This is a genomic window from Mesorhizobium silamurunense (genome assembly GCF_014843825.1).
GTDB classification, from domain to species: domain Bacteria; phylum Pseudomonadota; class Alphaproteobacteria; order Rhizobiales; family Rhizobiaceae; genus Mesorhizobium; species Mesorhizobium silamurunense.
Genome location: NZ_JHQR01000012.1, coordinates 1 through 56143 on the forward strand (window position 1 = coordinate 1; position 56143 = coordinate 56143).

Sequence of the window (56143 nt, forward strand, 5' to 3'; positions counted from 1 at the left end):
CGCCCCGGCGCGCACCAGTTTTTCGTAAAGATCGACTCTCATCTCAAGGTTCCTCCCAGAACTTCAGTCGTGAATTGAATTGCCAATCTGTTGACGTCGAAACGTCTACGGTTCTCCTATACCATATGGGGACGCGGGACCCCACTCTGCATCGCCAGGAGATCCGATTTCCCGGATAAGGACCGGCTCTCGGATTGGCACTCGCCACTATTCGCGTAATCGATTACCTTGTCAACAAGCATGGCTTTTTATCGATAAGATACCGACTTGCCCTTGCCGTTGGCAATGGCTAGCTTGACCGAAAAGATAGGGGAGACGATGGCTCAAGTAGCGATCACCAATGTGGCCAAGGCTTTCGGAACCGTCAAGGTTCTGCATGAGGTCAGCGTCGATATCTCCGACGGCCAGTTCGTCGTCCTAGTCGGTCCTTCGGGATGCGGCAAGTCAACGCTGCTGAGGATGGTGGCGGGCCTGGAAACGGTCTCCGGCGGAACGATTTCGATCGGCGATCGCGTCGTCAACAACCTAGCGCCCGCAAAGCGCGACATCGCCATGGTGTTCCAGAACTACGCGCTCTACCCGCACAAGACGGTCGAGCAGAACATGGCCTTCGCGCTGAAGCTGCGCGGCACCGATCCGGCAGTGGTCGCAGAGCGGGTGAAGCGGGCGGCCGACATCCTCGACCTCAATCCCTATCTCAAGCGCTATCCGCGCCAGCTTTCCGGCGGCCAGCGCCAACGCGTCGCCATGGGCCGCGCCATCGTACGCAATCCGCAGGTGTTCCTGTTCGACGAGCCGCTCTCCAATCTCGACGCCAAGCTGCGGGTGCAGATGCGCACCGAGATCAAGGAATTGCACCAGCGGCTGAAGACCACAACTATCTACGTCACCCACGACCAGATCGAGGCCATGACCATGGCAGACAAGATCGTGGTGATGCGCGACGGCCGCATCGAGCAGGTCGGCGCGCCGCTGGAATTGTTCGACCGGCCGGCCAATTTGTTCGTCGCCGGCTTCATCGGCTCGCCTGCGATGAACCTGCTCAAGGGCACGGTGAAGAAGGGTGCGAAGCCCGTGGTCGACATAGCGGGTTCAGCCTTTCCAATGCCCGCCGGTGTCGCGACCGAGGACGGACAGGCCGTCGTCTATGGTGTGCGCCCGGAGCATCTGGAAATCCATCCCGACGGTGTGGCGTCCACGATTTCGGTGGTCGAACCGACGGGTTCGGAGACCTTGGTGTTTGTACGCTTCGGCGAGGGCGAGATGGTGGCGCTTTTCCGCGAGCGTCACGACTTCAAGCCCGGCGATACGCTGAAGCTCAGGCCGCGGCTCGACCACGTCCATCTCTTCGACGCAGGGACCGGCAAGCGTCTCTGACCGCAAACAGACTTCCGAGAGGAAACCATGCTCAAAGGGATCAATCCGCTGCTCAATGCCGACGTGCTTCAGGCGCTGCGGGCGATGGGCCATGGCGACGACCTGATCATCGCCGACACCAATTTTCCATCCGACTCCGTTGCGAAGCAGACCGTGCTTGGCAGGTTGCTGCGCATCGATGCGCCGGCGGCCGAGGTGGCGAAGGCGGTGCTGTCGCTCTATCCGCTGGACAGCTTCGTCAACGACGCGGCCGCGCGCATGGAGATCGTCGGCAAGCCGAACGAGATCCCGCCGGTGCAGAAGGAGGTGCAGAAGGAGATCGACGCGGCCGAGGGCAAGTCCTGGCCGATGATCTCGATCGAGCGCTACGCCTTCTATGAGCGCGCCAAGAAGGCGTACTGCGTCATCCAGACCGGCGAGCGCCGCTTCTATGGCTGCTTTGCCTTCCGCAAAGGCGTCATTCCGCCGGATGCGGAGTAAAGGAGATGGCCGTCGGCAAGCCTGTCGTCATCCTGGGTGTCTTCGTCGCCGACACCGCCTATCGCGCCGACCGCCAGCCGCGCATGGGCGAGACGATCCTCGGCAACTCGTTCAAGCTCGGGCCGGGCGGCAAGGGCTCGAACCAGGCGGTCGCGGCCGGCAAGCTCGGCGCCGATATCACCTTTCTGACCCGGCTCGGCGTCGATGCCTTTGCCGACATGGCCAAGCAGATCTGGAAGGCGGCGAGCGTGAAAAGCGCCGTGATCGACACGCCGGACAGCTATACCGGCGCCGCCTACATCTTTGTCGAGGAGGGCAGCGGCAACAACGCCATCATCGTCAGCCCGGGTGCGGCGATGCTGATCTCGCCCGCCGATATCGAGGCCCATGTCGGCCTGATCCGCTCGGCCGGCGTCTTCGTCACCCAGCTCGAGCAGCCGATCGACGCGGCGCTGAAGGCGCTCGAGATCGCGCGCGGGGCAGGGGTGACGACCATTCTCAACCCGGCGCCCGCAGCCACGCTGCCGGATAGCATCTACGCGCTCTGTGACTACGTCACACCCAACGAGTCCGAAGCCGAAGGGTTGACCGGCATTACGGTCTCTTCGATCGATGATGCCCGCCGCGCCGCCGACAGTCTGCTGGCGAAGGGGGTGGGCGCCGTCATCGTGACGCTCGGCGAGAAGGGCGCGCTGCTGCACACCAAGGACCGCTCCGACCATGTCGAAGCCGTCAATGCCGGCACAGTGGTCGAAACCACAGGTGCGGGCGATGCCTTCAACGGCGGCCTGGCGGCTGCCCTTGCCAAGGGCGTCGAGCCGCTGGAGGCGGTGCGCTTTGCCTGCGCCGTCGCCGGCATTTCGGTGACCCGTCCGGGCACCGCGCCGTCCATGCCGACGCTCCAGGAAGTCGAGGCGCTGCTGGCGAAGGATTGAAGTCGCCAGCCTCGCGCGCGGCCTCACCGGCGTCACCAGCATCGCGCCAGGCGGCATCCCGCCACAACTCTCACAATCCGGTCTCTTACGAGCAAATGGTGGCATATTAGCCACGGTTAATATTATTTGGCGCCAACGCCTTGCGTCGACGGCACAAGTGTCCCGTAATGGGTCACCGTGTCTGGCATCACGATTGCATTGTCAGCAATGCCGGGGCGGACCGCGCCCGGTAGCCGGGGGGCAAATTTGGGGGGCTCCGCCGCTCCGCGAATGGGGCGGCGGACTCTTTACCGGTTGAGTTAAGGGCCGCTGAAACGCCGAAGCATTGGATGCTGTGCCGATGTATTTTCCTCAATTTCTGGTGGGCATGTTCGCAACGTCGTTCATCACGGCGATCTGGGCTGAGCTGGAGACCGGCTCGGTCTGGAAGGCGCTCGGCTGGGCCATCCTTACGATGATCATTCTTCAGATCGGATACGTCGGACTGGTGGTCCGGCTGATTTACAAACGGGGATCGCAAGGCCCTGAGGCAGACTTGCTATCGGCAAGTTCCACGCCACAGGTCCATCAGGCGCGCCCGCGCTAATTGGTTTCGAGCGCAGTCGGGGCACGCGTGCTTACGCCCGCCAGGTGCATATCGTTGTCCCAAACCGCTGCGCAGCTTGGGTGACATGCTTGCTCGCAACCCCGCGCGCCCACCACTTGTCGAATTCAGCCATCAACCCGCTTTTAGGAACGCAACCGGTGCGCGCGCGTTCACTGTCTTGACCAAACACAAGGCAGCGCCGGTTCCGGAATGGTGAGATGAAAAAGCCCTATCAAAAGCCCACGCTTGTAAAGCGCGAGAAGCTCACCGCGCGAACCGCCCAGATTGTCGCCTCCGGCGTCATATTGGGCGAATGAATGCCGCTTTATCTTCTTTTGCCGCAATCCCGGACGGAAAACCGTTTCACACTTTTGCTGGAATTGCTCTAGAGGATCTTGCTGGTCAGTTCCAGCATCGTCGCAGCACCTTGCTCGCTGCCGGGCATATGCACGACGCGCAGAACGCGAAGGTCCATGTTCGACCCTTCGAACGGCATCGAAACGCTTTCACCCACCCGCGGCAGTTCCTGGAACGCGAGCTCGTCCACATCCCTGGCGTCGTCAATCGAAACGCGACATCTTACAGCCATCTGTCTCTCCGGTCTTTGGCCCCTGTGCGGAACGAGACAGGTACAGAATGGTTCCGAGAGATCGGGCGAGCGCTAGGTTTGGCGGTCATGGTCCGCGAGACAGGGCGCAAACCTCGCTCACGGTCGGCGGCAGTGGGTGGCGGAACAGTTGAGCTTCGAAGATCGAAAAAATGCGGGCACGGCATCGCTGTTTTCGGGAACCCGCGATCCAACGCGATGCCGCTAGAGAGCCGGGCCCAGTCGAATAGCGCTTCCGTCGGAAAAGCGCGACAGGCGAAATCGGGTTAGATCGTGCCCGATCTCGTTTCCCTGAATCATGTCGGAGACGATGCGACCGATTCCCGGCCCGATGCCGAAGCCGTGACCGCTCATGCCTGTTGCGACGACAAGGCCGATGATCGCCTGCACGCGATCCACTATGGGGACGACGTCAGGCATTGCGTCAATCATGCCTGCCCAGCTTGCCTTCAGGCGGACCGACTCGAGCTGCGGGAACAGGCGCCGGAAATTGCGTTCGATCGAACGGAGACCGGAACGTTCGGGAGCCGGATTGAGCACCCGCACCCTTTCGAAGGGACTTTGGGAATCCGGCGTCCAGTGACGCGGCGTCGACCAGCTATCCGGGTAACCCGCAGGTGCGGCCGGCGAATAACGTGACCCGAAAGGATTGGCCATGAGGGCGGGAAGGTACTTCGTTGCGTGCCGGAATGCGTCAGGGCCCAGATAGAGCAAATGACTGCCTCCCGGGGCGAGCGTGTATCCGCCATCCTGTCGGCGTCTGAAAGCGATATGCTCTTCTGCCGCGGCGCCTGCATAGATTTCAGGCATCGGCTCCGTTGCCGCAGCGGTCGATCTGACACTGAGCTGGGGAATGGAAACGCCATGCCTTCTCAGGAAGAGGGAAGACCACGCACCGCCCGCGAGCAGAACGCTGGACGTCTCGATGTGACCCGCCTCGGTCCATACACCGCTGACCCTGCCGGCCGAGATTTCCAAGGTTCTCGCCGCGCAGCTCTCTACGATCTTGACGCCTTTGCGGGCAGCAAGTCGAGCGAGCGCTGGCACGGCCACCCAAGGCTCCGCCCGCATGTCGGAAGGTGTCGTCATCGCGCCCTTGAAACTGCGCGACATGCCTTTGATGAGATCCGCGGTTTCCCGCGCGTTCAGAAGTCGAGTATCGATCTCATGGGCGGCGGCGATCTTCATGAATTTTTCGAAGCTGGCCATTTTGTCATCCGAACTTGCCAGGTAAGTCACGCCTGTCTGCTGCAAGCCGATGTCTTCGCCGCATTCCTCAGCCAACCGCCGCCAGTGACCGGATGCCTCGATCACGATCGGCAGCTCATCCGCATCGCGTCCCTGCTTGCGGATCCATCCCCAATTGCGGGACGACTGTTCGGCTGCAATCCGTCCTTTTTCGACCAGCGTCACCGAGATGTTGCGCCGCGCAAGAAAAAGCGCTGTCGTCACGCCGATAACGCCGCCGCCGATAATCACCACGTCCGAACTTTTCGGCGGGGGACCGGGATATTGAATTGGGTTCGCTTCGGAGAACGGGAAAGCAGGCAAGTGGCGCATCCTGAAAAAAGACGACGACAGCTATGGCCACTGGCCACCATCTTTTCTTGAGGCAGTTCAAGGGAAGGTAGAGCACAGGCTGCCTAAAGCATGTCGTTTCGCAAGACCGCTGCACACTTTTGCGCAACATGCATTAAATGAGCGGCGCCCGGTATTCGCCCCAAACAGACGGGGAAGCCAGCGTATGTGCAGCCACGATTCAACGCTCGATCACATCGGATAACGTTTGCGTTCCACCTCCGTCTCAACGCCGGGGTGGCCTCTATATCTCGTCGCGGGCCGAGAACCGCCGGCGATGCATGCCCCCACACCGTGACACGACGCGACCAGACGGCCCATTTCGGAGAGCGGCTTTACCGCTTCCTCCATCATAGGGAGATGCCATCATGAGCTCTTTCATGCCGAAAATCATTGCGGCCGCATCGATCTTCGCCACCATACCGCTTTCGAGCGCCTATGCTGTGCACCGTCACCACAGGGCACAGGTCGACACCACAACCACTGCATCGGTGCCGACGGATCCGGCGGCGCGGGCGGCGGTAGAGCAGTTGCTCAGCGTGAAGCAGGGTATCCGTCAGGCCAGGGAGGCCGGCAAGATCACGCAGGACCAGGCCCGCGACCTGATGCAGCAGGCGGATACCATCCAGCCTACCGCGCTGACTTCCGGAGACCGTTCGGCGCTGGGGCAGATCAATGCGGTGGACCAGCGGCTTCAGAATGCCACCGGCCAGGGAACCTATATGGGTGACGGTGCCGACGGCGGCTACTATCCGAACGGCTGACGACTATACGCGCTTAAAAAAATGGCCGTCGGCGTGGGCAGTGCCTTCTCTCAGGGGGCGGCCGGTGAGAAGCGCTTGACGATCGAAGCCTTTCTCAACCCCACGCCGGAGGTGCCGCCGTTCCCACGGATGAACTCGACGCCGCTCATCTCGAGGGCATGGCAGACAGTATCCACGTTGTTCGCCTGGCGGAGCGCTACTGCCGCGTTATCCGCCGCCATCGCGAGCGGGCGTAATTTCAAACTCGAACAGGAGGAGCACAATGCTCGCAAAGACACCGAAGGCGCCGGCACTGCACGCTCGCATTCGAGGTAGGACTAGAATACGCTCGCTGCCCGGAGCTTCGACCTACGGAAGAGGCAGGACACAAGCATGGAGCGACGCCTCACCGCAATCCTTGCTGCCGACGTCGTCGGCTACAGCCGCCTCATGGGAGCCGACGAGGTTGGCACGCTTGCGCATCTGAAGAGGCTTCGCGCCGAAGTGATCGAGCCCAAGATCACAGAGTCGCACGGACGCATCGTCGGTTCCGCTGGCGACAGCCTTCTTGTCGAATTCGCCAGCGCAGTCCACGCGGTGCAGTGTGCGGTCGAAGCCCAGGAGGGATTGGCCGCTCACAATGCAAGTTTGCCCGAAGACAAGCGCATGACTTTCCGCATGGGCGTGAATTTGGGCGACGTGATTGCAGAGGACGATACGATCTACGGTGATGGCGTGAACATCGCCGCGCGGCTCGAGAAGCTTGCAGAACCTGGCGGCGTCTGCGTCGCGAGCAATGTCTACGAGCAGGTCAAGGGCAAACTAGACTATGCCTACACCGACCTCGGTAGCCATCAGGTCCACAACATCGTGGAGGCGGTGCGCGCCTATCAGGTCAGTCGAGCAAAACCAACTTCGGTATTCTCGACAAGGGAGAGGCTGACGCTTCCCGAAAAACCGTCCATCGCGGTCTTGCCATTCGACAACCTCAGTGGCGACCCCGAGCAGGGCTACTTCGCTGACGGCATGGTGGAGGAGATCATCACCGCGCTGTCCCGGACGCGCTGGCTGTTCGTCATCGCGCGCAACTCGAGCTTTACCTACAAGGGCCGGGCAGTGGACATCAAGCAGGTCGGGCGCGAGCTTGGTGTGCGCTATGTGCTTGAAGGGAGCGTGCGCAAGGCGGCGAGCAGGGTGCGCATCACCGGGCAGCTTATCGACGCGACAACGGGAGCACATCTATGGGCCGACCGTTTCGACGGCGGGCTGGAGGACGTTTTTGACCTGCAGGAGGAAGTGACCCGGAGCGTCGTCGGAGCGATCGGTCCGAAGCTGGAACAGGCAGAGATCGAGCGGGCCAAGCGCAAGCCGACCGAGCACCTTGACGCTTACGACTACTATCTGCGCGGGATAGCAAGTCTTCATCAGTTGACCAGGGAATCCAACGCAAACGCCCTTCAGTTGTTTTACAAGGCCATCGAACTCGACCCTGAATTCGCCTCGGCATACGGCATGGCCGCGTTGTGTGCCGTCATGCGCAAGGCGAACGGCTGGATGGCCGATCGTGAGCAGGAAACCGTCGAGACAGAACGCCTGGCTCTGAAGGCAGTGGATTTGGGCAGGGATGACGCGGTTGCGCTCTCACTCGGCGGGGAAGCGCTCGCGTTTGTCGTGGGCAACTACAATAGCGGGGCAGCCTTCATTGATCGCGCGCTTGCGCTCAATCCGAACCTGGCTACTGCGTGGCTATTCAGCGGCTGGGTCAGAGCCGACCTCGGCGATACGGAAACCGCCCTCCAGCACCTCGCCACTGCGATACGCATGAGCCCAGTCGACCCGTTCATGTTCGATATGCTGAATGCGGTTGCAGTGGCTCATCTCTTAGCTGGTCGATTTGAGGAGGCATCATCTTGGGCGGAAAGGTCGTTGCGGGAAAAGCCGGACTTTTTGGCGTCGTTGCGCTTTGCGGCTGCAAGCTATGCTCACGCTGGCCGAACCGAGGACGCGCAAAAGGTGGTGAGCCGAATTCTCGCCCTCGATCCTGGCCAACGAATTTCCAATCTCGCCGACGTCGTTTCAATCAGGCGTGCGGCCGATATGGCTCTGCTTGCAGAAGGTTTGCGAAAGGCTGGGCTGCCGGAATAGCGCTGCCAGGCTGGCGCATCGATCGTGAGTTGGGAACGCACCGAGATCGCAAAGACCGCACCGTAGGTGGCGTCGGCCCTCGCGCGCTAACGAGGTGGACAAATCGCCATAGGGCGCCGTACAAGCGATCCCGCGCCATGTCAGGGGTGGTCACTCATATGCGGGCGGCGCATCGGTCGAGGCGATTTCGGCCAAGATGGGGAATTCCATCGACGAGAACAAAGCTCTGCAGAGGACCTGTATGCCGGTCAATCTGGCGGCAGTTCGCGCGGCAGATGAATCCCGTCGCAAGGGTCGCAAACTGCTCGGCTATGAACGCAACGAATACAAAAAGTTGAAACTCGGAGGGGAAAAAGTTGAAACTGACTTCGCCAAAAACGGCTAAGCCATTGAAACGAAATGGCGCGAGTGACGGGGCTCGAACCCGCGACCTCCGGCGTGACAGGCCGGCACTCTAACCGACTGAGCTACACCCGCGCACAGACGAGCACGTGTCAGGCGTGTTCGTCGTTGGGGCGCTGGATAAGGGGTTCGTTTGCGGGTGTCAAGCGCGGCATGCGAGCATAACAGCAATCAGCAGAAGGTTTTTTGACAAGTGCGCCGGCATCGGGGAAATCCGCCTGACAACGGGTGCGCCGGCTGTTCATTGGGCCTTGCGAACAGAGCTCTAACTGCTTAAAGGTCCGGCCCGGAGCGGGCGATTAGCTCAGTTGGTAGAGCGCTTCGTTTACACCGAAGATGTCGGCGGTTCGAGTCCGTCATCGCCCACCATTAAATCAATGTCTTACGGCCCAAATACGAAGCGCTCCTATGGTTCACTGAACCTTTTAAGCCCCCAAAGCGGGGGCCGTGGGGGCGGTCTTTTTCGTTTTCAGCCGGGAGACACTAAATATTGTGTTAACAAGAAAGTTTAATCTAGGGGTGGTGTCAGCGGCAAATCCGAGTCAGTGTCGCTGAGAAAGATCGATTTGAATCACCGGCCGAATCAACCCGTCCCCTGCCACCTGCAGCGGCGGGTTTTTTCTTTGCCCCTGCGGCGTGGCTGTCCAATCAACACGAAAGGTTTCTTAGCGATGGCCGATCCATATACAGACACCGCTCCAAGTCCGCAAAGCTCCGGGCGCCGTGGCCGTGTTGTCACCGAAGATTTGCCGGTGATCCCGAAGGCAGTCGTGCTGCTGACCGCCGGCAACGTGAGCGTCATCCCCGTCCACAATGAAGACGATGAGCCACTTGCATTCGTCGGCGTGCACGCGGGTTGCCCCATCGTGTTCCAAGTGCGCCGTGTGATGGCGACGGGAACTACAGCGACCATCGCTACGATTGAGGATTGATCGCAGGGCATGAAGGACCGCGCGCAATACGAGGCCAAGCGCCGGGCTTCGCAACCGTGGCGGGCTTGGTATCGGACTAAGGAGTGGTTTGTCATTCGAGCTCGCCAGTTGAGGCGGGAGCCATTCTGCGCGTTCTGTGCTCGCGCTGGCGTAAGGACACCCGCTGTAGTCGCCGACCACGTAGAGCGTCATCGAGGCGATCGGTTCCGATTCTTCAACGGTCGGCTTCAATCGCTGTGCAAGGCCTGCCACGACAGCAGCAAGCAGTCACAAGAGCGCAACGGCTATTCCAGTGACGTCGGGCCCGACGGGCTTCCGCTGGACAGCAATCATCCCTTCAATGCTGGTTGATGATCCGGAACGCGTTTGCGAAGTCCTCACTCATTGCAATCCGCTTGGGCGGATAGAGGTCTTTCGACCGGAGAGAGGCGACGTGCATTCTGTGGCGCGCGGCGCGCGCGTCGTCGTAGAGGATTTCCTCATCGGGACAAGCGTCGATCCAGCCAATGAAGCTCTTGGCGGTTTCCCGCCCGTGCGCGGCCGCAAGGCCAATGGCGATCTGTCCGGCTATCTGATTGATTTGGTCGCGATCCATCTTGCCGCCGCTCGCAACGCATTGGTCTGATGACAGCCGGCGCAGCTGAACGAAAGCCTTCCGAATAGCGATTGCCGCCTCTGTCTCAGCAAAGCTCATACCGTCGTCTCGACATTGGTGACGGAACTTGAGCGCAGCGTCTTCGGCCGTTTCCGGGATGAGGCCGATCACCATCAGGATGGCAATCACTGCGAGCACGATCATCGGTCCATATTCGAGCATCGGTTTCGGTCCCTGGTTCAGCTAACTCGCAGCAGAGTACGTCCGAACCTTGGCCTCGTCAACAAATAACATATTGAAAACAAAAGATAAATCAGCGTCACCGGCGCCTTCGTTTCGCGATCCAAAGGGCGGGGGCGGGTCAAAAGTCGCCAGCTTTTTCGCGGCTTAGACCGCCGTGGCTCTCGCGCGCAGAGTTAGTTTTGCCATCGATAGTTTTTCACCATTGGGGCGCCACTCCTTAGAGGCCCCTTCGATCGGGCCGTTAGCGGAAGTCAGCCTCCCCGGCGCTCCAATGCCCACGCGGGCTATGGATGGGGTCAAGGTCGACGCGATCGAGGGCGGGCGGTCACGGCGCGGCCGCCTGCCATGACATCAGTGTGAGGGTTTCGGCATGGGGCTGCGCGGACCTGGCGCGGCTCGCCAGCGCCTCGCAAAAGAACAGGTGGCCGAAACGAAGCGGCGCCTGCCTTGGAAGAAGAAGGGGCTCTCCCGCGCACAGCGGATGATCGCTTTCCTTCAGTGGCTCCCTGTCACCAAGGGCATCCGCCGCGGCAAGAAAATGCGGCTGCTGCCGTCACAGCGGGAGTTCATCGAGAACGTCTTTGCAACCGATAGGACCGGTAGACGCAAGGTCTCCCTCGCCATTCTCAGCCAGCCGAAGGGCAACGGCAAAACCGGCCTGATTGCCGGGATCTGCCTGGCGGCGCTTCTTGGTCCGGAGTCCGAAGAGCGCGGCGCCGTGTTTTCGGCGTCGATCGATCGCGGCAAGGCTGGCCTGATTTTCGATGAAATGAAGGCGACGATCCTTCGCGTCCCGGAATTTGCAGCCCGGGTGAACATAGTCGACTTTCACAAGAAAATTCACGTGCTCGAGGGTGACGGCCTCGATTCCGTTTACGAGGCGCTATCGGCAGACGCTCGCCGCTCGCAAGGGCTGTCGCCGACGCTCTGGTGCTACGATGAACTCGGAGAGGCGCCAGACGGCGCGTTGCTCTCCGTTTTGATGGAATCGGAAGGTAAGCGAGACGAGACGCTCGGCATCGTCCTTTCGACCCAAAACGAGAGCGACGACCATCCGCTCTCCAGGTTGATCGATGACGCGCTGACTGGCGCGGACGCTTCGACCTATCTCCAACTCCACACGGCGCCGGAAGACGCGGACCCGTACAGCGATGAGACCATAAAGGCCTGCAATCCTGCGTGGGGACACTTCCTTGACCTGAAGGCGGTCCAGAAGTCCCGCGACCGCGCCCGCCGCATGCCGGCGTTTGAAAGTTCGTATCGGCGCCTGCGGCTCAACCAGCGGGCGGACGCAAACCCCGAAAGCCGGATCGTGACACTTCCGGTTTGGAAGCAGAACGCCGGCCCGGTCGATCGCGCGGCGCTTAAGGGCCGGCCATGTTTTGGCGGGCTCGACCTGAGCGGCAAGAATGACCTAACCGCGTTAGTGCTCGTCTTCCCGTCTGACGATCCGGATCCGACATTCGATGTTCTGCCGTTCTTCTGGACGCCTGAAGGCCAGCTTGAAGCCCGCCGACCGGCCGAACAGGAGCGATTTCGCCGATGGATTGCCGAAGGCCACATGTTCGCCACGCCTGGCCCGACTGTCCGGTACAGCTTCGTTGCTGCCGAACTGGCGAAACTCGCCAAGGAATTCGACATCAAGTTGATCGGCTTCGACACCTATCGCGTCGACGATCTGAAGGGCGACCTGGCTGACATTGCCTGTGAGATACCGCTGGAACCGTTTCGGCAAGGCTTCGTCAGCATGGGGCCAGCCGTGGAGCGCTTTGCGGAGCTCGCCCTGTCTGGGAAGCTGCGACACGGCGGGCACCCCGTCCTAACCGCCGCTGTAGCCGGGGCAATCACTGTCAGTGACGCGGCCGGCAATTTGAAAATCGACAAAGAGAAATCAAACGGCCGCGGCCCCGTGCGCGTCGACGGTGCCGTGGCGCTCGCCATGGCGCTGCAGGTCGCCAATCGCTTCGAACCTCCGCCAGTGAAGCCTTCGCTGAAGGGCTTCCTGAATAACCCCGTCATGGTGGTCTAATGAATTTCAAATCTTGGATTGGCCGGCGTTTCGGCCTCACCGACACGGCGCCTTGGTCCTACTTCTATGGCGGCGCCAGCGCCGCCGGGAAGGCCGTCACCGACAACACGGCGATGCAACTCGCAACTGTGTGGTCGTGTGTACGCCTCAACTCTGAGGCCGCCTCCTGCCTGCCGCTGCAACTCTTCGAAAAGGACGGTCGCGGCGGTCGCAATCCTATCGATCACCCGTTGGCGGAAATCATCGGCGACAGTCCGAACGCCGATCAGACTGCTTTCGAGTTTTGGGGCGCCATGGTCGCTTGGCTGATGGTGCGGGGTAATGCCTATGCTGAGATCGTCAAGCTTGGTGACCGTATTACTGCGCTGAATCTCCTTCCGGCCGACCAGGTGAATGTGACCCGAGAGGCGGGCGAGCTCCGCTACAAATTTACCGATCGCGGCAAGGCTGTCGATCTTCCGGCCGAGTCCGTCCTTCACATTCGAGGCTTTGGATTCGGCGGTGATCTTGGCCTTTCACCAATCAGGTTCGGCGTTCAGACATTCGGCAGCGCGATCGCTGCGGACGAAGCCGCCGGCAAGATCTTTGGCAATGGACTGATGCCGAGCGGCGTCCTTTCGACCGAATCGGAGCTGAACACAGAACAGCGCAAACAGCTTGATGAGATCCTGAAAAAATACAGCACCTCGACAAATGCCGGCAAGGTTATGGTGCTCGAGGCCGGGCTGAAATTCGAACAACTGAGCCTAAATCCGGAAGATATGCAGATGTTGGAGACGCGCCGTTTTAACGTCGAAGAGATTTGCAGATGGTTCGGCGTTCCGCCCGTCGTAATCGGCCATGCAGCGCAGGGCGTGACCGCTTGGGGAACGGGTATCGAGCAACTGCTTTTGCAGTGGCTCACGACCGGCTTGAACCCGATTTTGACGAGGATTGAAAAGCGTATCGCCAAACAACTGATTGCGCCTGGTGAGCGTCGTCGGGTCTATGCAGAATTCAACCGCGAGGCCTTGCTACAGGCCGACAGCGTGGCCAAGGCGTCGTTCCTGTCGACCATGGTCCAGAACGCCCTCATGAGCCGCAACGAGGCCAGGGCGAAACTCAATCTGCCTCACGCTGGCGCTTCTGCCGATGCCCTGACCGCGCAAACCAATCTGGCGCCACTGGACAGGCTTGGAGGCGACAACACCGCCGCGGCGAAGGCCGCCTTCCGATCGTGGCTTGGCATCGAGGAAAACCAGAATGTCGATTAAGATTCGTGATTTCGAACTTTCCATCAAAGCCGTCAAAGATGACGGCTTTTTTTCTGGATATGGTTCGGTGTTCGGCGTCGTGGACACCTACAATGAGGTCGTTGCGCCTGGTGCATTCGTCGCCACGTTGACGGACCGCAAGGCGCGCAATCGACCGGTCCCGATCCTTTGGCAGCATCGAACCGACTCCCCACTCGGAACCTATTCCAAGGTCGAGGAAGACGACAAAGGCCTCTACGTCGAAGGCCAACTTCTAACCAAAGACGTGGCCAAAGCCCGGGAAGCCCACGCGCTCATGAAGGCGGGCGCCGTCACCGGACTGTCCATCGGCTTTTGGCTGCGGGAGTCCTCCTATGACGAAAAGACCGGCGTTCGCACGCTGACCCGGGTCGACCTCGAGGAGGTGTCAATCGTTACCATGCCGGCGAACGACGATGCTCGAATTGACGCCATTAAGATGAAGCTCGCACACGGCGGGCTTCCGTCCCTTTCTGAGTTCGAACGGTTCCTGAGAGAGTCAGGATTTTCGCGCTCACAAGCCGCCGTGATCGCCACGCGGGGCTTGAAACATCTCCTGACGGACGTCGGAGACCAGGCGAATCCAACGGCCGCCAGCGACCTTGTGAAGGCGCTGCAGGGCTTCTCTCTTCCACAAATCTGAGGATAAGAAAATGACGAAACATTATCCGGCCGGCGAGTTTCGCCGGAAGGCGGTCGGCGATCGCCTTGACGAACAGAACGAATTGAAGAGCGTCATGGACGCGCTCAAGGCTCGCGACACTGAAATCCAGTCCTTCGCCACCAAGGCGAGCGAGGAAATCAAGACGCACGGCAAGGTGCTGGACGAAACCAAGGCAGCACTCACCAAGCTTTCGACCGAAGGCGCCAGCCTTCAGGATCGTCTTATGCAGGTCGAACAGAAGCTGTCACGCCGCAGCTTCGGCGACGTGCCGGCGAAGTCGATCGGTGAACAACTCACCGAGACCGACGATTTCAAGGCTCTGCAGAGCAAAGGCCGCGGCACCGCGCGCCTGAACCTCAAGGCAGCGACGATCACCTCCGCAACGACCGATGCCGCTGGCTCCGCCGGCGATCTCATCCGTCCGGACCGCGCGCCCGGCATCATCACGCCGGCCGTGCGTGAACTGACTATCCGAGACCTTCTGCTGCCCGGCCGCACGTCTTCCAACGCGATCGAGTTCATGAAGGAAACCGGCTTCACCAACAACGCGGCGCCGGTCGCGGAAGGGGCAACCAAGCCTCAGTCCGATCTGAAGTTTGAACTCGTCACTACCAATGTGCGCACAATCGCCCATTGGTTCGCGGCCTCTAAGCAGGTTCTGTCCGATGTCCCGATGCTGATGTCATACATCAACGGTCGGGCAACGTTCGGCCTGAAGTACGTGGAGGAGAACCAGCTTCTTGCCGGCGACGGCACTGGGCAGAACCTCCACGGCATCATTCCGCAGGCGACGCCGTTCTCTCAGTCAACGCTCAGCAATGGGGCCACTGATACGCGGATCGACACAATCCGCCGTGCCAGCCTTCAGGTCCGCAACGCGGAATATCGTCCCACTTTCGTGGTGCTCAACCCGAACGACTGGGCGGCCATCGAACTGACCAAGGACGGAGAAAGCCGCTACATCTGGATTCAGGTCCAGACCGGCGGCACCATGCAGCTGTGGCGTCTTGCCGTAGTCGAAACGACCGCCATCACCTCCGGGGAATTCCTGGTCGGTGCGACCATGGGCGCTCAGGTGTTCGACCGCGAAGATGCGGCGGTCGAAGTCTCGACGGAGCATGACGACTTTTTCGTCAGGAACCTCGTCGCCATCCGTGCCGAAGAGCGGCTCGCCCTTGCGGTGAACCGGCCGGAATCCTTCGTGCACGGCTATTTTGACCTGGGCGCTTCTCCGTCCCTCAACGCCTAATCAGGCGCACTATTGGACCCCAGAGGGCGGCTTCAGGGCCGCCCTCCCACTTTTGCGAGAGTCACCATGAATCTTGTGCTCGAAACCCCGCCGGAATCGCTCGCCGACCTGATTTTGCGGCCGGTTTGCGACCATCTTCGCATCGAATTCGGCGGTTCCCTGCCGACTGACAAGGCCTATATTCTGTCGTGCATCAGCGCGGCGGTCTCACGCCTAGACGGGAATCAGGGGCGGCTTGGACGCTGCCTGCTGACGCAAGAGTGGACGCTCTATCTCGATTGCTTTCCAAGATGCATCGAACTTCCGCTTCCGCCGCTGCAGGAAGTTATTCGCATCAAATATCTCGACACCGACGGCACGCTTCAAACGCTGGATCCGTCGGCGTATCGCGTCTCTGGCGCCGGTTCCTGGCGGCCTGAAATCTCTCCGGCCTATGGTGAGAAATGGCCCGACAGCCGGCCGGTAGCGGACGCTGTACAGGTCCGCTTTCGCGCCGGCTATGGCGACAGTGAAGAGAACGTTCCGCCGCCGATTCTACAGGCGATTAGCGTCATGGCTGCCCACTACTATGTGGAACGCCAGCCGGTGACATTCGCCAAGCCCTACGAGATCCCGCTCCTTGCCTGCGATCTGATCCAGCCCTTCCGTGTGTATCGGTGACACCAATGCGCATAGGCAATCGCAATAGGCGGCTCGTCATCCTTCGGCGGGTTGAAACCGGCACAGATTTGCTGAACGCGCCGGTGTTTGAGTGGCAAACTTGGCGCACCGTTTGGGCTGAGAAGATCCACAAAAAGGAAGACGAGCGGTTCGCGTCTGACCTGCATCAGCGCTACGCGGTGCACCTGGTCATTTTCCGGATCAGCTATCTATCCGGCATTTCCGAAGTGGACCGCCTCGAGTGCGAGGGGGTGACTTACGACATCAAGGGATTGCGCGAACTCGGCTTCCGAGAGGGAACTGAGATCACGGCGGAATCGCAGTCTTAAGCCATCATCATGGAGAAGTCGGCGCGCCCGATCTTTGGAGGCGATAAGCGAAAACACATCGTCAGCCAAGTTATGGAGATCATGGCGGACTGGCGGCTTAGTCCCTTCGAACACGAAGGGGCCTGTCGGACGGGACTCCGTTCTGCTTTGTGCCTTGAGGGCCATTCATGGCAGCGGGCGGACGACGAAGCCGCGTCGATCATCGAAACATGCTTGAAAGGTCACCGGCGCCCGACCTGGCTGCAGGGTCAACCTGAAGGCGCCGATCGGGAAAATTGTCTTGGGTGCGGCAAACTAATCGACACGTCTGAGCGCCAATTGCGGCGGGTTTCCTACTGCTCCGACTTGTGCCGCATCGCAACCAAGATCCGTTGCGACGAAGCGGACCTATACACCGGCGCAAAGGTCACGATGAGGGCCTTCTATCTCCGCGGCAAGGAGCAACGCGGCAGGCGCGAATGCGGGACGTGCGGCGAGTGGTTCCGGCCGTCATCGGACGAAGTCAAGTATTGCTCTCAGCGCTGCGCTCAGCACGCGCGGCCCGATCGCATAGCGGAAAAGCTGTGTGCCGTCTGTTGCACTCCCTTTCGCCCATCGGATCGGCTTAAGGCTGGGAAATACTGTTCGAAGAGTTGTGCCGACAAAGGGAAAGCCAAGCGTCCAGAGCGGCGTTGTGACCACTGCAGCAAGGTCTATCGGCAGCGTCACTCCAATCACCTTTATTGCTCGCGCGAGTGCATTTCGGCTGCACTCCCGGCCCGCCAGTGCGCACATTGCGGGACGTTGTTTCGGCCGAGCTCTGGAACCCGAGCGATATACTGCACTGTGAGTTGCAGAAATGCGGCCAACTACCTGAAGGCCAAATGACCAATTTCAAGCCGCTGCCCTTCGGGCGGCGGCTTTTTCGTTTCTCTGAATAAGGGCTGGCTAATGCCTCCTCTCGGCACAAAAGTTACAGTCGGGCATTATACTTTCCCGCCCGAGGCACCGCGCCCAAACAAGACGATCACGCGCCGAACCGGGCTTGTGACACCGGTTGCTCTGGGTCGCCCAAAGGCAGCGGTCATCGGAACCGGCCGTGTCGACGGCATCCCGGTTTATGGCCAGGCCAAAATAGTGACCACCACCACCAAGGAACTCGGATCGGGTCACAGTTCAATCTGACCTATCCGGAGCCCACGTCTGTGGCAACGATCGATGTCGGCTATCTGCTCTGCAAGGATTACTTCCGCCGCGGCTATTCGCTGATCAGGCTCGAGGCCGATGGTGAAGTGGTCTTCGATGCTGAGAACGGTGCCATTCCGAAGGTTGCCTTCCGATTCTACAATGGGCTTCAGACGGCGGTAGACCCCATCGTCAGGCAGATCGTTGGACCGAACGCCGGCGCTCACCATGGCGATGTTCTCATCTTCCTGCCCGACTACCCGGCCGCTCAGGCACCGACCATTACCGCCGTCATCTCCAACGCTGCAACCGACGTCGGCGGCGTGACAGAAATCAGATGGACAGGAGAAGAGCCGGTCAATCTAAACAATACACCAAGGAGCACCTACGATCCGAATGACGGATTGATCTATCAGGTTTTGACGACTGCCGAGATTCCCTCTCTGACGACATGCTACCTTTCAGTCTTGGACGTCGACACGGAAACAGAACTCTACCGCGTTCCGCTCGAAGACTCGTCCGCGTATGTCAACAATGCTGCTTTCATCGTAGCCCTTCGCGGCTCCGGTCATGTCGTCATTCGCCTGGCCGTGCCGGCTGAAACAACTTCTCCGTCGCGGGTCTACAACGCTTCGACGGGCCGCATCGTAGCGGAATGGCGCGAAGATACCGACGTGTCAGCTTACTGGATGATGAGCCAGCAATTTGAAGATAAGTGGCTGCTGCTTGGTGCTGATGTTGACGGCAGCAGCGGTCTCGGAACCTTTATGGCGGTGATCGACATTGCGTCCGGCGCATTCGACGTCACGCGCAATGATGCACTAGGGTCCGTCTATTTCTCGCTTGGCCGACACTTGGCCGGCGCTGCGTCCTTCTTCGTGCATAGCAGCTCAACTTGCACCGAAGTCACCTACAATGGGGAGACGTGGTCGACGGCGCTCGCTTATTCGTCTGTCGGTATAGTTACTGGCATCCACTACGATCCGTTGACCGAATTTCTCCTCGTCCTCGAGCAACTCTCCGGCACGGAGAACGTCCAGCTTGTGACGCCTGACACCGGGGCGGTTGCTGACGCCTTTACCCTCTCACAGACGCTGTTCCCGTTGGTGGACAACCTGTCAGGTGACAGGGCCTTCCCTAAACCAGGATTTGCGCTATTCCGATCGGCAACAGAAGAGCTCTGGTCTATCGATATCAGCAGTCACACGGCGACGTTGCTTGACGATGTCTATGCGCAAACGGGCGTGAATGACGCAAGATTTGGTCTCTACGATCAAGCCCGCCTGTCCTACTTCATGGCAACTGGCGATACGGTTTGGACGAAATACACATTGCCCGGCACGCAACCCGGAGAGATCACTCTTGAAAGCCATATCACCGACCTTCTGACCTGCCTTGGCCCTTACACAATCGATCAGATCGAGTTTTCTGGATTTGAAGGTCTGTCGGATTGGGGAGACGTTATCGACAAGGACGGCGCGAACATTCAATCTCTGCTTCGGTCCTATCAGGATCCGCTCGGGTTCGTTTGGACCGACATCGGGAGCAAGATCGTCTTCCGCAAAACGCCGACTGACGGCTCGTTCGTGGTAGACGCGACGCTTGCCGATGACGATCTCGTCTTCAAACGGAACGGCTCCGTCAACTCGGATGACGAAAGCGACCTGACTCAGATCTCAAAGGTGACGCTGGAATACACGTCCAAAGACGACAACTACCAGCAACGCACCGTTTACGCGGATAGCTTTGACGAGATGTACGAGGTCACGCGCTCGACGAAGGAGATGAACTTCTCCACGTCTATGGTGTTGTCCGATGCCGACGCAGAGCGCCTCGTCCAGGAGATGCTCTTGAGGACGCAGGCGCAGGAGCGGACGCATCGCTTCTCCACCTTCTCCGATTTCACGCACCTTATCCCCGGTGATGTCGTCAGCGTCCCGTCCGGCAACGTCGCCTACACGGTCGAACTGACGAAGGTGAACGTTAGGGAAAACCTCCAGATCGATTTCGAGGCCAGGGGCTTTCAAACTGCGCTATCGGCCGATGTGGCGGCCGTAACCAACGCCGGTTTCTCCGGGATCTCAACGGTCACTGTGCTGTCGCAATACATCCATCTGGATATCCCACTGCTTCGCTATTCAGACGACGCAGCCGGCGCCGGGATCGTTCAATACGGCGTGGTCGCCTCGCGCGGACAAGCGAACTGGGGCGGCGGCACGCTCTACAGTGGAGACAACGCAAGCGAGCTCTCTGTTGAGTACGACCAGGCCGCGCACGGCGGTGTCATAGGCGTGTGTGTCGACGTTCTGGCCAATCCTTTCGATGCATTTGCGACCACGGATGACTCGACCGTCACCATCCGGAAAATCTCCGGTGACGCAACGCTGCTTGTCGACCGAACTGAGGACGAAGTTCTGGCCGGAAAGAACCTCGCATTCGTGGGCTCTGCGGGCCGCTGGGAGGGTGTAGGCTTCAAGACCGTCACCGACAACGGCGACGGCAGCTACACGCTCTCTGGCTTTGCCGTGAGGGGCTATCGCGGCACGGAAGTGTTCGCACCTCTCCACCAGGTTGGCGACCTTTTCGTAATGGTCAGCGCCGAATGGGTGGAGCCGGTTTTGCATGGGTCTGCCGACCTCAACAGGACCAAATTCTACAAGGCCGTGGGCTTTGGCCAAAGCCCGGCTGCATCGGTTGCTGTGGTCCACACGCTCCGGGGCGCGGCAGAGACGCCTTACGCCTGCGTGAACCTCAATGCGGCACTTGGAAGCCCAGACGGAATCGATCTGTCGTGGAACTACCGCTCCCGCCTCGCTGCCGGCCTCAACCCGGTAAACTTTGGCGAGGCATCACTTTCGTTCGAAATCGACATCATGGACGGGTCAACGGTTTTACGGACGCTGGAGAGCGCGGCCGGCGCCGTGCACTACGATGACGCAGACGTTCTCTCAGACTTCGGCGGCTATCCCGACGAACTCACCTTTGAAGTCTACATGATGGGCGCCTTTGGCCGCGGCTATAGAGCGCGGCGCCACGTCGTCTTCAACTACACGCCGACGTGGGACTCTGCCCGGGTCACCTTCGACAGCACCGTCAACACATTCGATCAGGAGCCGTAAATGGGACAGCAAACCATCAACCTTGGATCTTCAGGGAATGACGGAACCGGCGATGACATCCGCGCCGGCGGCTACAAGATCAATGACATGTTCACTGAGCTTTATTCGCAGTTCGGCATGGTCCCTCCAAACGCGCAAACTGGCACCACCTACACGCTTGACTTGGCGGACACAGGCGGGGGCATAACGCTCGACAATGCGTCCCCGATCGCCCTGACGATCCCGGCGCATGCTGATGTCGCGTTGCCTGTCGGTGCTGTCATCAGCGTTGCAGGGATCGGCGTCGGCGCTGTCACGGTGACCGGCGACACGGGCGTTTCAGTAAACGGCTCGAGCGGCGGAAGTGTCGTTTTAGACGGCTCATGGGTGCCGGCGACTCTGTGGCAATACGATACCGATATGTGGATGGCCTTCGGCAGGTTCGCATGACTTTCCCTTTTGGCGTTATCTCATCGCAAGCCGCTTCCGGTGGCGGCGGCGGCTCGCTGCCACCTGGCGCGACGGCATTTCTCGATTTCGTCAACGGCTTTTACTATGCCGGCGGATCGACAGCGGCGGTTGTCGATCTACTCGGCGGCGGCTTCGATGCTGGGGCGATCTCCGGCTACGGCATGCGGATCACGCCATCAAACGGCAACGCGCCAAAGGCGATCGGCGATTTCCTTTCTGATCTGGCCACAGGGTTGGCCGCCGGCTGCACGATCCTATTCGACATCAGTTCGGCCATCGATCCGTCTGGCTTCCTGATGTTCATGGCGGATGGCGCCAACCTTGATGTCGCAAGCGAGGCCATCATTGCCGCTGCCCTTGGCAATCTCAGTGATTATTGGGATATACTCATTGACGATGGCGTGACCGGGGCTGGTGCTCATAAGATTGCCATGACCCTGGCCCGCAATGTCGGTGGCGGTAACTATGAATATGCCTTGTGCCATGACGGCAACACCGCAATTACGCAGACCGTGAACTACCTGACCCATCTGGCGTCTGTCGACACCGTCCTATTCGGTCATGACGGCGTCGGAACCGGCAACTCGCTTAACGACATCTATATCCGCTCGATGACGCTCTACCCAGCAAAACTGCCCGCCGATCTGTCGACGCTGAGCGCGTAGGCCCTTTCCTTTTTGTGTGATTCCTGGTCTCAGCAGCCGAGATACTGCCGGATTACCGCTAGATCTATCTTGCCAGTTCTCCCAGATTTGTGAGTCAACACATCCCAGTGACCCGTGTCATCCAATCGCAGGGCTACTCGAACGCGATCTTCCGGGTTGGGGCATCTGTCTTTGATCAGGTTATTGACTGCGGTCGCTCCACCTAGATTCCAAGCGTCAATGTAGTCGTCTTCCCAGTCTCGCATTGCATGATTCCCCTAGCTGCCCTGATCACCGAATTTTAGATCACAACATTTGTAGCGACTAACGTTGCGCGGAAGTGAAATTCACGCCAATGTTGCCTCTGCAGCACCCAACGGGAGATGGGTGCTAGCCATCTCCCGCCGGCGGGTGCGCCTACTGGTACGCAGGGTTTGCGGAACGCGTCTCTTGTCAGGGGACACCGCAAACCCTAGCCAGCACCCTCCAATCTACAGGCAACAAGCGTCCCACGCCCGCTGTGGGCTGGCTTTTCCCACAAGGTTTTTGTTCCCTGTCCGTTCTGCCGTGATTAGACGCTCACCCGGCGGACCTGAAGTCTCAGCGCATGTAGTTTCCGTCGACGACCGCGCCGAGCTTTTCATTGAGACTTCCCTTGATGAGCGCCACGCCCTTTCCACTCGCGTCTGCCACACTGCAATAGGCTGCGATGGCAATGCTCACTTGTCCCTTATTACCAGCCGCGGCCCACTTTTCCGTCCAGACATGCACCGCAACTGAGTGGTCGTCTACTCGGTTGATGGTGTCGATAGTGCTTTGCCAAGAGGCAAGAATCTTCTGTGGGTCGAGTGACTTGCAACCGGTCGCGACCTCCTGATTGACGGAGGCCGCCAACCCGGACTTTTCGCCAGAATTAAACAGCTTCGGAAAAAACAGATAGGCCACGATTAGACCGGCGGCCGCCAAATACTTATATCTTTCCAAGAGTTTCCTCCCCCTTCGCCCAAACTTCATCTTGCTGTAGCAAAATGACGGCGTCAAATGGCGTCGGAACAAGGCAGCGGGTTTTTTGCGGCCTTATAATGTGAAATGCAAATCGCAGATTAAATATAAGTCACTGATTTCCCTGTGGGGCGACACCGCTACCAAGGTGGCAGCAAGATAAAATATGCAAAATCCACTCTATCGAATTATTACTGGTAAAAAGTCACAGTTATCCACTTGACTGGATATGGCAATTAGAGCCATGATTCTGAGGTTCGCAGCGGGGGCTTGCGGACACAAGCTCCCCGCTACTTGTCAACAAAAGCTACAAGGGAGCTTCTAATGACCGATTGCCTTAATACCACAATTCCCCAGGCCTCGCCAATGGAACGCATGGCGGCATCCGCCAAGGAATACATGGCAGCGCTTGACGAGTATGTCTCAGCCAAGGGGCTCAAGCCGATCTGGTACAGCCTGGCCGACGATACAGATTTTAATTTCGGCATTCTCTGCCGCCTCGAGCCAAAGCCATGAAGCTCGTATTATCGGAAGATGCCGGCGATCCCGAGCGGGAATTCCGCACGGCAATCCTGAGAGAGCGGCGAGACGCGATTGCTGCCGGCAAGGCCTTTGCTGCGGCCTGCATAAGTGGCGACGTCGCCGGCTTCTACGCTGCGGTCGATCAGATCAATGAAACAACAGTCGACGGCTGGCGCCATGCTGCCATCGGTGTTTCACGGCTTCGCAATGTCGCCTCAGGCATCCGGGAAGCATTCTTGTCGGTCTGGATCGAGCACAAGCACTTGCCGCTCGACGTTGGCCATGGCGGGAGCGCTGCGCATTCTGATGCCTCCAGCCTACCGGGGGGAGCCAATCCGGCTCTATCGTGGCGCCAGCGCAAGGGAACGCCGCTCCGCCTCATACGGCTTTTCGTGGAGCACAGATCGCACCACGGCCCGCAGTTTTGGCGAGCACTGGCAACGCAGCGCTAACGGTGGTGTTCTGCTCGAAACAATCGCGCCCGCACAAGCCATCCTGCTCGTGCGAGAGGTCGAAGGCTACTACGACGAGGGCGAAGTCGTCGTTGATCCGTATGGCCTTGGACCCGTCAAGCTGGTCGAGCGCTTGCCGTCGACTCGCTGATTCTTCGGCCGCCAATCGTGGCGTTTGGCCAAGCCGCCCTTCGGGGCGGCTTTTTCTTGCCCTGTACAGCGTATATTACAGAGATTTAATAAATCAACGAATAACACCTGAAAACATTGAAGCCTTGGGGTGTACCAAAAATTCCGTAAACAGCTAAGATTCCGGTGCATTGTAGACAGAGCGATTTTTGGCCTTATTACACATTGCTGCGCAACAAAAGGCAGCAAAACAATGCAAATTCTCTCCATCAAAGAAACCGCCAAACGTGTCGGGATTTGCCGGTCGACACTCTTGAAATTGACGCGGGATGGCAAATTTCCTCGCCTCGTCCAGATCACCCTGAAACGAAAAGGCTTCGTCGACTCGGAAATTGATGCGTGGATCAACGCCCGCATTGCCGAGCGAGACGCGGAGGCGGCGTGATGTCCGGCGCCGACGAACTCAGCCGCCTTCGGCAACAGGCCGATGATGCGCAAGTCCGGCTCGATAGCCTGTTGCGCCAGCGCGAGGACGCACAGGAAGGCCGCGGACTGGCGCCCAAGCCAGAGGAGATCGACAAGGCCCGCGACCGTCTGGAGGCCGCTGAGGCATTGTTGCGGGCGCATGAGCGCATGGCGGCTCGCGCATGACTGATATTGCCGCCAGGCGCCTAGCAATTCGCAACTACTATGATGCGAACCGCGAAAAGCCACCGTTGACGGTGTCTGCTGAATTGCAATCGAGGTGGCCCGATTTCTCAGAAGAGGATCTTACGCGACTTGCTGAAGACATCGCCGACCTCAACATCAACCGGCTGCTTTCTCCAGATGCATCAGGTTCCGCATGAGCAGCCGATACAAGAGGAAGGGAAAAGCGAAGTTCCTACTGATCGAGGGATATCTGATCAGGTCGACGGCTTGGCAGCATGCCACGCCCAATGACCGTGCACTCTACCTCGAGCTCAAGTGGCGGTACGACGGCTTTAACAATGGGCGTATCGGGCTGTCTATCCGGGATGCCGCCGACGCGCTCGGCATCGGCAAGAATGCGGTTTCGATGAGCTTCTCCAATCTGCAGAGCAAAGGCTTCGTGGCCGTCGTCACCAAGGGGGCGTTCAGCGTCAAGGTCAAGCGTGCGACCGAGTGGCTGCTCACTGAGTACAAATGCGATGTGACCGGCGAATTGCCACGAAAGGACTTCATGCGCTGGCGGCCGGAGGAAAAAATCACGGTCCTCTCACAGGTACGCTCGGTCCCGCCACAAGGACACCTAAGCACCCCGGAGGCTCAGAAATATGGGTGAAAACCGCTTCACGGTCCCGTCACGGGTACCGTACACCTTCGTTTCATGGGGCTGTCGGTCCCGCTACGAGGACACATATAGATATACCACATGGGGGGCGGCCGATGTGTTCTGACCAACTCGACCTCCTTACCTGGAGACCGCGGTTCCGACTGGTGGTGTTCCCTCTATCGGCCAATGTCGGAAAGGTCCGCCGCTGCGCTGAGGTGCTCGAGCGCAAGCACGGCAGAAACGCCGATGCCTATTGGAAGAGAGTCATCGGCCCCATGGTCGAACGTCTTTCGACGGCCGGCGTTGCGCTCGATGTCATCCAAAGCGAAATCGACGCCTTCAGCATGGCAGTTCAGCTTGAGATCCAGCGCCGCGCATGGCTTGGCCATAACAGACCGGGAGGCAGCGCCGCATGACCCTTCCTCGTGCCATGACGCCGAAGATGGTCGCCGATCTTTGGCTTTGCTCTGAGCGCCATGTCCGCAACCTGATCGCCGCGGGCGAGTTGCCAAGCTTCAAATTGGGCGGCAAGTTGCTGCGAATCAGGGGCGAGGATGTGGAGGCTTACGAATGTCGGACTGGAGCATCACACGACTCAGGGGCGGTCTTGCCCTTGCATTCTACCGGGACGGAAAACGTCACCGCCATTCACTCGGCACCAGTGATCCGCGCGAAGCTCAACGCCTTGCGCCAGCCGTCTTTGCGGAGCTAACCAGGCCGCAGGGCAGAAAGGTCGCCGACCTTTGGGAGGCGTATCGTCTGGACAAGGCGGCAAAGTCGATCGCCACGACGATGAGCTTTACCGGCAAAGCCATCTTGCCGCACTTCGGGCACAGGGACGGCGAGGACATCACCAAGGCCGAATGCGACGCCTACACCGCTACACGGCGGAAGCTGGGGCGTTCCGATGGTGCCATACATACCGAGTTGGGCCACTTGCGCACGGTTCTTGTGTGGGCGCTCAAGAAGCGGCTTATCGGCTTTGCTCCCGAGATCGAACGGCCGAAGAAGCCGGCGCCCAAGGATAGGCATTTGACGCGAGACGAGGCAAAGCGCGTCTTGGCCGCGGCTACACTGCCCCACGTCCGACTTTGCATACATCTCATGCTTGGCACGGCGGCGCGCATATCGGCACTGCTGGAGTTGACTTGGGATCGTGTCGATTTCCAACGGCGCGTCATCTACCTGACCGACCCGGAGAACACGCGGGAGCAAAAGGGGAGGGCAAATCCGCCAATCAACAACACATTGTTTGCCGCCCTGCAGGAGGCCCGCAAGGGCGCTCTGAGCGACTACGTGGTGGAGTGGGCTGGCGATGGCATCAAGTCCGTCAAGAAGGCCATAGAGACCGCAGCAACGAAGGCCGGGCTACAGGATGTCAGCCCGCATGTTTTCCGCCACACCGCCGCCGTATGGATGGCAGAGGCCGGTGTGCCTATCCCTGAAATCAGCCAATATCTCGGGCACAGCAATATCGCTATCACCTACCGCGTTTATGCGAGATACAGCCCGCAGCATCTTCGCAAAGCCGCAAGCGCTCTGGAACTTGGAATTTACGAAGTTCCCTCTGTCACACCTGAACCTGCAATGAAGAACACAGGATGAACATGGTGCCGAAAACGCCCGTGTACGAAGCGCTCTATTCCCAGCGCGCTGCGGCTTTCAGAGGGGGTTAGAAAGTTTACACCGAAGATGTCGGCGGTTCGAGCCCGTCATCGCCCACCAGTTTCCCGGCACCAATCAAGAATCACGGCGGCGTCAGGCGGAAATCCTGGCCTTCGGGCAGGAGCTGGCCGCCGTCGACGACGATGGTCGTCCCGGTGATGTAGCTGGCGTCGTCCGAGGCCAGGAACAGGAAGGCGTTGGCGACGTCGCGCGGCGTGCCGAGGCGCCCGAGCGGCACGGCGTCCTCCATGCTCTTGATGAAGGCGGCATCGCGGTGAAGCTTCATGCCTTCGGTCAGGATGTTGCCGGGTTCGACGCCGTTGACGGTGATGCCGTAGCCGGAAAACTCAAGTGCCGCGGCACGGATGAAGCCGTTGATGCCGGCTTTGCTCGCAGAATAATGGCCATGGCCGGGGCTGCTCACCTGCGGGCCGGTTATGGAGGAGGTGAAGAGCATGCGGCCGCTGCCCTGAGCCTTCATCGGCGTCAGCGCGGCACGCGCGGCGTTGAAGCTGCCGCGCAGGTTGACCGCCATGACGCGGTCCCAATCCTCCGGGCTGGTGTTCTCGATGAGCTGCCAAGGGTAGATGCCGGCGTTCTGGACGATGATGTCGAGGCGTCCGTGACGCTGCAGCGCCAATGCGACCACTGCTTCCGCGTCGGCCATTTTCGAAATGTCGGTGTGGATGAAGGCGGCACCCAACTCGTCGGCACTCGCCTTGCCGGCTTCGGCTTCGCTGTCGGCAAGGACCAGTTTTGCGCCTTCCTCGGCGAAGCGCTGGGCTATGCCCTTGCCGATGCCACGCGCGGCGCCGACGATCGCTGCCACCTTGCCTTCGATGCGTCCAGTCATGCGAGCCGTCCAGTCATGCGAGTCTTTGGCGAATGGTTTGCTTGAAAGCGTCGAGCAGCACGGCCGCCAGCACCAGCAGGCCGTGGATGACCTGGGTGAAGTTGGCCGGCAGGCCCATGAGGTTGATGGCGGTGTTGATGGCCGACAAAAGCAGCACACCGGCATAGACGCCGGGCAAGGTGCCGACGCCGCCTTTGAGGCTAACGCCGCCGATGACGACGGCCGCGAAGGCGTTGAAGAGCAGGCCGACGCCGAGATTGGCAGTCGCCCCGGAGGTGCGGATGGCAAGCAGCCAGCCGGCGAGGCCGGCGATGGCGCCGGCAAGCACGAAGGCGATGATCAGGTTACGGTTAACGCGGATGCCGGCTCGGAAGGTCGCCGTCTCGTTGCCGCCGATCATCACCAGATGCCGGCCGAAGGGCGTCTTGGCCATGATCAGCGAGAAGATGACGTAGCAGGCAATGGCGATCCAGGCGGTGAGCGGCAGGCCGGCGAGGCGCTGGATGCCGAACCAGCGGATTGCCGGCGCAAGATCCTGTGCCGAGCGGCCGCCCGAAACGACCAGCACGAGGCCGCGCACCCAGATGTAGGACGCCAGCGTGATGATGAAGGCGCTCATCTTCACCCTGACGATCAGGAGCCCGTTGAAGGCGCCGATGATGCCGCCGACGAGAACGGCAAGCAGCAGCGAAACCGGCACCATCAGCCATTCCGGATGCAGCTGCACGCCGAGGCCGATACCCGACGAGCAGAACAGGATGCCGACCGCCATGGCGCTGAGCGCCGCGACCGACTCCACCGACAGGTCCATGTGGCCGGCGATGATGACCAGCGCCAGGCCGATCGACATCACGCCGAGCACGCTGGAGGCTTCGATGATGTTGGCGAAGATGCCGAGCTGGAAATAGTTCGGAATGAGCAGGGAAAAGACCACCAGCACGAAGACCAGCATGAACCAGACGAGGTTGTCGAGAACGAGCTCGAGAGCGTGGCGGGTGCGGGGGTTCATGAGCTGATCCGGTTGGTGCGCAGGTTCAAGGTGTTGCAGCGTCCCGCGCGCTTCAATGCGCGCACGCGGCTTTTGAGGGGCGCTCCGAACCGATTGTGGCCCGGAGCGATCCTCGCGGTCTTATTCGACTGACTTCACCGTGTCCGTCGGCGGCTTCTGGTTGCCCCAGAAGGCCGGGTTGTCGACGTTTTCCTTGGTGATCGCGGCACCGGGGATCTTGATGTTCGGCCCCCAGGCTTCCTTGGTCACCACCGATTTCAGGCCAAGCACGTCATAGTAGCCGGGCTTGATCTCTTGCTTGTTGACGACCTTGTCCATGAACATGGCAACCGCCGCCGCCTGCGCGTAAAGCGGCTGCTCGACTTCGACGTTGAGCCAGCCCTTACGGATCAGGTCGAGGCCGACGGGCGCGCCGTTCGAGCTCATCAGCATCACATCGCCCGGCTTCTTGCCGGCGGCCTCCAGCGAGGCTACGCCGGCGACCGATAGATGGGCGGCGTGGCTGAAGATCAGGTCGATATCGGGATTGGCGAGCATTTGGTCGGCAACGATGGTGCCGGCATTGCTCGCTTCCCACTGCATGGCCGGCAGCGAGATGATCTTGACGTCCGGGAACGCCTTCATCTTCTCCTCGAAACCCTTCTGGATATCGAGCGTGTAGGGATCGCCGGGATCGCCCAACACCTGCAGGATCTTGCCCTTCACCGAGCCGTTCTTCGCCTTCAGCAGCTTCTCAGCCTGGTCGGCGGCGACATGGCCGATCTCGACGGTGCCGGCGACCGAGGTGAAGTCGGAGGGGGTGGATGTGATCTGGCGGTCGAATTCGACCACCGGGATGCCGGCGGCGCGGGCCGCCTCGACCGACGGCTTCAGCGCATTGAAATCGACCGCCGCAAGGATGATCGCCTTCGGCTTCAGCGCGATGACGTCGTTCATCTGTGACTGCTGGGCGTCGGTCTTGTTGTCGGCGTTCAGCGTCTTGAAGTCATAGCCGACCTGCTTCAGGAACAGCTCCAGCGCGCTCACCGAGCCGGTCTGGAATTCATCGAGCAGTGTCGGCACCAGATAATAGACGGTACCCTTGGACTGGGCGAATGCCGGCGTGAGCGTGGCAACGGCCAGTGCCAGGATACCGAAGACAGAAAATAGCATTCGCTTCATGTCGTTCGCTCCTCTTCTCGCCGGACCCCTCATTTGTCCCTCAGCCCGCCGGTCCGGCACCGGCGAGCGTCTCCCCGGTGATCATGTTGATCACCGCATCGGGACTTGTCTTGTTGCGCGCTACATCGCCCGCCACGACGCCCTGGCGGATCACCACGATCCGGTCTGCGACCTGGAAGGCCTGCTGCATGATGTGGGTGATGATGACGACGCCGATGCCCTGGCTCGCCACCTGGCGGATCATGTCGAGGCCGCGCCGCGTCTGCTCGACGCCGAGCGCGGCGAATGGCTCGTCGAGCAGCACCAGCTTGCCGCCCCAATGGACGAAGCGGTTGAGCTCGATCGCCTGCCGCTGGCCGCCCGAGAGATGCTCGACCTTGGTGCGCAGCGAGGGAATGCGCGTGCCGGCATTGGCCAGCGCCTTGGCCACCACGGCCTCCATGGCGCGCTCGTCGAGTACCGGAACGCCGAGCACCTTGCGGGTGATCTCGCGGCCCATGAAGAAGTTGGCCACCACGTCGACATTGGTGCAGAGCGAGAGGTCCTGATAGACCGTCTCGATGCCGGCGGCCTTGGCCTCGGCGGGCGATTTGGCGAGGAACTCCTTGCCCTCGAACAGCATGCGGCCCGAGGTTGGCTCCAGCCCGCCGGCGATGATCTTGACCAGCGTCGACTTGCCGGCGCCGTTGTCGCCAAGGAGGGCCACGACCTCGCCGCGTCCGATCGAAAAGCTGATGCCGCGCAGCGCCTGGATGGCGCCGTAGTTCTTGGCGATGTTGTCGAGGACCAGCAGGGGTTCGCTCATGCCGCGATGTCTCCGCCTTTCAGAAGGTCGCCCTCGCTCTGCCGCTTGGCGGTGAAGATCTGGCCGAAGCGCGGCGAAAGCACACCCGAAACGGCAAGCGCCGCCGCCCCCCGCAGCACCGTGTGCTGGCCGCCCTGCGCCACAAGGATGCGGGATATCCGTCGGTCCCTGCGGGCCGAGACCGAATTGTGGAGCGGCTCCGCCGATGCCGCCAGCCGCTCGAGCAGGGCAGGCGAGGCCAGTCCGCCGAGAACGATCGTCTCGGGGTCGAAGAGGTTCTCGATGGTGGCGATCGCGTTGCGAAAGATCGGCGCGACCCCGGCCACCCAGTCGGCATCGTTGCCGCTCCAGCGGCCGCGCGCTTCCAGCGAGATGTAGCGCTCGAGGCAGCCGCGGTTGCCGCAGGGACAGGGCTCGCCGCCCGGGACGACCGGGACATGGCCGATCTCGCCGGCATTGCCCCAGGCGCCGCGCAGCACGCTGCCGTCATGCAGCATGGCGCCGCCAAGGCCAAAGCCGAAATAGAGATAGTAATATTCGGCGTGCTTTGCGCCGATGCCGTAGAGGCGCTCGCCCATTGCGGCGGCCGCCATGTCGTTCTCGAAGAAGGCCGGCAGGCCAGTGACGGCGGTCAGCCGCTCGCGCAGCGGAACATCCTGCCAGCCTGCCATGGTGGTCGGTCCGACGAAGCTCATCGGTTCGACGCCGAACGGTCCCGGAAGCGCCATGCCGATGCCGATGACGCGGCCAGCCGAGCGGCGGCCGGTCAGTTCGGTGACCATGGCGCCAATAGCATCGAAGGCGTCGTCGGGAGCGGCGTTTGGCGCCTCGCGATGCGCGCTCTCGATCACGTCGCCGCTGAGGTTGATCAGCGCCGCGTCGATGCCGAGCGGGGTGAGGTGGATGCCGACGGCGAAACCACCTTCCGGATTGATGCGCAGTGTGGTCGGCGGCAGGCCGCGGCCCTTCGGCTCCTCGCGAACCGACAGGATGTAACCCTGCTCCTCCAATTCGCGCACGATGGTCGATACGGTCTGGACAGTGAGGCCGACATGCCGGGCGATCTCGCCGCGGGCGATGGGGCCGAAGCGGCGGATGGACTCAAGCACGATGCGCCGGTTGTACGGCCGCCCGAACTCCTGATTGGTTCCCCGCAACGCCATGGCTTGCGCTCCCAGTTGACGCAAGGTTCGCAGAGAAGATTTATTCAGTCAAATGGAATTCAAAAATAAGTTTGGGCCGAGGGTTCAAGAAAGGACAAGCCTTGGTAGGACCTGTCGACGTGGCGGCCTTGGCTGATTGCCTCCATGTTGAAGCCGCCTCAATGGTGAACGGCACCAGCAACCGTTGATCCAACAAGCATGGAGCAGAAATGATCGAACTGCCGTTTGCCCGCGCCGAATACCAGCAGCGGCTTCGCAAGATCCGCACCGAGATGGCCAAGCGTGGTCTCGAACTGCTGACCGTCAACGACGTTGCCAACCAACATTACATCACCGGCTATGATGGCTGGTCGTTCTACACGCCGCAGGTGGTGCTGGTTCCGATCGAGGAGGCCGAACCGGTCTGGATCGGCTGCGCCATGGATGCGGCAGGCGGTCTTCTGACGGCCTGGATGAAGCCCGAGAATGTGGTCGGTTTCCCGGAAGACCATGTTCAGCGGGCCGACCGCCACCCGATGGACTGGATCGCCAACTGGATCGTCGACAAGGGCTGGGGAAACAGGCACATCGGCATCGAACACGAAGCCTATTATTTCTCTCCAAAAGGGCATGCCCGGCTTGTCGCTGGGCTTCCCAACGCAAGATGGCATGATGCCGATCTCCTGGTGAACTGGATCCGCGCGGTCAAATCCGCGCCCGAGATCGCCTATCTGCGCAAGGCGTCGACTCTCGCCGAAGCTGCCGTCGCGCGGGCTTTTGAAGTCATCGCGCCGGGCGTTCGCGAATGCGATGCCATTGCCTCCATCCAGGCGGCGCAGATCGCCGGCAGCCCGGATTTCGCGGGCGTGCCCTTCCACCGACGATCCTCGGCGGCGAGAATGCTTCGGCTCCGCACATCATGTGGAGCGACAGGCGGTTTGGAGACAACGAGACGATTGCGCTGGAACTCGCCGGCGTCTGCCGCCGCTACGCGGCCGGGCTGGCACGAACGATGCAGCTGGGGAAGACACCGACCCGTGTCTCGGACACCGCCAAGGCAGTGATCGAGGGCATGGATGCGGTACTCGACGCGGTGAGGCCGGGAACATCGGCCGAAGCAGTCGAGGCTGCGTGGCGCAAGATTATCCAACGCTACGGACTGAAGAAGGAATCGCGCATCGGCTATTCCATCGGCGTCGCCTATCCGCCGGATTGGGGCGAACACACGATCAGCCTCAGGCCCGGCGACAAGACCGTGCTTACGCCCCGGCAACGTCGTTCATTCCATCCTCGGCATGTGGATGGATGGTTGGGGCATCGAAATCAGCGAGACCATCCTGGTGACCGAAACCAGCCACGAGACCTTGACCAAGTTCCCGCGAGAGATTCATGTCAAACCCTGAGGGCGAGGCGATGGCGGCCCTGCCGGGAGCGCCGTTGCGGCCAATATCGATCCCGGCATTCTGGACCAGATGATCGAGATCCGGCGCCATCTACTACAGTCAGAGACGCCCGTCGGTCTATTTTCGGCTTGGAATCCGCAACGAGGAGGTCGGATCGGTTTATCCGCTTCACCATCCCGGGTTTCGTGTCGATGAGGCGGCATTGAAGATAGGCGTCGCGACCCTGGCTTCGGCGGCGATCCGGTTTCTGGCCGTGCAATCGGACTGACCAAGGCGAACACCGGCTCGTGAGGGTTTTGCACGGACCGGGTGGCGCGCTTGTTCAGTATCTGATGGTCCGGCGCTCGATTAGCACGACGATGCAGAACAGCGCGATCGATAGCGACGACGAGAGCACGATCGCAGCGTAGAGGCGGTCGGACTGGTAGTTGAAGGTCGCCTGGATGATTAGCGCGCCGAGGCCTTTGTCCGAGCCGATCCATTCGCCGACGATCGCTCCGATCACGGCCGTCGCGGAGGCGATGCGGAGAGAGGAGAACAGCATAGGCAGGGCGCGTGGCAGGCGCAGGCTCCAGAAAATCTCCGAGCGCGTCGCCGACAGCACCCGGAAAAGCTCGTGCTCGTTGTCGCTTGCCGAGTCCAGGCCGCGGATCATGTTCACCAGCGTCGGGAAGAAGCAGATCACCGCGGCGATGACGATCTTCGGGGTCATGCCAAGGCCGAAGATCAGGATGATGATCGGCGAGAGCGCCAGGATCGGGATGGTGTTGAAGAACAGGACAATCGGGAAATAGGCTGCTTGCAGGATGCGGCTGTGCACGAAGAGCACGGCAAGCAGCACGGCGGCCAGATTGCCGGTGACGAAGCCGGCCAGCGCCTCGATCAGCGTTGGCCTCAGATTGTCGATGAGAAGCGGAAAATTCTTCTGGAAGACGCCGAAGATCGCGGTCGGCGTCGGCACGATATAGGCGGGGACGCCCAGCAGCGGCAGCACGTACTGCCAGGCAAGCAGGATCGAAGCGGCGCCCAGAACGGGCAGCGCAATGGTCATTTGCGGGGAAAGCGGCGCCGGTCTCACGATGCGCGCTCCAGCGCGGCGCGCAGTTCCGCCATGGCGGCGACGATCGCGGCATCCTCGCGCTTGCAGCGGTTGCCTTCCTGCTTGAAGGGCCGCATGTCGAGGTCCTTCATCACGCGGCCCGGATTGGCGGCAAGCACGATGACGCGCTCGCCAAGGTAGACGGCCTCGGCGATCGAATGGGTAACGAAAAGGATGGTCGTGCCAGTACGCCGCCAGAGAGCCAGCAATTCGTCGTTGAGCCGGTCGCGCGTGATCTCGTCCAGCGCGCCGAAGGGCTCGTCCATCAAAAGCAGTTTTGGTTCGCCAAGCAGTGCGCGGGCGATCGCAACACGCTGACGCTGGCCGCCGGAAAGCTGATGCGGCAGGCGTTCACTGAGACCGCCAAGTCCCATCAGTTCCATCAGTTCCGTGCTGCGGTCCTCTATTCTGCGCGTCAGGCTGCGCTGGCCGACACCGAGCGGCAGCCGCACATTGTCGCGCACCGTGCGCCAGGGGAGCAAAGTGGAATCCTGGAAGATGAAGCCAACGTCGCGGCGCGAGCGCACCGCGTGCGGCGTTCCGCCGAGCACGCTGATCGTGCCGCCGAGCGGATCGAGCAGATCCGCCACCACGCGGAGTAGGGTGGACTTGCCGCAGCCGGACGGGCCGAGGATCGACAGGAATGAGCCGGCCGCGACGGTGAGGTCGAGGCCGGCGAGCACTTTGACGGCCGTCTGCCGGCCGCCATAGCCGACATCGAGCTTGTTGGCTTCGATCGCGTTCGCCATCAGGCCGCAGGGGCGTCGAGCTTGGGCCGGTCGGTGGCCGAAAGTTCCAGGATCTTGGTGGTGTAGACATCCTTGGCGGCCGGGCGCCCGTTCGGATATTGGCCAACCTTGTCGAGCAATGCCAATTGCTCCTCGATCGAGGCTGGGTCGAACGTGCCCCAGCCATCCTTGGCGGTCGCACCGTCGAAGGAGAGCTTGAGCACCAGGTTGACGGTCTTTTCCTCCCAGCCGAGATCCATTTCCGGATAGGCGGCGACCATTTTCTTCACCGCTTCCTGCGGGTTGGCGTGAACCCAGCCCCAGCCCTTGCCGACGGCGCCGATGAATTTCGCCAGCGTCTCGGGACCCTTCTCTATCGCCGCATCAGTGGCGAAATAGACGTCGGCGTAGGAACTAAGCCCGAGGTCGCGCACCAGGAGGTCGATGCGGTCGTCGCCGACGACGCTCAATGCCTGGGTGTTGGTGATCCAGCCGCCGATGGCATCGACATCGCCGCGTACCAACGGGCCCTTGTCGAAGCCGACATTGACGATGGTGACCTCGGAGGGGTCGATCCCGTTCTTGGCCAGGATCTCGTCGATGACGAAGCGCGCCGTCGGCTGGATGCCGATCTTCTTGCCCTTGAGATCGGCCACGTTGCGGATCGGCTTCGCCGGTTTCGAGGTCAAGGCATAAGGGCCGGTACGGAAGCCGCAGGCGATGATCTTCACCGGCACGCCGCTGGCGCGTGCTGAGTAGAGCTGCGGCGTTTCGGAAAACTGGCCGAGTTGCGCAGCGCCGGAGATCACCGGCGGCACCGTCGAGGCGTTGGGGCCGCCGGGGCTGAATTCGACCTCCAGCCCGGCATCTTTGAAATAGCCGTTGGCGACGGCCGCGATGTCGCCGATCTGGCCGTTGGACATTAGCCAGTCATACTGGATAACCACCTTGCCGGCGGCTCTGGCGCCCGGCGTCAGCATCAGTTGCATGCCGGCCGAGGCGGCCGCGACAGCTGCGAAGCCGCTTTTCACGAAAGTGCGGCGGTTCAGTTCGTAGTCTCGGTTCCCACTCATTTTTCGCTCCTGTTGCAGACTTCTTGTCTCTTCTTTCCAAGCGCCGCTCCCCTCCGGCTCGGCGTCGTCTACGGCTGTTCGTGGTGGTAGTCGCCAGGGCCGCCGTCGAGCCAGGCGTAGAGCTCCCAGAGCGTGTCGTCCGGGTCGGTGAAATAAGCGCAGCGCGCGTTCCAGACGTAGTTTTCGGGCGGCCCGTAGAAGGGCACGCCCTTGGCGCTCAACTCGCCATGCAGGCGGTCGATATCGTCCGGCCTATCGAGCTGGACGGCGACGCAGATCTTGTGGGCGTGACGCGGCGATCTAAGGTTGGATACGCCGGTGTGACGGTTGATGTGGTCGAGTTCCCAGGCGGCGAGCGTCACGCCCTCGCCTTGGAAATCGGCAAAGCCTTCGGCGCGGCGGCGCAGGCGAAAGCCGAGTTTCCCGACATAGAAGTCGACTGTCCGCTCGATGTTTTCGACGAGCAGGCAGACGTCGGAGATGCGGGTGACGCTCGCCGGCATGGCTATTTCGCTCCGCTGATTTTACGGGTCGGCAGCTTCACGCCGACGCGGTTGGCGGCGCCGACGATGTGGGCGCGCATCGCCGCTTCCGCCGCCGCCGGATCGCCCGCCACCAGCGCCTCGTAAATGCGCACATGCTCACCGACATTGACCTCGACCAAGTCGTGCAGCGGGTTGGTGAGGCGGGCGTAGTGGATCGAGTGGCGTATCTGCTCGCAGACGAAGGAAATGAAGGTGTGGATGTAGCTGTTGCCGGTGGCGCGGGCGATCTCGCGGTGGAACAAGAGATCGGCGTCGATGCTGCCTTCTTCCCAACGCTCCTCGCCGCCCATGCGGTCGAGCGCCGCCTTGATCGAGTCGAGATGCTCCTGCTTGCGCCGCGCCGCGGCAAGCGCTGCGGATTCGGCTTCGAGGATGCAGCGCAGCTCGAACAGCCGCTCCATATTGTGCGTGTCCTTGAGTGCCTCACGGTCGATGCGGATGGCGGCCCTTTGCTCGGGCGCCAGCACGAAGGCGCCGATGCCTTGCCGGGCCTCGATGATGCCGTCGGCCCTGAGCTGGGCGATCGCTTCGCGCACCACATTGCGGCTGACTCCGAATTTCTCGGAAAGCTCCTGTTCGGTCGGCAGGCGCGTGCCCGGGTTCAATTCGCCGGATTCTATCTCGCGGCTGAGGAAGGCCGCGACCCGGTGCGGCAAAGTTTCGACGGTGCCGATGGCGGCCAGTCTTTGCTTCATGAAAAAGTCTCCGTCGAAGGCAGCAGGCAGCCGGGATTCACAAGCCCCTTGGGATCGAGCGCGGTCTTTAGTGCGGTGACCATGCGGCGATGCGTTGGCGAGAGCGCGTCCCAGAATTCGCGCCGGCGGCTGCGGCCGATGCCGTGCTCGGCGCTGATCGAGCCGCCGAGATCGACTGCAATGTCGTATAGTCCCGCCGTGACCGCTATGCCGCGCGCTCGAGCTTCGGTCGCACCGAGACTGAGCGGCGGCAGCACGTTGAAATGGATGTTGCCGTCGCCGGCATGGCCATAGGCGAGGGCAATCCAACCAGGATGTTCGATCGCCACAAAGCGGCGGGCGCGCTCGATCAGGGCAGGGATGTCCGAGATACGCACCGACAGATCGGTGCGGACATGATAGCCACGCTTCGCCTGGCCTTCGACCAGCTTTTCGCGGATCGCCCAGAAGCTCTTTGCCTGCGCGCCGCTGGTCGCGAGGACCGCGTTGGTTACCAGACCTTCTTCCATGGCATCTGCTAGGAAGCCGGCCAGTATGCCGTTTAGGTCGATTGTCGGCCCCGATGACAATTCGATCAGAGCCTGGGCAGGTGCCGTGACCGGCGCCGTCATTCCAGGCTCGATCAGCCGGGCAAGCTCGACGCATTCCGCGCCGATGATCTCGAAAGCGGAGATCAGATCGGAGCAGGCCCGGCGCGCCCGGTTGAAGAGCGTCATTGCCGCTTCGAAAGAGGAGAGACCGAGATAGGCTGTTTCGACCTGGGCCGGCTTCGGGAACAGCTTGACCTCGACACCGGTGATGATGCCGAGTGTGCCTTCCGAGCCGATGAAAAGCTGCTTCAGGTCATAGCCGCTATTGTTCTTGCGCAGGCCGGAGAAGCCGTTCCACAGCTCGCCATCGGCAAGAACGACTTCCAGGCCGAGAATCAGATCGCGCGCCATGCCGTAGCGCAGCACGTTGACGCCGCCGGCATTGGTCGCGGCATTGCCGCCGATCTGGCAGCTGCCTTGCGCGCCGAGCGCCAGCGGAAACAGGCAATCTTCGGCCTCGCTGGCGTCCTTCATCGTCTGGAGAACGCAGCCGGCATCGGCCTGAAGCGTGAAGTTGTCAGGATCGATCCGGCGGATGGCGTTCAGCCGCTCCAGGCTGACGACGACCAGGCCGGCGCAGTTGGTATCGATGGCTCCTGAAACCAGCCCGGTGTTGCCGCCCTGCGGAATGACGCCGAGCCCGAGCTCGCTGCAAAGCCGCATCAATGCTTGCACCTCGGCGGCCGAACCGGGGCGCAGCACCGCGAGGGCGCCGCCACGATAGTCGCCCGCCCAATCGCCGAGGTATTTCGCCATTCCGGCAGCGTCTGTGGTGAGACCGCTCCGTCCGACTGCGCCTTCGAAGGCGCTGAGAATGTCCGGCGAGAGGCTGTGAATGGTCATCGGCGGTTCAAATCGATGTCAGGCGATAGGGTGATACATATCATCCTACAACTTGGGCCGAGTCAATCCAGGGCAACTGCTGCCAGTCGAACTGTGGATGGATTTGAAGGAGATCTCCGGCGCGCGGCGAACGGCGCGCGCTAAAGGTACTGCGCGACCTTCTTGCCGACGGCAAGAAACCGCAACGGGTCGACCGCTTCGCCGTTGTGGCGCACTTCGTAGTGGAGGTGCGGGCCAGTCGAGCGGCCGCTGCTGCCGGTCTTGCCGATCACGTCGCCGGCGGCGAGCTTCTGGCCGACGGTGACGTCGATTTCGCTGAGATGTCCGTAGCGCGTGGCGAAACCATTGCCGTGGTCGACCTCGACCATGCGACCGTAGCCGCCGTTCCAGCCCGCCTTGGTGACGACGCCGGCGGCCGTGACCTTGGCCGGCATGCCGATCGGAGCCCTGAAATCCATTCCCGTATGCAACGCCGCCGTTCCGAGGATCGGATCGGTGCGCACGCCGAACGGGCTGGTCACCGTATGGCCGGGGGCAGGATTCGTGAGCGGCAGCTTGCGCGCCTCTTTCTTGACTTGATCTAGCGCATCAAGAGCTTCGTCCAGCTCCTTGACCTTGCTGTCGAAGATCATCGAGGAGTCGAGCGGGACGAGCGGTCCGCCGACATCGTTCTTGTCGAGCTCGGCGTCGACCGGCAAGCCTGCAGCCTCCAATGCCTGCGAGATCGCATCGGCATTCCTATAGGCATTGTCAGCGAGCGTGGTGATGCGGGTAAGCTGCTGGTTCTCGATGGCCTTGAGCGATGCGTTGATCGACACGAAAAGCTTGTCGGCGCGATCCGCGGCCGTTTCGTTGTCGAGTGGATCGGACCGTGTCGACCATAGCGAGAAGGGCCTGGTGTCGCCGGCGCTCAGGCTAGCGACGGAGTAGGTCGGAGCCTGCGAAAGGCTGCCGGTTGCGTCGGCATGCTCGTCGGGTTTCGTCGCGGTATCGGCCGCGGCCGGCACATCGCCGACCTCGTTTTCGGCGCGTTCGAGGATCGGTCCGAGCCGCCCATGACGCTGGCTGAGCTGGGTCTGCCTGGCCAGCAGCTCGCTGACCTTGGTCTCCATGAGCTGCTGGTCGAGAAGCTGGCGGCTGGTGATGCGGTCGACCTGGGCGCGAAGCGCGGAGATACGATCCTCATAGGCCTGCTGCATGCGCGCCTGCCTGGCGGTCGTGGCGCCGATCAGGTCGTCGCGCAGCACCAGGTAGGAGGTGGCGAGCAGATAGCCGATGGCGATCGCCGCGAGCGCCGATCCAATGAACGCGGCAAGCCAGGGACGGATGGTGAAATGCCTGATCTCGCTGCCCCGGGCGATGATGACCGTATGGGGCTCCTTGCGCCTGCCGAATACCGCTGACTGACCGTTTGGATTCACGGGACCGAGCTTTCGTTACGACTCCAACGACAGCCGCGATTACACATTATTAGGGTTAACAAAGCTTTGCTGGCCGCAATGTCGGCGTAACCAATTCCCGCAATGCGGGTGGCGGGTTGCGGCAGGGAGAGGCCGGCAAAAACCGTTCGGTGATGCCGCGAAAGCTTGGCTTTCCCGCTTTAGAGCGCGCGCACCGCCGCCAGCACTTCTTCGGCATGGCCCTTGACGCGCACCTGGCGCCAGATGCGGGCGATGCGGCCGTCCTTGCCGATCAGGAACGTGGCGCGCTCGACGCCCATGTATTTGCGGCCATACATCGTCTTCTCGACCCACAGATGATAGGCCTCGATCACCTTGCGCTCCTCGTCGGCGACAAGATCGACGGTGAGATCGTATTTCGCCTTGAATTTGTCGTGTTTCTTCACGCTATCGGGGGACAGCCCGATGACCACGGCGCCGGCCTTCTCGAATTCCGGCTTGAGCTGCGAGAAGCCGATCGCCTCATTGGTGCAACTTGTGGTGTCGTCCTGCGGATAGAAGTAGAGTACGACAGGCTTTCCCTGGAATGAGGCAAGGCTGAGGGAGCCGCCGCCGTCGCGCGGAAGATCGAATTGCGGCGCAACGTCGCCCACGTCGAGATCAGCCATATCGATGCCCTTGTCCGAGGTTACGCGCGCATCGAGCATCGATATAACGTGAGGCGGGGATTCGTCCACGACGAGTTCGTTTACAACGGAATATTGCTTGGACCAGGAGCAACCGCAGCACGAGAAGATCAGGTTCAGGCGTGACGAGATCACCGACCTGGGAGCGTTTCCGTCCGCATGCAGCGTGCCGCCGCTCGGCCGTGCTTCGGTGCGCCGCCGCTTTCGCGTCATCGGCCGGGTGTTCGCCGGACTCTGCGCGCTGGTGCTTCTGGCCGCAGGCGGCATCTATGTGCTCGGCTCGTCGGGCATCGGCACGGAGCGGCTTCGCGCCGAAGCCGAGACGGCCATCGAGAAGCTCGCCGGCGTCGATGTCAACGTCGCGGTCGGACCGGCGCGGCTGACGCTCGACGGTTCGAGCTTCGTCGCGCTGCAGGTGAGCGATGTCAGCCTGAAGACGGCCGACGGCAAGCCGATGGCGGAAGTCGGGCGCGTCCGCTTCGGGATGCGCCTGCTGCCGCTGCTGTCCGGCGAGGTCCGGCTGACCAGCGCCAGGTTCTCCGATGCCCACATCATGGTCGCCGCGATGCCGTCCGGCGGCGGCGACTGGACGGCGGCGCTGCGCAACGAGGACGGTCTCGTCGATCCGGAGAAAGTGTCGGCGGCGGTGTTTTCCGGCGTCAACGAAGCCTTAGACGCGGTCCGCGAGGATTCGATGCGGCAGGTCGATCTGCGCAACGTCGAGTTCGAATTGCCGGCGGGCGGATCGGTCAAGCGTGTGACCGTCACCGAGGCCACGGTTGCGCAGACCGGCACGGGCAGCATGGAACTCTCGTCCGATGCCAACGTCGACGGCCGGCATGTCAGCCTGACCGCCTCCACGGCACGCGATCCGGGCGTGAGGCGGATCGCATCGCTGGACGCCAACCTCGAGGTGGCGGAAGCCGGTGGAACCCCGGTTCAGGGAAGCTCCAGCGGCGGAAACTCCGCTGCCCAGGGCGGCAAGCTCGGTTCGATTGCGCTGAAGCTTTCGGGCGCCGAAGCGTCCGGCGAAACGCCGTCGCGGCTGACCGCCTCGCTGTCGCTCGGCGGCTCGGTGCTCGATCTCGGCTCGCGCGGGCTGCTGCCGGCCGACGTCGATGCCAATGCCACGCTTGTTGCCGGGTCGAACAAGATCTCGATCGACAGGCTGCTGATCAAGACCGGTCGCTCGACTTTCGATTTTTCCGGCTCGATCGGGCCGAAGCCGGCGGTCGCGGGCGAAGAGCCGTCCTATCGCTACGACCTGGTCAGCGACGGCTCGACGCTCGCGCCGTCGGAATCGCCGGAGCCGGCGCTTCAGTTCCTCGCCCGCATCGCCGGCGTCTATCAGACCAAGAGCCGCAAGCTCGTCGCCGAGCAGATCGGCGTCCGCTCCGGCGGTTCGAGCGAGGTATTGGGCACGGCCTCGCTCGCCTTTATCGACAACGGGCCGCCGGGTGTGTCGCTTTCGCTTAACGTCCACGACATGCCGGTCTCGCATGTGAAGCAGTTGTGGCCATGGTTCTCGGCCCGCAACGCGCGGCTTTGGGTGCTGGACAATCTGTTCGGCGGCCGTGTGGTCGACGCCAACCTGCAGTTCCAGGTCGTACCGGGGCGGCTCGGCAACGGCGTACCGCTTTCCGGCGACGAGGTGTTCGGCCGCTTCCAGGTCGAGGGCTCGCGCTTCGACACGGCAGGCCGCATTCCGCCGATCCGCGACGCGGTCGGTGTGGTCGCCTTCCATGGCAACGACGTCGACATCAGACTGTCTTCGGGCAGCGTCTATATGCCGAGCGGCCGCACTGTGGCGGCAAGCGGCGGCACGCTGACGGTTAAGGAAGCAAACCATTCGCCGGTTATCGGCGCGCTCGACATCGATGTTGCGGGCGAGGCGTCGGCGATTGCGGAGCTCGCCTCGTACGAGCCGATCAATGCCATGCGCCATGTCGGCCTGGTGCCGGAAGACCTGACGGGCACCGTTACCGGTCATGTCCGGGCGGACATCCCGCTGACCTCCGGCGTCGACACCTCGAAGCTCAATTGGCTGGTGGCGCTGGACTACCAGGATCTTTCTTTAGCCAAGCCGTTCGAGGACCAGACGGTGACCGAGGCCGACGGGTCGATCACCGTCAGCCCCGACCGCGCGGTGATATCGGCCAAGGCGAAGCTGAACGGCATTCCGGCCGAGCTCGATCTGGTCGAGCCGCTCGAGGACAGCGGGCCGCCGCGCAGCCGTAAGGTGGCGCTCGTGCTCGACGACAAGACGCGCGACGCGACGATGCCGGGCCTCTCGCCGCTGCTTTCCGGGACCATCAAGGTGTCGATCGACAAGAGCGGCGAGGGCAGCCAGAACGTCTCGGCCGACCTGACCAACGCCCGGCTCGACATTCCTTGGGTCGGGTGGAGCAAGGGGGCGGGCATTCCCGCCAAGGCCACCTTCACCATGGCCAAGTCGGGCAGCACCACCACGCTGTCGGATTTCAACCTCGAAGGGAAGAGCTTTTCCGTCGACGGCGACGTAACGTTGGTCAACGGGGCGCTGTCGCAGGCGCGTTTCAGCAAGGTCGCGCTGAACAGGGGCGACGACGTCGCCGTCGCGGTCAAGCGGTCGGGCAAGGGCTACGCGGTCGATGTCAGCGGCGAGTCGCTCGACGCCCGCTCGCTGATCAAGCAGTTCACCTCCGACGTCGACACGGCCACAAAAGGCGCCGGCGCCGGCGCGATCTCGGTCAGCGCCGACGTGAAGTCCTTGGCAGGCTTCCACGACGAGGTCTTGTCGAACCTGAAGCTGGATTACAGCGCAGCTGGTTCCCGGGTGAATGGCCTCGATGTCAGCGCGACGGCGAGTTCGGGCGCCGCGATCACGATCAGGAACACAACCGGCGACAGCGGCCGGTCGCTCAGGATGAAATCGGACGATGCCGGAGCAATCCTGCGCTTCCTTAACATCTATGAGCATATGGAGGGCGGGGCGATCACGCTGTCGCTCGCGGGCGCCGCCGACGGGCCGATGAAGGGCCAGGTCGACGCCAGCAATTTCTACGTTGTGAACGAGCCGAAGCTCGCTTCGATCGTGTCAACCAGGCCGGCCGGCGACACGCGCAGCCTCAACCAGGCGGTGAAGGCCGACATCGACACCTCAAGGGTGCAGTTCGAGCGCGGCTTTGCCGAGATCGACAAGGGATCCGGCTATCTCAGACTGGCAAACGGCCTGCTGCGCGGTCCGCGCATCGGCACCACTTTCCAGGGCACGCTTTACGACGAGAACAACAATATGGACATGACCGGCACCTTCATGCCGGTCTATGGGCTGAACCGCATTTTTGGCGAATTGCCGCTGTTCGGCCCGCTGCTCGGCAACGGCCGCGACCGCGGCCTGATCGGCGTCACCTACCGGCTGCGCGGCAACGCCAACAAGCCGACCCTCAACATCAATCCGCTTTCCGTGGTGGCACCCGGGATATTCCGGTCGATCTTCGAGTACAGGTGAGGGCTGGCGACGCATCGTTCGGGCAGGGGGCTTGGCCTGTCTTGATGTCGCAGTGGCGGGCGATCACCGGCTTGGGACTTGCAAAAGCCACGCTTTGCGATCAGCCTAACAGAATGATGGCTCGGCTTTCGCCAAAACATCTTTTGGTCATGCTGCTCGCGGTCTTCCTGACCGCGGGGTTCAGCCTGTCCGCTGCCCAGGCCAGTGTCATGCCGGTCCGCATGGCGGGCGCGATGACGATGCCAGCCGATATGGGCATGGGCAAAATGGCCGAGACGCCCATGAAGGGCGATTGCAACGCCTGCCTCAAGGACACGGGCACTAAGGGCAGCCCGATGCAGTGTCCGGCGGTCTGCATCGCGCCAGCGCTCGCCGTGCTGCCGCAGGATTTCGGGGTAGTCCCGGTTCCCTCGGTGCAGCAGCCATCGGCCTTGCCCGCTGCGTTCCCGCACGGGCGAAGTTCCGTGCCTGATCCATACCCTCCAAGACCCAGCGCTTGACGCCGTTTCAGCCGCAACACGGCTGATCCCCGGCGCCTGATCGCCTACGTCGCGCATCGTTGCGCCGCGGGCGCGCACAGCAATCCAGTTCGTTGTCGAGCCGTTCGCCATCGATCGAGATCGCAAAGGGTTTGAAGGGTGAAATACGATTATCATTGCACCGTGTCGCGTCGCGGGTTTCTCGCGGCAGCCGCAGGTGCCGCCATATCTGCTTCGCTGCGTCCAACTCGCGCCTCCGCTCTCGAAGAGCGCCAAATCAAGGCCGCGCCCGGCGAAGCCCGCTTCAGTGGCTCGGACGGTCCGTCCACTGCTGCCTGGACTTACAACGGAGCCATATCCGGTCCAGCGTTGCGGCTCAGACAAGGCCGGCCGGTCCGCATCACCGTCGAAAACGGGCTGGATGAGGACACCACCGTCCACTGGCATGGCATCCGCTTGCCGAACGCCATGGACGGCGTGCCGGGGCTCGCGCAGCCGCCCATCAAGCCGGGCGAAAGCTTCCTCTACGAGTTCACGCCGCCGGATGCCGGCACGTTCTGGTATCACCCGCACGCCGACAGCCTCGTGCAGCTCGGTCGCGGGCTCGCCGGCCCGCTGATCGTCGAGGAGGCCGAGCCCGCGGCCTTCGACCGCGACCTTCTCTGGCTGCTGCAGGACTGGCGGCTTACCAAGGACGGCCAGATCGCCGGCGGTTTCGGCAACATGATGGATGCGTCGATGTCGGGTCGCGTCGGCAATCTGGTCACCATCAACGGCACTGTGCCGGCCGACCTCGGCGTGAGGGCCGGCGAGCGCCTCAGGCTGCGGCTCGCCAATGCCTCGCTTGCCCGCATGATGGCGCTGCGCTTCGAAGGCCATCGGCCGATGGTCCTGGCGATCGACGGCCAGCCCTGCAATCCTCATGAACCGGATGACGGTCGACTGGTGCTGGCGCCGGCCATGCGCATCGACGTCGTGCTCGACATGCAGGGCGACCCGGGCAGCCGGCATGCCGTGATCGACGACTTTTACGACGGGCTCGCTTACACGCTGACCAACCTTGCCTATGACAAGGCGCCTCCGCTCAGGGCGCATCCCATCGACGCCCCTGTCGGCCTGCCGCGCAATCCGCTGCCGGCGCCGGACCTGGCGAACGCCGTGCGCCAGGAAATCGTGCTGCAGGGCGGCATGATGGGCGGCGGCAAGTTCGCCGGCGTCGGCGGCATGATGGGTATGGGCATGCCCGGCATGAATGGCTCCGCCGCCTGGGCGATCAATGGCAGGACACGGTGCTGCTGGCGCCCAAGGACGTGATCGAATGCGCCTTCGTCGCCGACAATCCCGGCAACTGGATGCTGCATTGTCATGTCGCCGACCACCAGATGTCCGGCCTGATGACCGTGTTCCGGGTGACCTGATTTTCAATCCAACCCATCAACCAAGGAGAACTGCAAAATGAAGCTGACCTACGCGCTGACCGCCCTCGGCCTCGCGATCGCAACGCCGCTGCCGGCACTCGCCGCGACGATCGCCGCGGTGATGTACAAGAACCCGCAATGCAGCTGCTGCGAGGCATACGCCGCCTATCTCGAGCAGAACGGCTTCAAGGTCGACATCAAGCCGGTCAACAATCTCTTCAGCAGCGATGCCGGCGTGCCAGCAGACCTTGAAGGCTGCCACACGATGATGGTGGACGGTTATGTCGTCGACGGCCTGATGCCGGTCGAGATCGTCAAGAAGCTTCTCACCGAACGGCCGGCCATCACAGGCATTACACTCGCCGGCATGCCTGCCGGCGCACCCGGCATGGGTGGCCAGAAAGACGGAACCTGGACGGTCTATGCCTTCACCAGGGACGGCAAGGCGCCGACTGTCTATGCGACGGAATGAGCGCATGATCGCAAGCAAGCTGGCCGTGGCCCTTTCGGCAATGCTGCTCACGGCCTCGCTGCCCGCAGCGGCGGCGGAGGCGCCGCAGAACTTCGCCGTTCTCGATACGCCCGCCGCGTTGCCGGAGATCAGCTTCGCGGATGCGGCCGGCCAGCCGAAAACGCTCGCCGACTATTCCGGCAAGGTGGTGCTGCTCAACATCTGGGCGACGTGGTGCGGGCCCTGCCGCAAGGAAATGCCGACGCTCGACCGGCTGCAGGCCAAGCTGGGCGGGCTGGACTTCGAGGTCGTCGCGCTGTCGATGGACCGGAAGGGTCCGGACGTCGTGAAGAAATTCTTCGCCGAGACAGGTGTCATGCACCTTGCGCTCAACATCGACACCTCCGCCCAAGCGATGTTCACGCTTGGCGCCGTCGGCCTGCCGATGACGCTGCTGATCGACGGGCAAGAGAAGGAAATCGGCCGGCTGATCGGCCCGGCCGAGTGGGACGCTCCCGACATGGTCGACTTCATCCGCGCCCGCATCGCCGACGATCAGAAGGAGAAATGAGCGATGCCTGTTCGGACACGCCACGAGCCGAGTTGGATGCGCCTGCTGCTCGGCCTGATCGCGCTTACGGCGCTGGCCGTTGGCTTCGTCCATGGCGCCCGGGCGCATTCGCTGGATGACATCGACGCCATGCTGCAGAGCGACGAGAAGTATTTCCAGCCAATCGACAAACCGGTGCCGGACTTCACGCTACGCGCCGCCGACGGGCGTATCGTGCGGCCGGCCGATCTCATCGGCAAGGTCGTCGTGCCCCATTTCATCTACACCTCGTGCCCGGACGTTTGCCCGCTGCATGCAGAGAAGGTCGCCGAGGTCCAGAAGATGGTGAACTCGACGCCGATGAAGGACCGGGTCGTCTTCATCAGCATAACCACCGACCCGCGGAAGGACACGCCCGATGCGCTCAAGGCCTACGGGCCGACACATGGGCTCGACCCGGTCAACTGGCTGTTCCTGACCACGGCCCCGGACCAGCCCGAAGATGCGACCCGCAAGCTGGCGGAAGCCTTCGGGCACAAGTTCACCCTCACCGATGACGGTTATCAGATGCACGGCATCGTCACCCATGTGATCGACAGGGAGGGCCGCTGGCGGGCGAATTTCCACGGGCTGAACTTCCAGCCCATCAACCTCGTCACCTTCGTCAACGCGCTCACCAACAATGTCGAGCGCCCGCACCACGAGCAGGACGAAGGTTGGCTGGCGAAACTGAAGAACCTGCTGTGAGGCAGGACCACCGCTCTCGAAAAGAAAGGGAAGCACATGTTCACCAGGGCGCATAAGAGCCGAACTTTCGGAAGCATCTTTCGCAGCATCCTGCTCGCTGCACTGGCGGGATGGTTCCTGCTCCATCCAGGCTTTCTGGGCGTGCGGGGACCGGCGCTCGCGGCCGGTGAAATGTCCCAAGATCAGCTCGACCAGCGGATCCATGACTATATCCTGGCGCATCCGGAGGTTCTCGTGCAGGCGCTGCAGAGTCTGGATCAGCGCCAGCGCGAGGCGGAGCTGGCCGAGGCCAGAAAGGTGCTCAAGGCGCGCGCGGACGACATCTTCCATGACAAGCGGAGCCCCGTCGGCGGCAATGCGCAAGGCAATGTCACCCTGGTCGAATTCTTCGACTATAATTGCCCCTATTGCCGCATGATGGCGCCGATCATGGACCAGGCCGTGGCCGACGATCCACAGCTCAGAATCGTCTACAAGGAATTCCCTATCCTCGGCCCGGATTCCGTGTTCGCGGCCAAGGCCGCGCTTGCCGCCGACAAGCAAGGCAAATACGCGGCGTTTCACAAGGCGCTCTACGCAGCAAAGACAAGGGTGACCGAGGCGGTCGTGCTCAAGATCGCCGCCGAGGCCGGGCTGGACGTCGAGCGCATGAAGGCCGACATGCGGCAGCCCGACATCCAGGCATCGATCGACCGCAATACGGAACTGGCGCAAGCGCTCAGGATCACGGGGACGCCCGGCTTCGTCGCCGGCGACCAGATTTATCCTGGCGCGACCGACCTTGCGACACTGAAAACATTCGTCAACCAAGCGAGGGCCGGCAAATGACCAGCACCCCAAACCGGCGCACGATTGTTCTCGGCGTGTTTGGCGTCGCCACGGCCGCAAGCCTTTTCGAGCGGCCTGAATCGGCAATCGCCGCCGAAGATCCGGAGCTGGCAAGGCGTTTCAAGGATCTCAGCGAGAACGGCAACAGCACCTGTTCGGCCAAGTTCACGGAAACGATCGCGACCATGCCGGCGATGGCGCGCATCAAGGGCTCGTGCTGCAGCCCGATGGAGCTGAAGCGCTATGGCGAGCAGGTGAGGGGGCTTACCAAATACCGCGCCATCCCGATGATCCCCGGCGATCCCTACGATATAGCGGCTGCGACAGCGCAACAGATGATGCCATATTACGATCTGAAGCTCACCGGCGACGAGCAGAAGGCCTATGACTATGCGATGGCCAATTCCGAGGAGAAGGGTCCCTGCTGCTGCCCATGCTGGCGCTGGAAGGTATATGGCGGGCTGGCGAAATACCTGATCCACGAACACGGTTTTGACGGCAAACAGATCGTCGATGTGTGGGATCTTTCAGACGGCTGCGGGGGCGGGATGTAAGGCTTGCCGGGAAGTGACATTTCCGCCCGCTGATCGCTGCCCGTCAACTCGAAACCTCGTCCGCCTTGACGGGCTTGCGCGGCGACCTAGTTCACCCCGCAATCGCCGATACGCACCGGCGAGGCCGGCTCTCGCCACCCATGGAGGATGATCGCCATGATGGATGGTTCGGCTTGGATGATGGGCGGCATGGCGCTCATCTGGGTCTTGGTCTTCATCACGCTTTTGCTCAGCATAGCGGCGCTGGTCAAATACCTGCGAAGCTGACCGGCCCCGCGCATTCCGGCAAGGGTCGCGGCCGACAAGAGGTGTGGCCGCGAATGGTCAGACCGCCCGCACCAGCACGTGTTTCTTCCTGCCGAGCGAGAGCTTTACGACACCCTCGGCGCCCAGATCCTCAAGCGTCACCACGCGGCGGTCGTCCGCGACCGGCTGGTCGTTGAGGCGCACGGCGCCGCCCTGGATGTGCCGCCGCGCCTCGCTGTTGGAGCCCGCAAGCCCTGCGGTCACGAACAGCGACAGCATGCCGATGCCGGCCTGGAGATCAGCCCTGGCCACCTCGACGCTCGGCAGCGTGTCGGCGAGCGCGCCTTCCTCGAAGGTCTTGCGCGCGGTTTCGCTCGCCGTCTCGGCGGCCTCTCGGCCGTGCAGCATGGCGGTGATCTCGGTAGCGAGGATCTTCTTCGCCTCGTTGATCTCCGAGCCGCCGAGCTTTTCGAGCCGCGCGACCTCGTCGAGCGGCAGCGTCGTGTAAAGCTTCAGGAAGCGGCCGACGTCGGCGTCCTCGGTGTTGCGCCAGTACTGCCAGAACTCGTAAGGCGACAGCATATCCGCATCGAGCCAGACCGCGCCCGAGGCCGACTTTCCCATCTTGGCGCCGGACGAGGTGGTGAGCAGCGGCGTCGTCATCGCGTAGAGCTGCGCATTCTCCATGCGGTGGCCGAGGTCGATGCCGTTGACGATGTTGCCCCACTGGTCGGAACCGCCCATCTGCAGCCGGCAGCCGAAGCGCTTGTAGAGCTCGACGAAGTCGTAGGCCTGCAGGATCATGTAGTTGAATTCGAGGAACGACAGCGATTGCTCGCGGTCGAGCCTGAGCTTCACGGAATCGAAGGCGAGCATGCGGTTGACCGAAAAATGCCGGCCGACATCGCGCAGGAAGTTGACGTAGTTGATCTCCATCAGCCAGTCGGCATTGTTGACCATGATGGCGTCGCCGGCGCCGCTGCCGAATTTGAGGTAGGGCGCGAAATTGCGGCGGATGCCGGCGAGATTGTTCTCGATGTCCTCAGGCGTCAGCAGCTTGCGCGCCTCGTCCTTGAAGGAGGGGTCGCCGATCATCGAGGTGCCGCCGCCCATCAACGCGATCGGCCGGTGGCCGGTCTGCTGCAGCCAGTGGAGCATCATGATCTGGATCAGCGATCCCGCATGCAGGCTCTTCGCCGTTGCGTCGAAGCCGATATAGGCACTCACCGTTTCCTTGGCGAAAAGCTGGTCGAGGCCGGTTTCATCCGAAATCTGGTGGATGAAGCCGCGCTCGCTCATGACGCGCAGGAAATCGGACTTGAAGGCGGACATCTTTTCTTCCCGGAGTTCGCCCGGCATCCGGCCGAGCGTGACGTGAAGGGGCGCGTTTAGCATCAGCGGGCGATCAGCAAAAGTGGTTTCCGGTTTTGCGTCGATCGCCGCCACTCAAATGCGCGATCAGCAAAAGTGTTTCCGGTTTTGCGTCGATCGCCCGCAATGCCGCGCGTCCTTGCTTCGCCCGTTTTGCTGGCGTAATGAGGCGCCCGCGCAAGGGCAGCGCGCCCCGAGCGCCGCGACGGGGCCATCCAGCAGATCAGATCGGACAAGCTCCCGCGATGAACCGGAACTACCTTTTCCTCTTTCTGTTCAGCGTTGTGATGACCGTCAGCGGGCTGGCAAGCCTGCCGCCGGTCGACCGCGACGAATCCCGTTTCGTCCAGTCGACCAAGCAGATGGTCGAGACCGGCGATTATATCGACATCCGTCTGCAGGATGTGACGCGCTACAAGAAGCCGATCGGCATCTACTGGCTGCAATCGGCGGCGGTCGCGCTGAGCGGCGAGGGGGCCGAAGCGCCGATCTGGGTTTATCGCCTGGTTTCCATGCTCGGCATTGCGCTCGCCGTCGTTGGCATCGGCTGGACGGGCACAAAGCTCTTCGGCGCCAATGCCGGCCTTGCCGCCGGCCTGATGATGGCGGCGATCTTCGCCACCGCCTTCGAGGGCCGCGACGCCAAGACCGATGCCATGCTTCTCGCCTGTTGCGTGGCCGCTCAGGGTGCGCTGGCGCAGGTCTATCTGGCCGCCCGCCGCAAAGAGCCGGTCGCAGGCCATCTGCCCTGGATCTTCTGGATCGGGCAGGGGCTGGGCATCCTGATCAAGGGACCGGTCGCCCCGCTCTTGTCGCTGCTTACGGCCGCGGCTCTGTTTGCCTTCGATCGCGACTGGCGCTGGCTTTTGAAGCTGAAGCTGGTGCGCGGTGTCGCGATCGTGCTCGTCATCGTCCTGCCCTGGATCGTCCTCATCAGCTGGAAGAGCGGCGGCGCCTTCTTCCATGAGGCGGTCGGCAAGGACATGCTGAACAAGGTGGCGCAAGGCGAGGAATCGCACGGCCTGCCGCCCGGCTTCTACATGCTCACCTATTCGCTGTTCATGTGGCCGTTCGGCCTGATCGCGGTTGGCGCCGGGTTGCAGGCCATCAACCGCTTCCGGGACGACCCGCGCCTGCGCTTCTGTCTCGCCTGGTACATCCCGTTCTGGCTGGTGTTCGAGGCGATCCCGACCAAGCTGCCGCATTACGTGATGCCCGCCTATCCCGGCATGGCGTTGCTGGTCGGCTGGCTGCTCACCTTGCCGGCCGACCAGGCCAACGCGCCGCTGAAGCGCTGGCAGAGCTGGCTTTGGTGGGCGACTGCCTTCGGCGTGGTCGTGGTGTCGATCGGGCTGGCCGCAGTCTGCATCGGGACGCCGATCTATTTCGCCAAGGCCTTTTCCTGGTGGAGCATCCCGGCGGCAATAGCGGCGCTCGTGACCGGCTATCTTGCTTTCCCGCGCCAATTGCAGGTCCCGCTCGGACGCATCGCGGCGATCGCGGTTGGCGCGGGCATAACGTTCAGCCTGCTGTTCGGCGTGATTGCGCCGTCCTTGAAGCCGATCTGGCTAAGCCCCGCCATCAAGACAGCGGTCGATGTCAACCGCCCTTGCGACACAACTGTGCTTGCCTCATCGCCCTATCATGAACCGAGCCTGGTGTTCCTGGTCGGCACCAATACGGTGCTGACCGATATCGACGGCGTTGCAAAACACCTGCTTGCCGATCCAGCCTGCGCGCTGGGACTTGCTCCGGTCAAGGAAGAGCAGAAGCTCGACGAACTGCTTGCCGGGCAGGGCAAGTCGGCGAAGCGGCTTACCGAAATCGACGGGCTCAACTATTCGTCAGGAGACAAGCTGGCGCTCGGCCTTTATCGGGTAACCCCGTGAGGAATAACGTCGGGCTTCGATGCCCCTGGAGCGGTTCAACCTTTCTCAGAATCGTTGACCCGCTCTAAGTATTTGTTTGACGCAATTCCGGACGGAAAACCGCTACGCACCTTTCCTGGAATTGCTGTAAGGCTCAGCCATGTCCGCCGTCGCCCTTTACCGCCGCTCGCTCGGCAACTTCCTCGACACGATTGCTATCGTGAGGCGGCGGTTTGCCGTGCGGCCGGCGCGCTATCCCGAGATCGCGTGGCCGGTCTGGGCGCTCGCTTGGGCGCTGCTGGCGGCTGCCGCTTTCCTCAGCCTCGATAGCGCCGCCGGCAGGATGCGCGGGGCCTGGACGCCCGGCTTCGTCCATTTCACCGACTTCTTCACGGATTTCGGCCTGGGCGGCTGGTATCTCATCCCCGCGGCTCTCTGCCTCGTCGCTGCCAATTTGACGGACTGGCGCGGCCTTTCACGGCAGGCGCGGATAATGGTCTACAACTGGACGTGCTTCGCCTTCCTGGTGCTTTGCGCGGTCGGCCTTTCCGGGCTGGCGGTCAATTTGCTGAAATATGGCATCGGCCGGGCGCGGCCGCTCTATTTCGACAGTTTCGGGGTGCTGTCGCTGCATCCCTTCGCCATGGATGCGCGCTTCGCCGGCTTTCCGTCGGGCCATGCCACGACGATGGGCGCCGTATTCGGCATCCTGCTGCTGCTGTTCCCAAAACGCTGGCACATCGCGCTGGCGGTCACCGCCTGCATTGCCTCGACGCGCGTCTTCGTCGGCGCGCATTATCCGAGCGACACGGTGGCCGGCTTCGGGCTTGGCCTCGCCTTTGCGATTGTCACGGGACTGGTCTTCGCGCGGCTCGGCTTCATCTTCTGCCGGCCGTCGTCGACCAGACCCGTGCCCAAGCGCACGTTCCGGCTGCTGTCGTCCAGCAGGTCGAAAGATAAAGCATCGCTGGCGAGGCGGAGCCGCGAGCAACTATCGGCTGACCGCCTTTAGGTTGCTCTCACTACCGCAGCCGCTTTGGCCGCGGATCGGCGAGCTCGCCTGCCAGTCGCCGGTCGAGGTAGTCGGCGCACTCGTCGATCAGCAGTTCGGCGTGGTTGGCGAAGAAATGGTTCGCGCCGGGGATCGTCTTCTGCGTGATGGTGATGCCCTTTTGCGTGTGGAGCTTGTCGACCAGCGTCTGCACGTCCTTGGGCGGCGCCACCTTGTCGGCATCGCCGTGGATGATGAGGCCGGACGAGGGGCAGGGCGCGAGGAACGAGAAGTCGTAGGTATTGGGCTGCGGGGCGACCGAGATGAAGCCCTCGATCTCGGGCCGGCGCATCAGAAGCTGCATGCCGATCCAGGAGCCGAAGGAATAGCCGGCAACCCAGCAGCTCTTGGAATCCGGATGCAGCGACTGCACCCAGTCGAGCGCGGCGGCTGCGTCCGATAGCTCGCCGGTGCCGTGGTCGAACTCGCCCTGGCTGCGGCCGATGCCACGGAAATTGAAGCGAAGCGTGGTGAAATCGCGCTTCTGGAACATGTAGAAGAGGTCGTAGACGATCTTGTTATTCATCGTGCCGCCGAATTGCGGGTGCGGGTGCAGCACGATGGCGATCGGCGCGCTCTTTTCCTTGGAAGGCTGGTAGCGTCCCTCCAGGCGACCAGCCGGACCGGCGAAAATGACCTCAGGCATAAAATACTCCACGTGGCATACGAAGGCGCTTGCCCGGAACTTCCCTTGGCCCATTCTGTGGCCTTGACGCCGGGCAAGCGTCTTCCTAGAAGCTAGTTTAGAATTGTTCAAAACTGGGTGGCCGAAAACGCAATGGTCCGGCCGCCCGCGCCGCAAGCCGGGTAAATAGGACGGCTTGCCTTGCAATTTCAAGGAAATAACGCGCTATCCTCGCGGAATGGCTGCTGACGGGACCGACGGAAGGAAAATGGCCGCAACTCGCGCCTATCTCGACTACAACGCCAGCGCACCTCTCATTGCAGAGGCGCGGTCGGCGATGGTCGCCGCGCTCGACGCCGCCAATCCGTCGTCGGTCCACAGCGAGGGCCGCGCGGCGCGCCGGCTGATCGAGGACGCCAGGCGCGACGTGGCAAGGCTGGTCAACGCCAAGCCCGAACATGTCGTGTTCACCTCGGGCGCGACGGAAGCCGCCTCGACGCTGCTTGGTCCCGACTGGCAGATGGGGCGCGGCGCTATCCGCATGAGCCGCCTCTACGTCTCGGAGGCCGACCATCCCTGCGTGCTCGGCGGCGGACGTTTTCCGGCCGCGCAGGTGACGCGGATCGGCGTCGATCGGAACGGCATTGCCGACCTCGACGCGCTGACCAAGGCGCTGGCCGCGCACGACAGGGCCGATGGCCTGCCGCTGGTGGCGATCCATGCCGCCAACAACGAGACCGGCGTTATCCAGCCGATCGGCCGCATCGCCGAGATCGTCAAGGGGGCGGGCGGTGTGCTGGTGGTCGACGCCGTGCAGGCTGCCGGGCGGATTCCGATCGACATGTCAGCCGGTTATGCCGACTATCTGATCCTGTCCTCGCATAAGATCGGCGGCCCGAAGGGCGTCGGCGCCATTGTCGCTCACGCCGACCTGATGATGCCGAAGCCGCTGATCAATGGCGGCGGTCAGGAAAAGGGCCATCGCGCCGGCACCGAGAACCTTCCCGGCATTGCGGGTTTCGGCGCCGCGGCGCGGGCAGCACTTGTCGGGCTGGATGCGATGGAAGCGGTCGCGCATTGCCGCGATGAGATCGAGGCGATCGTCCAGGAAATTGCCTCTGACGCGGAAATCTTTGGAGCGGCGGCGCCAAGGCTTGCCAATACGAC

General features: G+C 62.0%; 57 protein-coding genes, 2 tRNA genes and 3 pseudogenes (1 of these 62 cut by a window edge). 41 read left to right on the forward strand and 21 right to left on the reverse strand.

Annotation, left to right across the window (positions count from 1 at the left end; all coding sequences use genetic code 11):
* The first annotated feature begins 318 nt into the window (after positions 1-318).
* The 5 genes from DH10_RS01130 to DH10_RS01150 all read left to right on the forward strand — a co-directional run bounded on the left by DH10_RS01130 (position 319) and on the right by DH10_RS01150 (position 3695).
* Complete coding sequence (locus tag DH10_RS01130; protein WP_192253802.1) at positions 319-1377, forward strand: ABC transporter ATP-binding protein; 1059 nt, start codon at positions 319-321, stop codon at positions 1375-1377.
* A 27-nt stretch (positions 1378-1404) separates the two neighbouring features.
* Entirely contained in the window at positions 1405-1857 is a 453-nt protein-coding gene (locus DH10_RS01135; protein WP_192253804.1) for an RbsD/FucU family protein, read from the forward strand.
* A gap of 5 nt (positions 1858-1862) precedes the next feature.
* The gene (gene rbsK / locus DH10_RS01140) at positions 1863-2792 is read left to right on the forward strand and encodes a ribokinase (RefSeq protein ID WP_192253806.1); all 930 of its coding nucleotides are present in this window, start codon (positions 1863-1865) and stop codon (positions 2790-2792) included.
* A gap of 340 nt (positions 2793-3132) precedes the next feature.
* A complete protein-coding gene (locus DH10_RS01145; protein WP_192253808.1) occupies positions 3133-3378 on the forward strand; it encodes a hypothetical protein in 246 nt (81 codons plus the stop codon).
* A 218-nt stretch (positions 3379-3596) separates the two neighbouring features.
* Entirely contained in the window at positions 3597-3695 is a 99-nt protein-coding gene (locus DH10_RS01150) for a putative RiPP precursor (RefSeq protein WP_192253810.1), read from the forward strand.
* Between the two features lie 68 nt (positions 3696-3763).
* Here DH10_RS01150 and DH10_RS01155 read toward each other — a convergent pair whose 3' ends face one another.
* On the reverse strand, positions 3764-3967 hold the full coding sequence (locus tag DH10_RS01155) for a hypothetical protein (protein WP_192384074.1): 204 nt from the start codon (positions 3965-3967) through the stop codon (positions 3764-3766).
* Between the two features lie 222 nt (positions 3968-4189).
* Positions 4190-5536, reverse strand: a complete 1347-nt coding sequence (locus DH10_RS01160; RefSeq protein ID WP_192253814.1) for an NAD(P)/FAD-dependent oxidoreductase — start codon at positions 5534-5536, stop codon at positions 4190-4192.
* Between the two features lie 395 nt (positions 5537-5931).
* Here DH10_RS01160 and DH10_RS01165 point away from each other — a divergent pair, with 395 nt between their 5' ends.
* The 4 genes from DH10_RS01165 (at position 5932) to DH10_RS01180 (ending at position 8836) form a co-directional block, all read left to right on the forward strand.
* Positions 5932-6327 carry a hypothetical protein gene (locus DH10_RS01165; protein WP_192384075.1) on the forward strand — a complete coding sequence of 132 codons (396 nt, stop codon included), beginning with the start codon at positions 5932-5934 and terminating at the stop codon, positions 6325-6327.
* Positions 6328-6402: 75 nt separating this feature from the next.
* A complete protein-coding gene (locus DH10_RS01170) occupies positions 6403-6642 on the forward strand; it encodes a hypothetical protein (RefSeq protein WP_192253818.1) in 240 nt (79 codons plus the stop codon).
* A gap of 57 nt (positions 6643-6699) precedes the next feature.
* Positions 6700-8451 (forward strand): adenylate/guanylate cyclase domain-containing protein, encoded by a 1752-nt coding sequence (locus tag DH10_RS01175; protein WP_192253820.1) that lies wholly within the window; start codon positions 6700-6702, stop codon positions 8449-8451.
* Between the two features lie 241 nt (positions 8452-8692).
* Positions 8693-8836 carry a hypothetical protein gene (locus DH10_RS01180; protein WP_192253822.1) on the forward strand — a complete coding sequence of 48 codons (144 nt, stop codon included), beginning with the start codon at positions 8693-8695 and terminating at the stop codon, positions 8834-8836.
* 15 nt (positions 8837-8851) lie between these two features.
* Here the strand turns inward: DH10_RS01180 and DH10_RS01185 are convergent.
* A tRNA-Asp gene (locus DH10_RS01185) sits at positions 8852-8928 on the reverse strand.
* Between the two features lie 218 nt (positions 8929-9146).
* On the opposite strand from DH10_RS01185, the gene DH10_RS01190 reads away from it, so the two are divergent.
* Both DH10_RS01190 and DH10_RS01195 read left to right on the forward strand, forming a co-directional pair.
* Positions 9147-9222, forward strand: a tRNA-Val gene (locus tag DH10_RS01190).
* A 176-nt stretch (positions 9223-9398) separates the two neighbouring features.
* A complete protein-coding gene (locus tag DH10_RS01195) occupies positions 9399-9785 on the forward strand; it encodes a spike base protein, RCAP_Rcc01079 family (protein ID WP_192384076.1) in 387 nt (128 codons plus the stop codon).
* Between the two features lie 337 nt (positions 9786-10122).
* Here the strand turns inward: DH10_RS01195 and DH10_RS01200 are convergent, their stop codons facing one another.
* Complete coding sequence (locus DH10_RS01200; protein WP_192384077.1) at positions 10123-10602, reverse strand: hypothetical protein; 480 nt, start codon at positions 10600-10602, stop codon at positions 10123-10125.
* Between the two features lie 391 nt (positions 10603-10993).
* Between DH10_RS01200 and DH10_RS01205 the strand changes: the two genes are divergently transcribed.
* From DH10_RS01205 to DH10_RS01245, 9 genes are all read left to right on the forward strand, one after another.
* The gene (locus DH10_RS01205; RefSeq protein WP_192384078.1) at positions 10994-12652 is read left to right on the forward strand and encodes a terminase large subunit; all 1659 of its coding nucleotides are present in this window, start codon (positions 10994-10996) and stop codon (positions 12650-12652) included.
* Positions 12652-13905 carry a phage portal protein gene (locus DH10_RS01210; RefSeq protein ID WP_192384079.1) on the forward strand — a complete coding sequence of 418 codons (1254 nt, stop codon included), beginning with the start codon at positions 12652-12654 and terminating at the stop codon, positions 13903-13905. Before DH10_RS01205 ends, DH10_RS01210 begins: the two co-directional genes overlap by 1 nt.
* Complete coding sequence (locus DH10_RS01215; protein WP_192384080.1) at positions 13895-14566, forward strand: HK97 family phage prohead protease; 672 nt, start codon at positions 13895-13897, stop codon at positions 14564-14566. The genes DH10_RS01210 and DH10_RS01215 overlap by 11 nt, the downstream gene beginning before the upstream one ends.
* Before the next feature lie 94 nt (positions 14567-14660).
* Positions 14661-15836, forward strand: coding sequence for a phage major capsid protein (locus tag DH10_RS01220; RefSeq protein WP_210327741.1), 1176 nt, complete (start codon positions 14661-14663; stop codon positions 15834-15836).
* 66 nt (positions 15837-15902) lie between these two features.
* Positions 15903-16496, forward strand: a complete 594-nt coding sequence (locus DH10_RS01225; RefSeq protein WP_192384082.1) for a head-tail connector protein — start codon at positions 15903-15905, stop codon at positions 16494-16496.
* A gap of 5 nt (positions 16497-16501) precedes the next feature.
* Positions 16502-16825 carry a head-tail adaptor protein gene (locus tag DH10_RS01230; RefSeq protein WP_192384083.1) on the forward strand — a complete coding sequence of 108 codons (324 nt, stop codon included), beginning with the start codon at positions 16502-16504 and terminating at the stop codon, positions 16823-16825.
* Between the two features lie 1184 nt (positions 16826-18009).
* Positions 18010-21108, forward strand: coding sequence for a phage tail protein (locus tag DH10_RS37790; protein WP_192384084.1), 3099 nt, complete (start codon positions 18010-18012; stop codon positions 21106-21108).
* Positions 21109-21537, forward strand: a complete 429-nt coding sequence (locus tag DH10_RS01240) for a hypothetical protein (RefSeq protein ID WP_192384085.1) — start codon at positions 21109-21111, stop codon at positions 21535-21537.
* Positions 21534-22223, forward strand: a complete 690-nt coding sequence (locus DH10_RS01245; protein ID WP_192384086.1) for a hypothetical protein — start codon at positions 21534-21536, stop codon at positions 22221-22223. Before DH10_RS01240 ends, DH10_RS01245 begins: the two co-directional genes overlap by 4 nt.
* A gap of 579 nt (positions 22224-22802) precedes the next feature.
* Here the strand turns inward: DH10_RS01245 and DH10_RS01250 are convergent.
* Positions 22803-23186, reverse strand: a complete 384-nt coding sequence (locus DH10_RS01250) for a hypothetical protein (protein ID WP_192384087.1) — start codon at positions 23184-23186, stop codon at positions 22803-22805.
* Positions 23187-23528: 342 nt separating this feature from the next.
* Here DH10_RS01250 and DH10_RS01255 point away from each other — a divergent pair, with 342 nt between their 5' ends.
* Positions 23529-23720 (forward strand): hypothetical protein, encoded by a 192-nt coding sequence (locus tag DH10_RS01255; protein WP_192384088.1) that lies wholly within the window; start codon positions 23529-23531, stop codon positions 23718-23720.
* An 8-nt stretch (positions 23721-23728) separates the two neighbouring features.
* Here DH10_RS01255 and DH10_RS01260 read toward each other — a convergent pair whose 3' ends face one another.
* Positions 23729-23905, reverse strand: coding sequence for a hypothetical protein (locus DH10_RS01260; protein WP_192384089.1), 177 nt, complete (start codon positions 23903-23905; stop codon positions 23729-23731).
* A 103-nt stretch (positions 23906-24008) separates the two neighbouring features.
* On the opposite strand from DH10_RS01260, the gene DH10_RS01265 reads away from it, so the two are divergent.
* The 8 genes and pseudogenes from DH10_RS01265 to DH10_RS01300 all read left to right on the forward strand — a co-directional run bounded on the left by DH10_RS01265 (position 24009) and on the right by DH10_RS01300 (position 27206).
* Positions 24009-24329 (forward strand): hypothetical protein, encoded by a 321-nt coding sequence (locus tag DH10_RS01265; protein ID WP_192384090.1) that lies wholly within the window; start codon positions 24009-24011, stop codon positions 24327-24329.
* A gap of 231 nt (positions 24330-24560) precedes the next feature.
* Complete coding sequence (locus DH10_RS01270; protein ID WP_192384091.1) at positions 24561-24752, forward strand: helix-turn-helix transcriptional regulator; 192 nt, start codon at positions 24561-24563, stop codon at positions 24750-24752.
* Positions 24752-24958 (forward strand): hypothetical protein, encoded by a 207-nt coding sequence (locus DH10_RS01275; RefSeq protein WP_192384092.1) that lies wholly within the window; start codon positions 24752-24754, stop codon positions 24956-24958. The genes DH10_RS01270 and DH10_RS01275 overlap by 1 nt, the downstream gene beginning before the upstream one ends.
* Entirely contained in the window at positions 24955-25155 is a 201-nt protein-coding gene (locus tag DH10_RS01280) for a hypothetical protein (RefSeq protein ID WP_192384093.1), read from the forward strand. Before DH10_RS01275 ends, DH10_RS01280 begins: the two co-directional genes overlap by 4 nt.
* A complete protein-coding gene (locus tag DH10_RS01285; RefSeq protein ID WP_192384094.1) occupies positions 25152-25610 on the forward strand; it encodes a helix-turn-helix domain-containing protein in 459 nt (152 codons plus the stop codon). The genes DH10_RS01280 and DH10_RS01285 overlap by 4 nt, the downstream gene beginning before the upstream one ends.
* A 104-nt stretch (positions 25611-25714) precedes the next feature.
* The gene (locus tag DH10_RS01290) at positions 25715-26017 is read left to right on the forward strand and encodes a DUF6074 family protein (protein ID WP_246811453.1); all 303 of its coding nucleotides are present in this window, start codon (positions 25715-25717) and stop codon (positions 26015-26017) included.
* Positions 26018-26043: 26 nt separating this feature from the next.
* Positions 26044-26157, forward strand: a pseudogene (locus tag DH10_RS38070) (hypothetical protein); the annotation flags it as partial.
* A 14-nt stretch (positions 26158-26171) separates the two neighbouring features.
* A complete protein-coding gene (locus DH10_RS01300) occupies positions 26172-27206 on the forward strand; it encodes a tyrosine-type recombinase/integrase (protein WP_192384096.1) in 1035 nt (344 codons plus the stop codon).
* A gap of 142 nt (positions 27207-27348) precedes the next feature.
* Here the strand turns inward: DH10_RS01300 and DH10_RS01305 are convergent, their stop codons facing one another.
* From DH10_RS01305 to DH10_RS01325, 5 genes are all read right to left on the reverse strand, one after another.
* Complete coding sequence (locus DH10_RS01305; RefSeq protein ID WP_192253824.1) at positions 27349-28119, reverse strand: SDR family NAD(P)-dependent oxidoreductase; 771 nt, start codon at positions 28117-28119, stop codon at positions 27349-27351.
* 13 nt (positions 28120-28132) lie between these two features.
* Positions 28133-29128 (reverse strand): ABC transporter permease, encoded by a 996-nt coding sequence (locus tag DH10_RS01310; RefSeq protein WP_192253826.1) that lies wholly within the window; start codon positions 29126-29128, stop codon positions 28133-28135.
* Positions 29129-29248: 120 nt separating this feature from the next.
* Positions 29249-30289 carry a sugar ABC transporter substrate-binding protein gene (locus DH10_RS01315; RefSeq protein WP_192253828.1) on the reverse strand — a complete coding sequence of 347 codons (1041 nt, stop codon included), beginning with the start codon at positions 30287-30289 and terminating at the stop codon, positions 29249-29251.
* Positions 30290-30329: 40 nt separating this feature from the next.
* Positions 30330-31094, reverse strand: a complete 765-nt coding sequence (locus DH10_RS01320) for an ATP-binding cassette domain-containing protein (protein WP_192253829.1) — start codon at positions 31092-31094, stop codon at positions 30330-30332.
* Positions 31091-32257, reverse strand: coding sequence for an ROK family transcriptional regulator (locus tag DH10_RS01325; RefSeq protein ID WP_192253831.1), 1167 nt, complete (start codon positions 32255-32257; stop codon positions 31091-31093). Before DH10_RS01325 ends, DH10_RS01320 begins: the two co-directional genes overlap by 4 nt.
* 209 nt (positions 32258-32466) lie before the next feature.
* Here DH10_RS01325 and DH10_RS01330 point away from each other — a divergent pair.
* A pseudogene (locus DH10_RS01330) lies at positions 32467-33639 on the forward strand (M24 family metallopeptidase).
* A gap of 322 nt (positions 33640-33961) precedes the next feature.
* Here DH10_RS01330 and DH10_RS01335 read toward each other — a convergent pair.
* From DH10_RS01335 to DH10_RS01370, 8 genes are all read right to left on the reverse strand, one after another.
* Entirely contained in the window at positions 33962-34717 is a 756-nt protein-coding gene (locus DH10_RS01335; RefSeq protein ID WP_192253833.1) for an ABC transporter permease, read from the reverse strand.
* Positions 34714-35487, reverse strand: coding sequence for an ABC transporter ATP-binding protein (locus DH10_RS01340; RefSeq protein WP_192253835.1), 774 nt, complete (start codon positions 35485-35487; stop codon positions 34714-34716). The genes DH10_RS01335 and DH10_RS01340 overlap by 4 nt, the downstream gene beginning before the upstream one ends.
* Complete coding sequence (locus tag DH10_RS01345; RefSeq protein ID WP_192253837.1) at positions 35487-36539, reverse strand: ABC transporter substrate-binding protein; 1053 nt, start codon at positions 36537-36539, stop codon at positions 35487-35489. Before DH10_RS01345 ends, DH10_RS01340 begins: the two co-directional genes overlap by 1 nt.
* 68 nt (positions 36540-36607) lie before the next feature.
* A complete protein-coding gene (locus tag DH10_RS01350; RefSeq protein ID WP_192253839.1) occupies positions 36608-37042 on the reverse strand; it encodes a VOC family protein in 435 nt (144 codons plus the stop codon).
* A 2-nt stretch (positions 37043-37044) separates the two neighbouring features.
* Positions 37045-37779 (reverse strand): FadR/GntR family transcriptional regulator, encoded by a 735-nt coding sequence (locus DH10_RS01355; protein ID WP_192253841.1) that lies wholly within the window; start codon positions 37777-37779, stop codon positions 37045-37047.
* Entirely contained in the window at positions 37776-39212 is a 1437-nt protein-coding gene (locus DH10_RS01360; protein ID WP_192253843.1) for an FAD-binding oxidoreductase, read from the reverse strand. The genes DH10_RS01355 and DH10_RS01360 overlap by 4 nt, the downstream gene beginning before the upstream one ends.
* A gap of 140 nt (positions 39213-39352) precedes the next feature.
* Positions 39353-40633, reverse strand: coding sequence for a M23 family metallopeptidase (locus tag DH10_RS01365; protein ID WP_192253845.1), 1281 nt, complete (start codon positions 40631-40633; stop codon positions 39353-39355).
* 179 nt (positions 40634-40812) lie between these two features.
* On the reverse strand, positions 40813-41280 hold the full coding sequence (locus DH10_RS01370; RefSeq protein WP_192254036.1) for a peroxiredoxin: 468 nt from the start codon (positions 41278-41280) through the stop codon (positions 40813-40815).
* 97 nt (positions 41281-41377) lie between these two features.
* Between DH10_RS01370 and DH10_RS01375 the strand changes: the two genes are divergently transcribed.
* The 8 genes and pseudogenes from DH10_RS01375 (at position 41378) to DH10_RS01410 (ending at position 49815) form a co-directional block, all read left to right on the forward strand.
* Positions 41378-44788 carry a YhdP family protein gene (locus tag DH10_RS01375; RefSeq protein WP_192253847.1) on the forward strand — a complete coding sequence of 1137 codons (3411 nt, stop codon included), beginning with the start codon at positions 41378-41380 and terminating at the stop codon, positions 44786-44788.
* A 44-nt stretch (positions 44789-44832) separates the two neighbouring features.
* Positions 44833-45288, forward strand: coding sequence for a hypothetical protein (locus DH10_RS01380; protein ID WP_246506346.1), 456 nt, complete (start codon positions 44833-44835; stop codon positions 45286-45288).
* 138 nt (positions 45289-45426) lie between these two features.
* A pseudogene (locus DH10_RS01385) lies at positions 45427-46685 on the forward strand (multicopper oxidase family protein).
* Positions 46686-46722: 37 nt separating this feature from the next.
* The gene (locus DH10_RS01390) at positions 46723-47157 is read left to right on the forward strand and encodes a DUF411 domain-containing protein (protein WP_192253849.1); all 435 of its coding nucleotides are present in this window, start codon (positions 46723-46725) and stop codon (positions 47155-47157) included.
* 4 nt (positions 47158-47161) lie between these two features.
* On the forward strand, positions 47162-47707 hold the full coding sequence (locus tag DH10_RS01395; RefSeq protein ID WP_192253851.1) for a TlpA family protein disulfide reductase: 546 nt from the start codon (positions 47162-47164) through the stop codon (positions 47705-47707).
* A 3-nt stretch (positions 47708-47710) separates the two neighbouring features.
* A complete protein-coding gene (locus tag DH10_RS01400) occupies positions 47711-48433 on the forward strand; it encodes an SCO family protein (protein WP_246506348.1) in 723 nt (240 codons plus the stop codon).
* Positions 48434-48604: 171 nt separating this feature from the next.
* On the forward strand, positions 48605-49261 hold the full coding sequence (locus tag DH10_RS01405) for a DsbA family protein (protein ID WP_246506350.1): 657 nt from the start codon (positions 48605-48607) through the stop codon (positions 49259-49261).
* Positions 49258-49815, forward strand: a complete 558-nt coding sequence (locus DH10_RS01410) for a hypothetical protein (RefSeq protein WP_192253861.1) — start codon at positions 49258-49260, stop codon at positions 49813-49815. The genes DH10_RS01405 and DH10_RS01410 overlap by 4 nt, the downstream gene beginning before the upstream one ends.
* A gap of 324 nt (positions 49816-50139) precedes the next feature.
* On the opposite strand, the gene tyrS is transcribed toward DH10_RS01410, so the two are convergent.
* Positions 50140-51393, reverse strand: a complete 1254-nt coding sequence (tyrS, locus tag DH10_RS01415; protein ID WP_192253863.1) for a tyrosine--tRNA ligase — start codon at positions 51391-51393, stop codon at positions 50140-50142.
* Positions 51394-51677: 284 nt separating this feature from the next.
* Here tyrS and DH10_RS01420 point away from each other — a divergent pair, with 284 nt between their 5' ends.
* Together DH10_RS01420 and DH10_RS01425 are read left to right on the forward strand one after the other, a co-directional pair.
* Positions 51678-53321 (forward strand): ArnT family glycosyltransferase, encoded by a 1644-nt coding sequence (locus tag DH10_RS01420; RefSeq protein WP_192384097.1) that lies wholly within the window; start codon positions 51678-51680, stop codon positions 53319-53321.
* A gap of 139 nt (positions 53322-53460) precedes the next feature.
* The gene (locus DH10_RS01425) at positions 53461-54312 is read left to right on the forward strand and encodes a phosphatase PAP2 family protein (protein WP_192253867.1); all 852 of its coding nucleotides are present in this window, start codon (positions 53461-53463) and stop codon (positions 54310-54312) included.
* 10 nt (positions 54313-54322) lie between these two features.
* Here the strand turns inward: DH10_RS01425 and DH10_RS01430 are convergent, their stop codons facing one another.
* Positions 54323-54997 (reverse strand): alpha/beta hydrolase, encoded by a 675-nt coding sequence (locus DH10_RS01430; protein ID WP_192253869.1) that lies wholly within the window; start codon positions 54995-54997, stop codon positions 54323-54325.
* A gap of 247 nt (positions 54998-55244) precedes the next feature.
* On the opposite strand from DH10_RS01430, the gene DH10_RS01435 reads away from it, so the two are divergent.
* Positions 55245-56143, forward strand: partial view of a cysteine desulfurase family protein gene (locus DH10_RS01435; RefSeq protein ID WP_192253871.1) — the 5' portion only. Its footprint extends 262 nt past the window's final position; the window shows 899 of its 1161 coding nt (coding positions 1-899); it begins with the start codon at positions 55245-55247; the stop codon falls past the right edge of the window.

Coding starts and splice junctions, on each gene's coding strand:
- DH10_RS01165 (WP_192384075.1), top strand. CDS start 5,932: ATGAGCTCTTTCATGCCGAAAATCATTGCGGCCGCATCGATCTTCGCC.
- DH10_RS01240 (WP_192384085.1), top strand. CDS start 21,109: ATGGGACAGCAAACCATCAACCTTGGATCTTCAGGGAATGACGGAACC.
- DH10_RS01430 (WP_192253869.1), bottom strand. CDS start 54,997: ATGCCTGAGGTCATTTTCGCCGGTCCGGCTGGTCGCCTGGAGGGACGC.
- DH10_RS01135 (WP_192253804.1), top strand. CDS start 1,405: ATGCTCAAAGGGATCAATCCGCTGCTCAATGCCGACGTGCTTCAGGCG.
- DH10_RS01245 (WP_192384086.1), top strand. CDS start 21,534: ATGACTTTCCCTTTTGGCGTTATCTCATCGCAAGCCGCTTCCGGTGGC.
- DH10_RS01255 (WP_192384088.1), top strand. CDS start 23,529: ATGACCGATTGCCTTAATACCACAATTCCCCAGGCCTCGCCAATGGAA.
- DH10_RS01180 (WP_192253822.1), top strand. CDS start 8,693: ATGCCGGTCAATCTGGCGGCAGTTCGCGCGGCAGATGAATCCCGTCGC.
- DH10_RS01390 (WP_192253849.1), top strand. CDS start 46,723: ATGAAGCTGACCTACGCGCTGACCGCCCTCGGCCTCGCGATCGCAACG.
- DH10_RS01405 (WP_246506350.1), top strand. CDS start 48,605: ATGTCCCAAGATCAGCTCGACCAGCGGATCCATGACTATATCCTGGCG.
- DH10_RS01355 (WP_192253841.1), bottom strand. CDS start 37,779: ATGAAGCAAAGACTGGCCGCCATCGGCACCGTCGAAACTTTGCCGCAC.
- DH10_RS01155 (WP_192384074.1), bottom strand. CDS start 3,967: ATGGCTGTAAGATGTCGCGTTTCGATTGACGACGCCAGGGATGTGGAC.
- DH10_RS01305 (WP_192253824.1), bottom strand. CDS start 28,119: ATGACTGGACGCATCGAAGGCAAGGTGGCAGCGATCGTCGGCGCCGCG.
- DH10_RS01300 (WP_192384096.1), top strand. CDS start 26,172: ATGTCGGACTGGAGCATCACACGACTCAGGGGCGGTCTTGCCCTTGCA.
- DH10_RS01175 (WP_192253820.1), top strand. CDS start 6,700: ATGGAGCGACGCCTCACCGCAATCCTTGCTGCCGACGTCGTCGGCTAC.
- DH10_RS01265 (WP_192384090.1), top strand. CDS start 24,009: ATGGCGGGAGCGCTGCGCATTCTGATGCCTCCAGCCTACCGGGGGGAG.
- DH10_RS01350 (WP_192253839.1), bottom strand. CDS start 37,042: ATGCCGGCGAGCGTCACCCGCATCTCCGACGTCTGCCTGCTCGTCGAA.
- DH10_RS01275 (WP_192384092.1), top strand. CDS start 24,752: ATGTCCGGCGCCGACGAACTCAGCCGCCTTCGGCAACAGGCCGATGAT.
- DH10_RS01360 (WP_192253843.1), bottom strand. CDS start 39,212: ATGACCATTCACAGCCTCTCGCCGGACATTCTCAGCGCCTTCGAAGGC.
- DH10_RS01205 (WP_192384078.1), top strand. CDS start 10,994: ATGGGGCTGCGCGGACCTGGCGCGGCTCGCCAGCGCCTCGCAAAAGAA.
- DH10_RS01280 (WP_192384093.1), top strand. CDS start 24,955: ATGACTGATATTGCCGCCAGGCGCCTAGCAATTCGCAACTACTATGAT.
- DH10_RS01420 (WP_192384097.1), top strand. CDS start 51,678: ATGAACCGGAACTACCTTTTCCTCTTTCTGTTCAGCGTTGTGATGACC.
- tyrS (WP_192253863.1), bottom strand. CDS start 51,393: ATGTCCGCCTTCAAGTCCGATTTCCTGCGCGTCATGAGCGAGCGCGGC.
- DH10_RS01270 (WP_192384091.1), top strand. CDS start 24,561: ATGCAAATTCTCTCCATCAAAGAAACCGCCAAACGTGTCGGGATTTGC.
- DH10_RS01425 (WP_192253867.1), top strand. CDS start 53,461: ATGTCCGCCGTCGCCCTTTACCGCCGCTCGCTCGGCAACTTCCTCGAC.
- DH10_RS01320 (WP_192253829.1), bottom strand. CDS start 31,094: ATGAGCGAACCCCTGCTGGTCCTCGACAACATCGCCAAGAACTACGGC.
- DH10_RS01215 (WP_192384080.1), top strand. CDS start 13,895: ATGTCGATTAAGATTCGTGATTTCGAACTTTCCATCAAAGCCGTCAAA.
- DH10_RS01340 (WP_192253835.1), bottom strand. CDS start 35,487: ATGGCGAACGCGATCGAAGCCAACAAGCTCGATGTCGGCTATGGCGGC.
- DH10_RS01150 (WP_192253810.1), top strand. CDS start 3,597: ATGAAAAAGCCCTATCAAAAGCCCACGCTTGTAAAGCGCGAGAAGCTC.
- DH10_RS01145 (WP_192253808.1), top strand. CDS start 3,133: ATGTATTTTCCTCAATTTCTGGTGGGCATGTTCGCAACGTCGTTCATC.
- DH10_RS01345 (WP_192253837.1), bottom strand. CDS start 36,539: ATGAGTGGGAACCGAGACTACGAACTGAACCGCCGCACTTTCGTGAAA.
- DH10_RS01200 (WP_192384077.1), bottom strand. CDS start 10,602: ATGCTCGAATATGGACCGATGATCGTGCTCGCAGTGATTGCCATCCTG.
- DH10_RS01210 (WP_192384079.1), top strand. CDS start 12,652: ATGAATTTCAAATCTTGGATTGGCCGGCGTTTCGGCCTCACCGACACG.
- DH10_RS01285 (WP_192384094.1), top strand. CDS start 25,152: ATGAGCAGCCGATACAAGAGGAAGGGAAAAGCGAAGTTCCTACTGATC.
- DH10_RS01225 (WP_192384082.1), top strand. CDS start 15,903: ATGAATCTTGTGCTCGAAACCCCGCCGGAATCGCTCGCCGACCTGATT.
- DH10_RS01230 (WP_192384083.1), top strand. CDS start 16,502: ATGCGCATAGGCAATCGCAATAGGCGGCTCGTCATCCTTCGGCGGGTT.
- DH10_RS01325 (WP_192253831.1), bottom strand. CDS start 32,257: ATGGCGTTGCGGGGAACCAATCAGGAGTTCGGGCGGCCGTACAACCGG.
- DH10_RS01410 (WP_192253861.1), top strand. CDS start 49,258: ATGACCAGCACCCCAAACCGGCGCACGATTGTTCTCGGCGTGTTTGGC.
- DH10_RS01220 (WP_210327741.1), top strand. CDS start 14,661: ATGGACGCGCTCAAGGCTCGCGACACTGAAATCCAGTCCTTCGCCACC.
- DH10_RS01395 (WP_192253851.1), top strand. CDS start 47,162: ATGATCGCAAGCAAGCTGGCCGTGGCCCTTTCGGCAATGCTGCTCACG.
- DH10_RS01310 (WP_192253826.1), bottom strand. CDS start 29,128: ATGAACCCCCGCACCCGCCACGCTCTCGAGCTCGTTCTCGACAACCTC.
- DH10_RS01130 (WP_192253802.1), top strand. CDS start 319: ATGGCTCAAGTAGCGATCACCAATGTGGCCAAGGCTTTCGGAACCGTC.
- DH10_RS01400 (WP_246506348.1), top strand. CDS start 47,711: ATGCCTGTTCGGACACGCCACGAGCCGAGTTGGATGCGCCTGCTGCTC.
- DH10_RS01315 (WP_192253828.1), bottom strand. CDS start 30,289: ATGAAGCGAATGCTATTTTCTGTCTTCGGTATCCTGGCACTGGCCGTT.
- DH10_RS01260 (WP_192384089.1), bottom strand. CDS start 23,905: ATGGCGCCAGCCGTCGACTGTTGTTTCATTGATCTGATCGACCGCAGC.
- DH10_RS01290 (WP_246811453.1), top strand. CDS start 25,715: ATGTGTTCTGACCAACTCGACCTCCTTACCTGGAGACCGCGGTTCCGA.
- rbsK (WP_192253806.1), top strand. CDS start 1,863: ATGGCCGTCGGCAAGCCTGTCGTCATCCTGGGTGTCTTCGTCGCCGAC.
- DH10_RS01370 (WP_192254036.1), bottom strand. CDS start 41,280: ATGGCTGATCTCGACGTGGGCGACGTTGCGCCGCAATTCGATCTTCCG.
- DH10_RS01380 (WP_246506346.1), top strand. CDS start 44,833: ATGTCGCAGTGGCGGGCGATCACCGGCTTGGGACTTGCAAAAGCCACG.